The 57671-nt window shown below is 40.8% G+C and carries 44 protein-coding genes (2 of these 44 running past the window's edge); 30 read left to right on the top strand and 14 right to left on the bottom strand.

Annotated elements, in window-relative coordinates; genetic code table 11:
• Positions 1-936, bottom strand: partial view of a FecR family protein gene (locus AAG747_RS16710; protein ID WP_346822346.1) — the 5' portion only. It extends 78 nt beyond the left edge of the window; 936 of the gene's 1014 nt are visible here — the first part of the coding sequence; the start codon lies at positions 934-936; its stop codon lies beyond the left edge, outside the window.
• A gap of 192 nt (positions 937-1128) precedes the next feature.
• Here AAG747_RS16710 and AAG747_RS16715 point away from each other — a divergent pair, with 192 nt between their 5' ends.
• The 5 genes from AAG747_RS16715 to AAG747_RS16735 all read left to right on the top strand — a co-directional run bounded on the left by AAG747_RS16715 (position 1129) and on the right by AAG747_RS16735 (position 9502).
• Entirely contained in the window at positions 1129-1716 is a 588-nt protein-coding gene (locus AAG747_RS16715) for an RNA polymerase sigma factor (protein WP_346822347.1), read from the top strand.
• A 114-nt stretch (positions 1717-1830) separates the two neighbouring features.
• A complete protein-coding gene (locus tag AAG747_RS16720) occupies positions 1831-2208 on the top strand; it encodes an HYC_CC_PP family protein (protein ID WP_346822348.1) in 378 nt (125 codons plus the stop codon).
• Between the two features lie 293 nt (positions 2209-2501).
• A complete protein-coding gene (locus AAG747_RS16725) occupies positions 2502-6332 on the top strand; it encodes an efflux RND transporter permease subunit (protein ID WP_346822349.1) in 3831 nt (1276 codons plus the stop codon).
• Between the two features lie 47 nt (positions 6333-6379).
• On the top strand, positions 6380-7651 hold the full coding sequence (locus AAG747_RS16730) for a TolC family protein (RefSeq protein ID WP_346822350.1): 1272 nt from the start codon (positions 6380-6382) through the stop codon (positions 7649-7651).
• A 78-nt stretch (positions 7652-7729) separates the two neighbouring features.
• A complete protein-coding gene (locus AAG747_RS16735) occupies positions 7730-9502 on the top strand; it encodes an efflux RND transporter periplasmic adaptor subunit (RefSeq protein WP_346822351.1) in 1773 nt (590 codons plus the stop codon).
• Positions 9503-9600: 98 nt separating this feature from the next.
• On the opposite strand, the gene hutG is transcribed toward AAG747_RS16735, so the two are convergent.
• Positions 9601-10581, bottom strand: coding sequence for a formimidoylglutamase (gene hutG, locus AAG747_RS16740; RefSeq protein WP_346822352.1), 981 nt, complete (start codon positions 10579-10581; stop codon positions 9601-9603).
• Between the two features lie 171 nt (positions 10582-10752).
• On the opposite strand from hutG, the gene AAG747_RS16745 reads away from it, so the two are divergent.
• The 4 genes from AAG747_RS16745 to AAG747_RS16760 all read left to right on the top strand — a co-directional run bounded on the left by AAG747_RS16745 (position 10753) and on the right by AAG747_RS16760 (position 14593).
• Entirely contained in the window at positions 10753-11166 is a 414-nt protein-coding gene (locus tag AAG747_RS16745) for an Rrf2 family transcriptional regulator (RefSeq protein WP_346822353.1), read from the top strand.
• 87 nt (positions 11167-11253) lie between these two features.
• Positions 11254-12111, top strand: coding sequence for an SDR family oxidoreductase (locus AAG747_RS16750; RefSeq protein ID WP_346822354.1), 858 nt, complete (start codon positions 11254-11256; stop codon positions 12109-12111).
• 198 nt (positions 12112-12309) lie between these two features.
• Positions 12310-13704 carry a S41 family peptidase gene (locus tag AAG747_RS16755; protein ID WP_346822355.1) on the top strand — a complete coding sequence of 465 codons (1395 nt, stop codon included), beginning with the start codon at positions 12310-12312 and terminating at the stop codon, positions 13702-13704.
• A 124-nt stretch (positions 13705-13828) separates the two neighbouring features.
• Positions 13829-14593, top strand: coding sequence for an SGNH/GDSL hydrolase family protein (locus tag AAG747_RS16760; protein WP_346822356.1), 765 nt, complete (start codon positions 13829-13831; stop codon positions 14591-14593).
• A gap of 81 nt (positions 14594-14674) precedes the next feature.
• Here AAG747_RS16760 and kbl read toward each other — a convergent pair whose 3' ends face one another.
• The 8 genes from kbl to dxs all read right to left on the bottom strand — a co-directional run bounded on the left by kbl (position 14675) and on the right by dxs (position 25513).
• Positions 14675-15871 carry a glycine C-acetyltransferase gene (kbl, locus tag AAG747_RS16765; RefSeq protein ID WP_346822357.1) on the bottom strand — a complete coding sequence of 399 codons (1197 nt, stop codon included), beginning with the start codon at positions 15869-15871 and terminating at the stop codon, positions 14675-14677.
• A gap of 228 nt (positions 15872-16099) precedes the next feature.
• Positions 16100-17467 carry an aldehyde dehydrogenase family protein gene (locus tag AAG747_RS16770; protein WP_346822358.1) on the bottom strand — a complete coding sequence of 456 codons (1368 nt, stop codon included), beginning with the start codon at positions 17465-17467 and terminating at the stop codon, positions 16100-16102.
• Positions 17468-17567: 100 nt separating this feature from the next.
• Positions 17568-18317, bottom strand: a complete 750-nt coding sequence (locus tag AAG747_RS16775) for a gamma-glutamyl-gamma-aminobutyrate hydrolase family protein (RefSeq protein ID WP_346822359.1) — start codon at positions 18315-18317, stop codon at positions 17568-17570.
• Complete coding sequence (locus tag AAG747_RS16780; protein WP_346822360.1) at positions 18314-19465, bottom strand: iron-containing alcohol dehydrogenase; 1152 nt, start codon at positions 19463-19465, stop codon at positions 18314-18316. Before AAG747_RS16780 ends, AAG747_RS16775 begins: the two co-directional genes overlap by 4 nt.
• A gap of 98 nt (positions 19466-19563) precedes the next feature.
• Complete coding sequence (locus AAG747_RS16785; RefSeq protein WP_346822361.1) at positions 19564-20922, bottom strand: glutamine synthetase family protein; 1359 nt, start codon at positions 20920-20922, stop codon at positions 19564-19566.
• 102 nt (positions 20923-21024) lie between these two features.
• Complete coding sequence (gene eat, locus AAG747_RS16790) at positions 21025-22377, bottom strand: ethanolamine permease (protein WP_346822362.1); 1353 nt, start codon at positions 22375-22377, stop codon at positions 21025-21027.
• Between the two features lie 494 nt (positions 22378-22871).
• The gene (locus tag AAG747_RS16795) at positions 22872-23465 is read right to left on the bottom strand and encodes a DUF4269 domain-containing protein (RefSeq protein ID WP_346822363.1); all 594 of its coding nucleotides are present in this window, start codon (positions 23463-23465) and stop codon (positions 22872-22874) included.
• A gap of 134 nt (positions 23466-23599) precedes the next feature.
• Complete coding sequence (gene dxs / locus AAG747_RS16800) at positions 23600-25513, bottom strand: 1-deoxy-D-xylulose-5-phosphate synthase (RefSeq protein WP_346822364.1); 1914 nt, start codon at positions 25511-25513, stop codon at positions 23600-23602.
• A 949-nt stretch (positions 25514-26462) separates the two neighbouring features.
• Here dxs and AAG747_RS16805 point away from each other — a divergent pair.
• The 4 genes from AAG747_RS16805 (at position 26463) to AAG747_RS16820 (ending at position 29397) form a co-directional block, all read left to right on the top strand.
• The gene (locus tag AAG747_RS16805) at positions 26463-27044 is read left to right on the top strand and encodes a sigma-70 family RNA polymerase sigma factor (protein WP_430300658.1); all 582 of its coding nucleotides are present in this window, start codon (positions 26463-26465) and stop codon (positions 27042-27044) included.
• 38 nt (positions 27045-27082) lie between these two features.
• A complete protein-coding gene (locus tag AAG747_RS16810; RefSeq protein WP_346822366.1) occupies positions 27083-27349 on the top strand; it encodes a hypothetical protein in 267 nt (88 codons plus the stop codon).
• A 203-nt stretch (positions 27350-27552) separates the two neighbouring features.
• Positions 27553-28125: a guanylate kinase gene (gene gmk, locus AAG747_RS16815; RefSeq protein WP_346822367.1), complete on the top strand. Its 573-nt coding sequence runs from the start codon at positions 27553-27555 to the stop codon at positions 28123-28125.
• A 105-nt stretch (positions 28126-28230) separates the two neighbouring features.
• Entirely contained in the window at positions 28231-29397 is a 1167-nt protein-coding gene (locus AAG747_RS16820; protein ID WP_346822368.1) for an AIR synthase-related protein, read from the top strand.
• A 120-nt stretch (positions 29398-29517) separates the two neighbouring features.
• Here AAG747_RS16820 and AAG747_RS16825 read toward each other — a convergent pair whose 3' ends face one another.
• The 3 genes from AAG747_RS16825 to AAG747_RS16835 all read right to left on the bottom strand — a co-directional run bounded on the left by AAG747_RS16825 (position 29518) and on the right by AAG747_RS16835 (position 34214).
• Positions 29518-30648 (bottom strand): TIGR03364 family FAD-dependent oxidoreductase, encoded by a 1131-nt coding sequence (locus AAG747_RS16825; protein WP_346822369.1) that lies wholly within the window; start codon positions 30646-30648, stop codon positions 29518-29520.
• Between the two features lie 248 nt (positions 30649-30896).
• The gene (locus AAG747_RS16830) at positions 30897-32948 is read right to left on the bottom strand and encodes a cyclic nucleotide-binding domain-containing protein (protein WP_346822370.1); all 2052 of its coding nucleotides are present in this window, start codon (positions 32946-32948) and stop codon (positions 30897-30899) included.
• Between the two features lie 138 nt (positions 32949-33086).
• A complete protein-coding gene (locus tag AAG747_RS16835; protein WP_346822371.1) occupies positions 33087-34214 on the bottom strand; it encodes a hypothetical protein in 1128 nt (375 codons plus the stop codon).
• Between the two features lie 568 nt (positions 34215-34782).
• Between AAG747_RS16835 and AAG747_RS16840 the strand changes: the two genes are divergently transcribed.
• The 16 genes from AAG747_RS16840 (at position 34783) to AAG747_RS16915 (ending at position 54820) form a co-directional block, all read left to right on the top strand.
• Positions 34783-36945, top strand: coding sequence for a prolyl oligopeptidase family serine peptidase (locus AAG747_RS16840; protein WP_346822372.1), 2163 nt, complete (start codon positions 34783-34785; stop codon positions 36943-36945).
• A 350-nt stretch (positions 36946-37295) separates the two neighbouring features.
• Positions 37296-38510 (top strand): GlmU family protein, encoded by a 1215-nt coding sequence (locus tag AAG747_RS16845; RefSeq protein WP_346822373.1) that lies wholly within the window; start codon positions 37296-37298, stop codon positions 38508-38510.
• 176 nt (positions 38511-38686) lie between these two features.
• Positions 38687-39520: an ABC transporter permease gene (locus tag AAG747_RS16850; protein WP_346822374.1), complete on the top strand. Its 834-nt coding sequence runs from the start codon at positions 38687-38689 to the stop codon at positions 39518-39520.
• Positions 39521-39568: 48 nt separating this feature from the next.
• Positions 39569-39943 (top strand): four helix bundle protein, encoded by a 375-nt coding sequence (locus AAG747_RS16855; RefSeq protein WP_346822375.1) that lies wholly within the window; start codon positions 39569-39571, stop codon positions 39941-39943.
• 13 nt (positions 39944-39956) lie between these two features.
• The gene (locus AAG747_RS16860; RefSeq protein WP_346822376.1) at positions 39957-41204 is read left to right on the top strand and encodes an ABC transporter ATP-binding protein; all 1248 of its coding nucleotides are present in this window, start codon (positions 39957-39959) and stop codon (positions 41202-41204) included.
• A gap of 8 nt (positions 41205-41212) precedes the next feature.
• Complete coding sequence (locus AAG747_RS16865) at positions 41213-42070, top strand: hypothetical protein (protein ID WP_346822377.1); 858 nt, start codon at positions 41213-41215, stop codon at positions 42068-42070.
• Between the two features lie 23 nt (positions 42071-42093).
• The gene (locus AAG747_RS16870) at positions 42094-43089 is read left to right on the top strand and encodes a DUF6625 family protein (RefSeq protein ID WP_346822378.1); all 996 of its coding nucleotides are present in this window, start codon (positions 42094-42096) and stop codon (positions 43087-43089) included.
• On the top strand, positions 43068-44255 hold the full coding sequence (locus tag AAG747_RS16875; protein WP_346822379.1) for a glycosyltransferase family 4 protein: 1188 nt from the start codon (positions 43068-43070) through the stop codon (positions 44253-44255). The genes AAG747_RS16870 and AAG747_RS16875 overlap by 22 nt, the downstream gene beginning before the upstream one ends.
• Before the next feature lie 40 nt (positions 44256-44295).
• Positions 44296-46101, top strand: coding sequence for a heparinase II/III family protein (locus AAG747_RS16880; protein ID WP_346822380.1), 1806 nt, complete (start codon positions 44296-44298; stop codon positions 46099-46101).
• Positions 46101-47336 carry a glycosyltransferase gene (locus AAG747_RS16885; protein ID WP_346822381.1) on the top strand — a complete coding sequence of 412 codons (1236 nt, stop codon included), beginning with the start codon at positions 46101-46103 and terminating at the stop codon, positions 47334-47336. The genes AAG747_RS16880 and AAG747_RS16885 overlap by 1 nt, the downstream gene beginning before the upstream one ends.
• 1 nt (position 47337) lies before the next feature.
• Positions 47338-48636 (top strand): glycosyltransferase family protein, encoded by a 1299-nt coding sequence (locus tag AAG747_RS16890; protein ID WP_346822382.1) that lies wholly within the window; start codon positions 47338-47340, stop codon positions 48634-48636.
• Positions 48633-49733 carry a non-hydrolyzing UDP-N-acetylglucosamine 2-epimerase gene (wecB, locus tag AAG747_RS16895; protein ID WP_346822383.1) on the top strand — a complete coding sequence of 367 codons (1101 nt, stop codon included), beginning with the start codon at positions 48633-48635 and terminating at the stop codon, positions 49731-49733. Before AAG747_RS16890 ends, wecB begins: the two co-directional genes overlap by 4 nt.
• Positions 49734-49735: 2 nt before the next feature.
• Entirely contained in the window at positions 49736-51616 is a 1881-nt protein-coding gene (gene asnB, locus AAG747_RS16900) for an asparagine synthase (glutamine-hydrolyzing) (protein ID WP_346822384.1), read from the top strand.
• On the top strand, positions 51600-52469 hold the full coding sequence (locus tag AAG747_RS16905) for a class I SAM-dependent methyltransferase (RefSeq protein WP_346822385.1): 870 nt from the start codon (positions 51600-51602) through the stop codon (positions 52467-52469). The genes asnB and AAG747_RS16905 overlap by 17 nt, the downstream gene beginning before the upstream one ends.
• A gap of 12 nt (positions 52470-52481) precedes the next feature.
• Positions 52482-53714, top strand: coding sequence for a glycosyltransferase (locus AAG747_RS16910; RefSeq protein WP_346822386.1), 1233 nt, complete (start codon positions 52482-52484; stop codon positions 53712-53714).
• Between the two features lie 35 nt (positions 53715-53749).
• Complete coding sequence (locus AAG747_RS16915) at positions 53750-54820, top strand: glycosyltransferase family 4 protein (protein WP_346822387.1); 1071 nt, start codon at positions 53750-53752, stop codon at positions 54818-54820.
• Here the strand turns inward: AAG747_RS16915 and AAG747_RS16920 are convergent.
• On the bottom strand, positions 54809-56125 hold the full coding sequence (locus AAG747_RS16920; protein WP_346822388.1) for a hypothetical protein: 1317 nt from the start codon (positions 56123-56125) through the stop codon (positions 54809-54811). The two genes, AAG747_RS16915 and AAG747_RS16920, sit on opposite strands and share 12 nt — an antisense overlap.
• A gap of 294 nt (positions 56126-56419) precedes the next feature.
• Here AAG747_RS16920 and AAG747_RS16925 point away from each other — a divergent pair, with 294 nt between their 5' ends.
• Positions 56420-57671 carry the 5' portion of an FAD-binding oxidoreductase gene (locus AAG747_RS16925; RefSeq protein WP_346822389.1) on the top strand. Its footprint extends 83 nt past the window's final position, so only the first 1252 of its 1335 coding nucleotides appear in the window; it begins with the start codon at positions 56420-56422; its stop codon lies off the right edge, out of view.

Raw genomic sequence — 57671 nt, forward strand, 5'->3', positions numbered from 1 at the left:
TTCCAGGGTTTTATTTTCGAATCTTCCGCTATAAGTCTGTTGGAGGTTTATCCCGGGACGAATGGTAAATTTCACTCCATAGATGCGTTCCAGGTCTTGAAATATGGATTGGAGCTTTTCTGACTGACAAATAAAGATATAGTCTTTCCAACCTGTCACATTCTCTTGATGGAAGGTTGAGATTTTATAGTCGGCTTGATGATCCGTTAGGGTGGCTTGTTGCCCTGGATTTAAGGAAAATTGGACGTTATGCAAAGTATCTTTTACCTGTACCTTCCCTTCTACCAAGGCAATCCGGGTTTGTTGGTTTCGGGTGTTTACGTTGAATTGGGTACCGGTTACCAAAGTGTTTATGGACTTTGTTATGACGGTGAAAGGATGAAGGGAATCTGAGTGTACGTCAAAGTATGCTTCTCCTTCCAAATAGATGGTTCGGGGTTGAAAGGGTTCGGTAAATTTTAACTGACTTTCAGCATTGACTTTCACCGTAGAACCATCGGGCAGTTTGATGGTTTTGAGTTGGCCGGCCGGTACGTCAAGACTTTTCCAAACCCAAGCAGGGGCCTTTATTTCTTCTTGTCTTGGAGGTTGTTGGTAAAGGATATAACCGATGCCTAAAGCGAGGATCAGAATTGCCGCATATTTTACAAAGCGGTTTAGCCAATGTTGTGATTTGAATGTGTGGATGTGGGTTTTGGATGAATCAACTTGAGCAATGCTTTGATGAATCCGGGTAAGCAATGCTTCAGAACGTTCAAAGCGGTCTGATTTAAAAGAAAGAGTTTGGACAATCTTCCGGGCATGTTGGATCTCCGCTTGCTTTTCGGGGTGTTCTTGTACATACTTTTCCCAAAGAGCCGCATCCTTTCCTTCTTTCACCCAGGATTGAAAGCTTTCGGAATATATTAAATCGGTTAGTTGTAAATCTTTTTTCATTTTCGAATTCTTATTCTGCCCAAGCAGCTAGTTCTTTTCGGAGCTGATGATTTCTCCCCGAATATTGAAGCGTTCATACTTAAGTTCCTTCAATGCTTTTTTGATACTCAGTATTTTTTAATTTTTTTTCTTTTTTTAGTAAAATCCCTATCTATATTGCAGGAAGGGATAAAATTTTTGGCATTTGAAAACATGAGTAAGGCGACATCTCTGGGAGAGCAAAGTTTATGGGAACAATTTAAGGAAGGTGATTCCTTCAGTTTTGATAATTTGTACCGAAACTATTCTTCTATGTTGTATGCCTACGGCATTAAAATTATTCCCGAACCTTCGATAGTGGAAGATGTGATTCACGATCTTTTTGTAGAGTTGTGGCAAAGAAAAACACAATTACCCACTCCTGAAAATATCAAGTTCTATTTATTAAGAGCTTTACGCAATAAGTTATTCAAAGTACTGAATAAGAGGACTGATCTGAGCATTGACGATCAACAAGCTTTTCCTTTGGAGATTTCTCAAGAGGCTATGATTATCCAAGAGGAAAACCACCGGCAACTTCATCGAGAGTTACAAAACGGCCTCAACCAACTCACCAAGCGGCAACGGGAAATCTTGTATTTGAAATTTAATGAAGATATGAGTTACCAGGAGATTGCCAACGTGACACAAATGAATTATCAATCGGTGGTCAATACGATTTACCGGGCCATTCAAACGTTGAGGTCGCAGGTAAAACTTCCCACCGCAATTTTGTTGCTTTTGCTCTCTCAGTTGCACTAAAGTAGCAAAGAGGCGGACTTTTTCTACTTAAATGCCAAGTCGATTTGTTAAAAATTGAAAAAAAGATTCTAAGATTCTTTTTTTATTGTCATTTTTGTACCGCAAGAAATAACGATGTCCAAAAAATTAATCCATATTACATTAACACTCTTGGTGTTGATTGGCACAGTAGGGTTGCCCATACAAAAGCACTTCTGCGGAGAACTGCTCCAGGAAGTAGGTTTGTTGCCGCAGTCATCTTCTTGTTGTGATATGGAAGATATGGATAGCGATTGTTGTCACAACCAGGTGGAAACCCTTCAGATTGACGATTATCACAAAGTGAAGTTCGATTTGTACTTTGCAAATGTGCTTTGTGTATTACCTTCTATTCGTCCGTTCCTGGTTGATTTACTTCCTATAGAATCTTTCGAAAATACCGACTGGGTCTTTTATGACCCGCCTCTCTACGCCCATGACCTCCCGGTATGGGTTCAATCTTTCCGTTTGTAGACTTCCAGTTGTAGTGCAAGAGAGCTATTGTGCCTAGGTAACATTTAATCCTGACAACAGAAGAAGATCAGGTACGACTGAGCGATGTCTATCAATGCTTTTTCCTATAAAGTTCCCATTTTGATTTACCAGATGGCTATTTGTTAGTTATTTGAAAGGAAATGGACTTTATTGTCTTCCGGTATCTCGGATAGTTTGGGAAAACGAAGGAAGAAGCCCACAAGTCGTCAGGCCAGGCACTTCTCCGTTTATCTAATTTATTTATTATGTAATAAGTTATTAATCAGATATTTATGATTAACTCACTCATCCGGTTTTTTCTGGAAAACCGATTGGTTACCGGGCTGCTGTTTCTCTTTGTCATTGGCTGGGGAATCATCAGTGCCCCTTTTGATCTGGGGATAGGTTTTTTACCTTCCGATCCTGTGGCTGTAGATGCCATTCCTGATATAGGTGAAAATCAACAAATAGTCTTTACTCAGTGGCAAGGCCGTTCGCCTCAAGACATCGAAGACCAGGTCTCTTATCCCCTGACTACAGCTTTGTTGGGGATACCAGGCGTGAAAACCATCCGGAGTTCTTCGATGTTCGGACTGTCCAGTATTTACATCATATTCGAAGAAGGCATCGAATTTTATTGGAGCCGCTCTCGTATTTTGGAAAAACTCAACTCCCTGCCTTCGGGTTTGCTACCGGAAGGGGCTCAGCCGGCCTTAGGGCCTGATGCCACTGCCTTGGGGCAGATCTTCTGGTATACCCTTGAAGGGCGGGATAAAGATGGAAATCCTACCGGAGGTTGGGATTTGCACGAGTTGCGTACCATTCAGGATTACCAGGTGAAATTTGCCTTGATGTCTTCCGGAGGGGTTTCGGAAATCGCATCCATCGGAGGATTTGTCAAAGAATATCAAGTCGACCTGGATCCCAATGCGTTAAAAGCTCATCAAGTAACTTTAACCCAGGTGGTGAAAGGTATTAAAGAAAGTAACCTGGATGTAGGGGCCCGGACGATTGAAATTAACAATGCCGAATATTTTGTGCGTGGCTTAGGGTATATCCAATCTCTGGAAGATTTGGAAGAATCGGTGATAACCGTGCGCAACAATACTCCGATCCGTATCAAGGATGTGGGAGTAGTGAGTCTGGGACCTGCCGAGCGAAGAGGAATGCTGGACAAGTCGGGGAGTGAAGCCGTTGGTGGTGTTGTTGTGGCCCGGTACGGCTCCAATCCTCTGCAAGTGATTCAAAATGTTAAAGAGAAAATCAAGGAGATTGAAGCAGGTTTGCCTACAAAAACACTGGCTGACGGTACGGTTTCTCAAGTAAAAGTTATCCCTTTCTACGACCGTACCCAACTCATTAACGAAACTTTAGGAACTCTCAAAGAGGCCCTTACTTTGGAAATTTTGATTACCGTCATTGTCATTATCGTGATGGTGATTAACCTGAGGGCTTCCGTACTGATCTCAGGCATGTTGCCTTTGGCCGTTTTGATGGTGTTTATCGCCATGAAACAGTTTGGCGTAGATGCCAATATTGTCTCCCTTTCGGGGATTGCTATCGCTATCGGTACCATTGTCGATGTGGGGATTGTGCTGTCGGAAAATATGATTAAACATCTCCATCAGCACAAGGATAAGCCCGTACTCACCGTAGTGTACGAGGCCGCAGCCGAAGTATCCGGAGCCATTCTTACGGCAGTGTCCACGACCATTGTTAGTTTTATTCCCGTATTTGCTTTACAAGGAGCAGAGGGAAAACTTTTCTCTCCCTTGGCATTTACCAAAACCTTCGCCTTGATTGCGGCCGTTATTATTGCCTTGGTCATTATTCCTAGTTTTGCGTATTGGTTTTTTGCCAAGTTTCCACAAAAGAAAAGTAAAAAATTGTCGGCTTATACCAAGTTGTTATGGAATGCAGTGTTGGTGATAGGCGGTGCCGTACTTGCTTTTTCTTCGTCAATGTTTTTAGGATTTGTATTGATATTGGCGGGCTTGATAAATGCCATTCAGTTCTTTTTCCCTTCATTAAAAAATTACACCGTTTGGGCGAACAGCGGCATGGTAATTTTGGCAGTGGCCTACTTACTCACCTATGAGTGGATGCCATTGGGTCCGGCCTATAGCATTTGGCTTAATTTCTTGTTTGTTGCCATCATCTTGGTGTTGGTATTGGGTGGCTTCCGGGTGTTTCAACAGTTTTATCCGCGCATTCTAAAATTATGTCTGGACTATCCTAAACAGTTTTTGCTCTTGCCCATGAGTATTGTATTGCTTGGCATGATGATTTGGCAAGGCTTTGACAAACTCTTTGGCTGGACGGCTCAGGGTATGGAAAAGGCAGGCGTGAATATTGGCTCCTCTTCTCTTTATACAGCCTTGGACGAAACCTTTCCCGGTATCGGAAAAGAATTTATGCCCGCCTTGGACGAAGGTTCCTTTTTATTAATGCCTACTTCGATGCCGCATGCCGGTATTGCGCAGAATAAGTTGGTGTTACAACAATTGGATATGGCGGTAACGGCCATTCCCGAAGTGGAAAATGTCGTGGGGAAATTAGGTAGGGTAGAGTCGGCTTTGGATCCTGCTCCGATTTCCATGTATGAGAATGTCATCCTGTACCGGAGCGAGTACATTGTAAACGATGAAGGTGAACGCAAGCGCTTCAAAACACGACAAGGACAATTTTTGATGTTGTCTGATGAAGGAGAAGAATTGCCCATTCTGGAAGGGCAGGAGCCGTATATAGATCCGGCTCGCTTGATCCCGGATGAAGACGGGGAGTATTTCCGGCAATGGAGGGAACATATCCATTCACCGGATGATATTTGGCAGGAAATCGTCAAAGCCACCAAGCTGCCTGGGGTGACCTCCGCTCCCAAATTACAGCCTATCGAGACGCGCTTGGTCATGTTGCAAACCGGGATGCGAGCGCCCATGGGGATAAAAGTGAAAGGACCGGATTTGAGAACCATTGAGGAGTTCGGTTTACAGTTGGAAGCCTTTCTCAAGGAGGTGCCTTCTGTTAAAGCGGAAGCGGTCTTTGCCGACCGGATTGTAGGGAAACCTTATTTGGAAATTGAAATCGACCGGAACAAAGCTGCCCGCTACGGGTTGTCTATTGCCCAGGTACAACAAGTGATTGAAACAGCCATTGGGGGAATGCCTTTGAGCTATACCGTAGAGGGCCGCGAGCGCTATCCGGTGCGGGTACGTTATGCCCGGGAATTGCGGGACGACCCGGATAAAATCCGTTCGATTTTATTACCAACACCTACCAATACACAAATTCCACTAGGTGAAATTGCCAAGATTAATTATACACAAGGCCCTCAGATGATCAAAAGTGAGGATACCTTTTTGATAGGCTATGTCCTTCTGGACAAAAAGGCCGGTTATGCTGAGGTGGATGTAGTGGAAGAAGCGCAGGAATATTTGAATCAAAAAATTGAGAATGGGGAATTGGTAGTACCTGCCGGAGTCAGCTATACTTTTTCCGGATCGTATGAAAATCAACTGAGAGCCGAAAAGCGTTTGTCCCTGATCATACCACTGTGTTTGGTTGTGATTTTCCTGATTCTGTATTTTCAATTCAAATCGGTCAGCACAACGATGATGGTGTTTTCAGGAATATTAGTGGCATTTTCCGGTGGCTTTATTTTAATCTGGTTGTACGGGCAGTCCTGGTTTATGAATATAGATCTATGGGGGATTAACCTGAGAAATCTTTTTCAAATTAATACGGTCAATTTGAGTGTGGCAGTGTGGGTAGGGTTTATAGCCTTGTTTGGAATTGCCACGGATGACGGGGTGTTGTACGCTACTTATTTGAACCAGTCTTTTGAAAAGAATAAACCGGAAAATATAGAGCAAATCAAAGAAGCGGTATTGGAAGGAGGAAACAAGCGGGTACGCCCGGCACTAATGACTTCCGCCACCACGATTTTGGCACTCTTACCAGTATTAACCTCTACCGGACGTGGGGCGGACATTATGGTACCGATGGCAATTCCTTCTTTTGGAGGGATGTTGATAGCCCTGATCACTTTGTTTGTAGTGCCTGTGCTTTATTATCTGAAAAAGAGAAAAGGTGTCCAACCGTCTACTATTCGTGATGAAAAATAGATGTATGCTTGCCAACACCTAAATAGCGAATCTCAAATACCTAAAAAATGATTGTAGTAAAATATAAATACATATCGGCTTTATTCTTTCTGTTGGGGCTTTGGCTGGGAGCGGGCTTGCAATCAGCCAGGAGCCAAACGCTGAACGAGTACTTAAAAGAAGCGGCAGAAAATAATCTGGAGCTAAAAACCAAATACCAGGAGTATTTGTCTAAAATGCAGAAAGTGCCTCAAGTGAGTGCCTTGCCCGATCCGGTGTTTTCATTTGGTTATTTTATCATGCCTGTTGAAACCCGCCTGGGACCTCAGCAGTTTAAGTTTTCTCTTCAGCAAAAGTTTCCTTGGTTTGGCACCTTGAAGCGGCAGAAAGACGCAGCCAGTAAAGCGGCTTTGGTCAGTTTGCAAGAAGTGGAAACATTGAAAAACCAGTTGTACTTTGATGTGAAACAGGGGTATTACCAACTGACCCGTCTAAAGAATGATATCTCTATTGTAGAGCAAAACCTGGAAGTATTGACGGCTTATGAAGCCTTGGTCACCAATCGCTATGAAAACGGTCTTGCCGCAATGAGTGATATTCTCAGAGTGCAATTACAGATCCGGGAAGAAGAAAACAAATTGCAAAAAATAAAGGATGATCAAGTCCCTATCCGGAGCACTTTTAATCACTTGTTGAATAGAGAACCTGACTTGCCGGTAGTCCTTCCGGATAGTCTGATGGCTGCCTTGCAGGAAGTGAACCTTGTTGCTTTTAGAGATTCCATGTTGGCAAGCCATCCGCAATTATTGCAAATTGAATCGGCAAGGGAGGCCTTGAGTAGTCAGTTGGAAGTGGCCCGGATTCAGAACAAACCACAGATCGGGGTGGGGCTGGACTATGTTTTTTTGGGAAAACGAACCGATATGGATCCTTCCGGAAACGGACGGGATGTACTCATGCCGATGGTGAATATGAGTGTTCCGATTTTCAATAAAAAGAAATACAAGGCAATGGAGCAGGAAGTGAAAATTCAATTGGAGAGTAATGAATTGTTATATAGTCGCTCTTCGCAAAAACTACTCGATGCAATGGAAGTTGCCGAAGCGAAGTATAAAGACGCCCGGCGAAGAACAAAGTTGTATCAACAACAAATTCTTCAGGTGCAGCAAATGCTTGATTTGTTAGTCAATGATTATGCGACTTCCGGTAAAGAATTCGAGGAAGTATTGCGCACCTGGCAACAAAAGTTGGGCTACCAACTGAACTACAGCCTGGCCATTGCAGACTTGTGGATTGCAATGGCTCAATTGGAATTTTTAGCTGGAAACATTGAGGGTTAGTGAAATGAAGAGAACGCATAGGTAAGCATTGCTACCTCCATTATTTTTTGTTAGTAAATAAAGTAAATAAGATTCATCATGAAAGGCAATATAAATAAAATACAATGGCTGAAGTACCTCGGAATATTGGTGCTGGGCTTGTTTTTAGGGCGCTTATTTTTTGGAGGAAGTTCGGACTCAGATCATTCGGAACATCAACATGCTACCGAAAATGCAGAGAGTGCCGAATCGGTTTGGACTTGTTCCATGCACCCTCAGATTAAATTGCCCGAACCGGGAGATTGTCCCATTTGCGGAATGGATTTGATCCCTTTGGGCGCAAACGATGACGATTCTCCGATTCGGTTGGAAATGACTGAACAAGCAGTGAAATTAGGGAATGTACAAACATCTCAAATCACCCGGGAAGCTTCTGTCAAAGAAATCCTTTTGAACGGAAAAGTACAGATTGATGAACGCAGAATTAAAACACAAACGGCACATTTCGGGGGAAGGATAGAGCGGCTTTATGTCAATTATACCGGGGAAACTGTGCGGAGAGGTCAACGACTGGCTGAAATTTATTCCCCTCAATTGGTCAGTGCTCAAAAAGAGCTGTTTGAAGCGCTCAAGTTCAAGGAACTGAATCCTAAATTGGTGGAGTCCGTTCGAGAAAAGCTGAAGCTTTGGAAATTAACCGATGCACAAATTGAGGAAATTGAAAATACCGGAGAGGTGCGCACGGAAATTACCATCAAAGCCGATGTATCAGGAGTGGTGCAAAAGTTAAACGTAGCATTGGGTGATCATGTGAAGGAAGGTGAACCGGTATTGGAAGTGGTGGATTTACACAGAGTTTGGGTAGTGTTTGATGTATATGAATCGGATTTGTCTTTTGTGAAAATGGGGGATAAATTACAGTTTGCCGTGGCCAGTTATCCGGGGAAAAACTTTGAGGCGACCGTCACCTTTATCGATCCTTTTATTGACCCGCAAACCCGTATCGCCAAAGTGCGTACGGAAATCAGCAATGCCAAGGGTTTGTTAAAACCGGAGATGTTTGCCACCGCTACGGTGAAAGCGGGTTCTGCCAACTCCGGGAGCGCCTTGACTGTACCCAAATCATCCATTATGTGGACAGGCACTCGTTCGGTTACCTATGTGGAAGTTCAAGATACACAAGTACCTACTTTTGAAATGCGCCAAGTAACACTGGGAGCATCCTTAGGAGACCGGTATATTGTGGAAGAAGGACTGGAAGACGGTGATTATGTAGTGACTAACGGGGCGTTTACCATAGATGCTGCCGCTCAGTTGAATAACAAAGCCAGCATGATGAATCAGGAAGTGTATGTGAAAGGGAAGAGTTCGGGAGAAGCGGAGAAAGTAGAAGTCCCGTCTTATTTGGACAAAAGTCCGAAAGCATTTCAACAACAGCTGCAAGAAGTAACCAAGCACTATTTGAAGTTGAAAGATGCCTTGATTGCCTCTGATCAGAAAACGTCTCAAATACTGGCCAAAGAGGTACTTAACTCATTGGAAAAAGTAGATATGAAATTGCTTAAGGACCAAGAGGCACATATGTATTGGATGGATCTGTTGAAAGTCATAAAAAAGCAAACTGGGAAAATAGCGGACACCAAACAATTGGAAGAACAACGCAAAAATTTTATTTCTCTTAGTCAGCATTTACGCTATGCCATTAAGGCCTTTGGCAGTACACAAAAAGTTTTTGTACAATATTGCCCAATGGCGAACGACAACAAGGGCGCCAGTTGGTTAAGCCTGGAAGAGAAGGTGTTGAATCCGTATTTTGGCGATGCAATGTTGACCTGTGGCGAGGTAGAAGAAGAAATTGTTGCAAGCCATTAAGGAGAATTGAGTACTGTTCTGTCATTGAACAACTCTTCGAATAAGGAGGAATACGTATCCAATACCCTTCCGGATTTTGTAATCCGGAAGGGTATTCTTTATTGTTCGATCAGTTGCATCACTGCTCTGAAGATCATTTGTGCCGCCAGTTTGGCGGTACGTTGGTCAATATCGTGGATAGGAGAGAGTTCTGCAATGTCTAAAGAAAGGAGTTTACCTGATTCGATGATTTTTTGCAATAAATGTAAGGCAATTTCCGGATGGATACCCAAACCGTTAGCAGCACTCACTCCAGGCGCATAAGCTGCGGAAAAAGCATCCAAATCTATTGTGACGTAGAGGTGATCTGTTTTTTGAATAAAGGCTGTCAACTGTTCTTCGAGGTAGTGAATATTGTGCCACTGGCATTGGTGGTGGTGGTAATAGTTTACACCTAATTCCTCAGCTTTCCGAAACAAAGCCTGTGTGTTACCGGTTTCCTGGATGCCAAAGCAACAATAGTGAAAATCTTGGTTTTGCTCCTTACAGAGATCGGCAATTTGCCGGAAAGGTGTTCCGGAACTCATTTCCGTTTCGTAGGATCGCAAATCAAAATGAGCGTCAAAATTGATGATACCGATGGATTCCGTTTGGGGAATATGTTTGCGCAAGCCTAAAAAATGCCCGTAGGCAATTTCATGTCCCCCACCCAACAATACCGGGGTAACCTTCAGCGATAATAGTTTGGCAACCTTTTCGCCCAGCAATTCCTGTGAAAACTCTAATTGTTGGTTTTCTATCCCCACATCTCCGGCATCGTACAAAGCGAATTTTTCAGATTTATGCAGTGCCAGGTTGGCAAGGGCTTTCCGTAAGTGGTCCGGTCCAATCACGGCCCCGGTACGTCCTTTGTTGCGTCTGACCCCTTCGTCAGAAGCAAAGCCCAAAAAAGCAATCGTATTCTTTGCTGACTCCGTAAGCCGGATACGCTCCTGCTTCAAATCTAATAATTTGACATATTGATGCCAACGGTATCCCTCCTGTCCGTCTGGCACATCAATCCTTCCTTGCCATCGCTGTTTAGTGGGTGGTATATACATAGTCGAAAGTGGTTTTTTTACAAAAATAAAAAGATTTGGGAGTTAGACAGAACTTGTAGTTTCGGATGTTTTTACGTAAAAAAAAATACTGTCATGAAAAATATTTCAGTAATTGCTTGCCTGCTAGAAAAGTAGTACGTACTTTTGTACTGTCACTAGTGAAATTACAGTATGACCAAAAGCAAATTTGCCATATCGGTACATATTCTGACCTTATTGACCAGTGTAAAGGAAGAGTGGTTGAGTTCCGAATATATTGCCGGAAGCTTGAACATGAATCCCGTATTGGTCAGGAATGAATTAAGCAATTTGAAGAAAAATCAGTTGGTAGAAAGCAAGGAAGGGAAAGGGGGAGGAGTGCGTTTGGCCAAAGCAGCCAACAAAATTACCCTGGGAGATATTTTTACAGCCATTAAGAAGAATCATATTTTTGGTTTGGCGAAAAACGAACCCAACCCTAAGTGTCCGGTAGGAAACCAAATCAACCGACATTTGACCGACCTGTTTGCAGAAGTGGATCAGGTAGTAGAGGAACAGCTTCATGCCGTTTCGCTCGGCGATTTTCAGGAAAGATTTGAATTTTAAAAAATGGAAGTAGGAGCACTTTTTGTCAAGTGTTTTGTTTTGAAATCATAACTGTCATATTTTTAATTACATTTTATTTTTTTAACCATGAAAAAAACAATATTAGTAATTGGAGCCACCGGCAATTTAAGCCGGGATATTGTAGTAGAAGCGGCTTCTAAAGGTTTTAATGTAAAAGCAGCTACCCGTCATCCCGAAAAATACCAAGCTCCGGCCGCCAATGTGCAAGCTGTAAAATTTGAGTTTGAAACACCGGAAACTTTTGACAACGCATTGAAGGATGTGGATGTGGTATCTCTGGTTGCTCTTCCATTGGATGCAACAGCCCCGCAAAAGCTGCGTGCGTTTATTGAGGCGGTCAAAGCAAAAGGAATCAACCGGTTGGCATTTACTTCAGCTATAGGGGTGAATTTGAATGAAGAAGCGCCTTTGAGAAAAGTGGAACGGCTTATATATGATGCCGGGATTCCGTATTCCATTTTGCGGCCTAATTTTTTTATGGAGAATTTTAGCAGAGGGTTTATTGCCGGAATGATTCAACATACCGGAGGATTTGCCTTGGCAGCAGAAGATGCGAAAACCAGTTTTATTTCTACAAAAGATATTGCCAAAGCAGTGGTACAAACCTTACTGGATGAAAAGCATAAGAATAAGGAGTTTACCTTGACCGGGTCTTCAAGTATTGATCATCAACAAGCAGCCGAAATTCTTTCGAAAGTCAGTGGAAAAACGATCCGCTATCAAGCCATTACCGAAGAGCAAATGATTGAAGGAAGTGTGGCAGCCGGTTTGCCTCAAAGTGAGGCAGATTATCTGGGAGTATTGTACAGCGCTGTACGGGCGGGTTATACGGAAAATCCGACTCCGGATTTGGAGCAGATCACCGGAGAAAAAGGAACTTCTTTTGAAGAGTTTGCCAAGGCCAATGCCGAAGTATGGAAATAACCTTTGAAAAAATAAGAGATTATAACTCCGTCAGTTCCTTATTGACGGAGTTTTTTATTGAAAATTTGGTAAAGAAGGAAATGGCAGAGTACAGATTTTTTTTACGTACCATTATGAAAATCCCCAATTGTATGTACCTTCATAGCTTCTAATTATAGAATGTGAAATTCTAAAAACCTTAAACCACAGAGAAGCTACATGAAATTTCGTTTAAATCACCAATTAGTATGGGCCTGCTTATTACTGGCAGGATTGTCCTTTTCGTGTAAAGATGATGATGTTGATCCGGAAAAAGGGGTAAATGAGTGGATTTTTGAGAATATGAACCTTTATTATTATTGGAATGATAAAATCCCTGAACGTCCGAACATGAACCTTCAGCCAGAGCAATTCTTTAACTCGTTGCTGAATACTTACGATCAAGCGACCAATCCCGAAGGCGATCGCTTTTCTTTTATTGTGGATGATGCGGAAGCATTATTAGCCTCTATCAATGGAGAAAGCAAATCCACCGGTATGGAGGTGCGTTGGTACCTGGATCAGGATGGGGTGAGTGTTTTCGGACAAGTATTGTATACCGAGTCGGGGGCTCCTGCCGAAAATGCCGGTTTGCAACGGGGAGATTTTGTGATTAAAATTGACGGTCAGTCACTGAACAAAAACAATGTCTTTGACTTGTTTGGCCAGGATGCTTTTTCTCTGACCAAAGCGCAAGGAGAATTTGATGAAAACGGAGACTTGATCGGTTTACAAAATGAAGAAACCGTTAACCTGACGAGTGTCGTATGGCAAACCAACCCGGTATATACGCATAAAATATTTACGGAGGGAGGACGGAAGATCGGTTACTTTTTGTACAATCAGTTTATTCCCGGGCCACACGGAAGCAAAGACAAACAATACGATCAGGCAATGGATCAGGTTTTTGCCGAATTCAAGTCCAGAGGGGTAGAAGAGTTGGTGGTAGACTTACGCTATAATCCGGGTGGAGCACAAACTTCCGCCAATAACTTGGCCAGCTTAATTGCCAAAGGAGTGGATGGAAATTCTATTTTGATGCGCCAAGAGTACAATGATAACCTGGAGCAGGCATTGAAAGATGAATACGGAGAAGACTTTTTTATTGATAAATTTCAGGTAAAGGAAGAAAATATTGGTGATCAACTCAACCGGGTATATTTCTTAGTGAGTGGTAACAGTGCCTCCGCCAGCGAGCTGGTGATCAACTGCCTGAAGCCGTATATGACGGTGATTTTGGTAGGAGAAACGACTTATGGAAAAAATGTGGGTTCGATTACTATCAAAGACGAATCCCAAAAAATCAAATGGGGTATGCAGCCGATTATCGTGAAAACATACAATAGTGCCGGTGATTCCGACTATACCGCAGGCTTTGCACCGAATCCGGGTATGGAAGTGACCGAAGGTCCGCAACTCCATCCTTTCGGAAGTTTGGAAGACCCTCTGTTAGCCAAAGCGGTGTATTCCATTGTTAATTCACCAGCCCGGGTACAAGAACCCAAAAACGCACCCAAGCAATGGGGGACTACCATCGAAAGAAAGCGTGTAAGTCTTAGGGAGCTTTCATTATAAGACGATTTTACATGCATTAGAAATAATTGTTGTGAACAAGCCCAGGTAAAATTCTGGGCTTGTTTGGTTTATAATTTTCTCAATACTAAGTTTATTAAAACGAAAAACATAAACTTCAGTACTTATGGATCAAGATCAACTAAATAGTCGAAGAGGATTTCTCAAAAAGGCCACTGTAGCAGGTGCCGTGTCCGTGGCCATTCCCAATATCATTTCTTCTGTTTATGCCAATACTCAAGCTAAAAAAGTAAGTTTATCCCAAGGAGGCACGGTGCTTTTTCAAGGGGATTCCATCACAGATGCCGGCCGGAACCGAGACAATACGAAATACAATGATAGCAACTCCCTGGGCTCCGGTTATGCCTTGCTGGCTGCTTCTTCTTTGCTCCACAGTCATCCGGAAAAGGATTTGAAAGTATTCAATAAAGGGATCAGTGGGAACAAGGTGTTTCAATTGGCAGAACGTTGGGAAACAGACTGTTTGGATTTACAACCTCATGTCCTTAGCATATTGATTGGGGTAAATGATTTCTGGCATACATTGACCAATAATTATAAAGGAACCATTGAAACGTATCGGAATGATTTGATAGCTTTATTGGAAAGGACGAAAGAGAAATTACCGGATGTACAGTTGATTATCGGGGAGCCTTTTGCCGTCAAAGGCATCCGGGCGGTGGATGATAGCTGGTATCCGGCTTTTGATGAATACAGGGCAGCAGCCAGGGAGATTGCCGGGCGGTTCAATGCGGTATTTATCCCTTACCAAAGCATTTTCGATAAGGCTCAAAAAGAAGCCCCTGGCGTATATTGGACACACGATGGGGTTCATCCCTCTTTGGCCGGAGCAGAGTTGATGGCCCAGGCCTGGTTGAAGGCGGTGAGGTAATACAACTTAATTTAATCTCGAAACTCTTAACTCCAAAAGCCACCTTGCCATTAGGGTGGCTTTTGGAGTTAATGAATGGTTTTATCTCAACACGCCTAATTCTTTTCCAACTTCGGTGAATGCTTGGATGGCTTTGTCCAGGTGTTCTTTTTCGTGAACAGCCGAAATTTGTACCCGGATTCTCGCTTTGCCTTTTGGCACTACCGGATAGTAGAAGCCAATAACATAGATACCTTTTTCCAATAATTTTTCGGCAAATTGCTGAGAAAGAGGCGCATCGTAAAGCATGATGGGCGTAATAGGATGTTCGCCAGGAGTAATGTCAAATCCGGCAGCCGTCATTTGCTCACGGAAATACTTGGTGTTGGTTTCCAGTTTGTCTCTCAACTCGGTGGAAGCGGTCAGTAAATCCAATACCTTGATAGAAGCACCGACAATGGAAGGAGCGACAGTATTTGAAAACAAATAGGGTCTGGAGCGTTGGCGCAAGAGGTCTACAATTTCTTTCCGGGCAGCCGTAAATCCTCCGGATGCACCACCTAATGCTTTGCCTAAGGTACCGGTGATAATATCGATTCGGCCCATTACATCGCAATGTTCGTGTACTCCTCTACCGGTTTTTCCCATAAAGCCAGTGCTATGGCATTCATCCGACATTACCAAGGCCCCGTATTTATCTGCCAGGTCACAGATTTTATCCAGTTGGGCAATGGTACCGTCCATAGAGAAAACGCCATCGGTTACAATGATTTTTTGCTTGGCTCCGGCAGCATCCGCTTCTTTTAATTTCGTTTCCAAATCGTCCATATTGTTATGCAAGAAGCGGAAACGTTTTGCTTTACACAAGCGTACCCCATCGATGATCGAAGCATGATTTAATTCATCGGAAATGATGGCATCGTCAGGGCCTAAGAGGGGTTCGAAGATACCGCCATTGGCATCAAAAGCCGCAGCATATAAAATTGTATCTTCCATGCCCAGGAATTCGGAAATCTTATCTTCCAGGGTTTTGTGAATATCTTGTGTACCGCAAATAAACCGTACTGATGACATTCCGTAACCGTGCGTATCGATGGCTGCTTTAGCCGCTTCTACAACTGCCGGGTGAGAAGAAAGTCCCAAATAGTTATTGGCGCAAAAGTTAATAACTTTTTTTCCATCTGCCAGGCTTATTTCGGCCCCTTGAGGAGAAGTGATGATTCGTTCACTTTTGTACAATCCGGCTTCTTTAATGTCCGCAATTTCTTTTTCCAGAACAGGTTTAAATTGGTCAAACATTTCTTGATCGGTTAAATGATTAAGTTTCTTTTATTCGTTATCTGTATGAATAGCACAAAGATAAAAACTTGCGTTAGAAAGCAATTATCGGGGGCGTGTCATGCTCATAGCAGGGAGGATTTTTTAATCTCTATTTTCTATTGATACTTTCTATGAAAACTAATGAAGTGTGCAGTGCTCCATCACCACACACTTCACAATGATTGAAAAATAAGCTATCGCAACCTTTTAGCTGTTTCTCAGATGATAGCCCTTGGGCTTAGTAAATGCCCGGATTCCCAGATGGGAGAGAGTGGCACCCAGGCCGGAATGCCGCCTTCCGGACCAGGGCAGACGGGGGCTCACACGGTCACAACAATTCCAATAAGCGGAGCCGCTGTCGAGTTGGGCGAGAAGTTTTTCGGCTCTGGCCGTATCCTGGGTGTAGACCCCGGTCGTCAATCCGTACTCAGTATCTTGCATCAAGGCGAGGGCTTCTTCATCGCTACTTACTTTTTGAATGCCGATAATGGGCCCGAAAGATTCTTCCCGCATCACCAGCATGGAAGCATTGACATTTACCAATACGGTAGGGGCAAAGTAATAACCCTTTCTGTCCAACGCTTTGCCTCCTGTAAGCAGTTGCGCCCCTTTGTCCAAAGCATCTTGCACCTGGTTTTCCAGCACGGAGATTTGCTCCTTTCGGGTCAAGGGGCCTACATACACACCTGTTTCTTCCGGGTTACCGATCTTATAGGATTTGACTTCTTCGGTAAAAGCATTTACAAAATCTTCATAGACTTTTTCATGTACATAAATCCGCTCTACGGAACAGCAACTTTGCCCATTGTTATAAAAGGCCCCATCGGCTATTCCCCGGGCTATGCCTGGAATGTTTTCATTGCTGTCCAGTACGTACACGGGGTCTTTGCCGCCTAGTTCCAACTGGCAAGGAACCATTTTGGAAGCTACTTTTTCGTAAATGTACTTTCCGGTTTTGTAAGAGCCGGTAAAGAAATAACCGTCCAAAGGCAATGATAAGAGTGTTTCTCCGGCTTCCTTTCCACCGATGATGACTTGAAAAACTTCTTCGGGTACTCCGGCCTGATGGAGCAGTTTACCAATCTCCAGGCCGGTAAGAGTGGTGAATTCCGAGGGCTTGTACAGCACAGCATTTCCGGCTATCAGTCCGGGAACAAATACATTCACCCCGACCAGATAAGGATAATTCCAGGCGGAGATATTGGCGATCACGCCTAAAGATTCGTAAGCGATTTTTTCTTCCAAACCAGGTTCTTTCCATACTGTTTCGGGGTTTAGGTAATTCGCTGAATTTTCCAGAAAAAACTCGATCCTGCCCCGTGCCCCGTTGATTTCATTATAGGCTTGGGCCAAAGGCTTGCCCATTTCCCGGGTTAGAATTTCCCCCAGTGATTGTTTGTATTCAGCCAGTAATTCGTAAAATTTACGGAGGACTTCAATTCTGTCAGTCAGGGTAAACTGAGCCCAGCTTTTTTGTGCTTGCCGGGCTTTTTCAAATTTTGTCTGGATTTGAGTACTGTTGTCCTCATCCAGATGGGCAATGAGTTCTTCAGTTGCCGGATTTATAATTTGCATAAGTGTTTGTCCTTTTTTGTGATAACATTCAATGATCTTAATTTTTCTCTAACAGGAACAGTTTTATGAGAGACTTTAGAATGACAAACTGTTTCTTTATTTACATCCCACAATGGCTTAAAAAGTGCTTGTACAGTACATTTTCATCCAACAATGGCGTGGTGGAATTAGGCGTAAATTCAGGGTGCCATTGTACGCCTAATACTTTGCCCTCCTGAGCCCCGGTCCAGCAAAAGGCTTCCACCAGTTGGTCCGGGAGGCTATAGGCGAGCACGTCCAGATCTTTCCCCAGGGATTTGACCGCCTGATGATGTACCGAGTTGACCATCGCTTTTTCCTTTCCGGGATAGAGACTGGACAGTAACTTGTCTTTTACCAAAGCAACTTCATGATGTACCTGGTCATATTGTATGGCATCGCGGTGTTGCCGGGCTTCGGGGGCTTGTGTGGCGATATCCTGATAAAGACATCCTCCGAAAAAAACATTCATCAGTTGAAAACCCCGGCAAATACCAAAGATGGGTTTTTCGTGCTTCATGGCATATTCCATAATTTTCAACTCATAGGTATCCCGGTAAGCATCGCCCTTCCAGCGACCGTTGAGAATAGGCGCTTCCCCATAGGTTTGTGGAGCCAGATCGGAGCCCCCCTGAAAGACAAAACCGTCCATTTCGGATAGAAAATTTTCCAAGGCCTTACCTTCCAGATCGGGGATCAGCCAAGGCATTACCTCTTCCCGGGCCAGGTAGCGGGCCATGTCCCGCTCCAGGTAGCAAAGGTGCTTGGGGCCGAATACCGTCCGCTCCACATCCGGGTACATCAGACAAGAAGATACACCGATTTTGATCATAATGCTTTCAGATATAGTTGTTTGAAATCTTCCCGGGTCACCGGTTTGGGGTTGTTCGGATGGCAGAAATCCGCCTCTGCCAAGTCGGCCAGGGTTTCTATATGTTCCGGTTTTACGCCTTGTGAACTTAACTTGGCAGGCAAGCCCAGGCGGTCATTCAATTGGAAAAGATGTTCTACTACTTTTTTGCTGTCGGGCTGTTCGATGCCGAGGGCTTGTCCCATGGTAACGAATCGGTCTTCCAAACCCTCGCTGTTAAATTCCATGCCGTAAGGCAAACAAATGGCGTTAGCCAGCCCATGGTGAGTATCCAAGAGAGAAGAGAGGGGGTGGGCCAGGGAGTGAACGACCCCCAATCCTTTTTGAAAAGCGACCGCGCCCATCAAGGAAGCCAGGAGCATTTTGCTGCGGGAAACATCGTCCGGCTGTTTTACAGCCTGTTCCAGAGAGCTGGCAATGAGTTTGATCCCTTCCAGGGCAATCCCATCGGCCATGGGGTGAAAACCCTTGGCCAGGTAGGCTTCCATGTTATGTGTGAGGGCATCCATACCGGTAGCAGCGGTCACGAAAGGAGGCAGATCGAAGGTGAGGGCCGGATCGGCAAAGACGATTTTGGCCAAAAGTTTCGGAGAGAATAAAATCCGTTTTCGTTTGGTATCGTCTTCGGAGATGATGGCACTTCGCCCGACTTCACTGCCCGTGCCAGCGGTAGTAGGTACGGTAATAAAGTAGGGAACCTCTCCGGTAATGTATTGATCGCCTCCGATCAGATCGTCATAGTCAAACAAATCGCGGTGGTGGTGAATGCGCAAGGCAATCGCCCTTGCCACATCCAAAGCTGCTCCACCCCCAATACCTACGATGGCGTCACATTGATTTTCTTGAAAAGCTTCCCCTCCCTTAAGAACATCTGACTTGACAGGGTTTTTAGATACACCGTGATAAACCTCCGGCCTTAAACCTTGAGATGAAAGATCTGAGACAATTTTTTTGAAGAAGTCTAAGCTTGCAATCACCGGATCGGTGACGAGCAAAGGTTGTTGCAATTGTTGGGTTTTTAAATGAGGGCCAAGTTCTTGTATGGCTCCGATTCCAAACCGTACCACGGTAGGAAAGTTGTACTGATGGATTTTGTGAAAATCAGTCATAGAAGTTTACAATGATTAGTGGGTATTGATTTTTATTTTAATAAACCTTGGCAAGGAGAAATAATTAGCGATGCTATACGCTCCCTTTGGCTATTTTCTTATATGATTTCAAAGTAGCGTTTCAGTTCCCAATCGGTCACTACTTGGGCAAATTGCCGCCATTCCCACTCACGGGTGCGAACAAAATGATCGATAAACTCCTCTCCGAATAATTCCCGGGAGATTTCCGAGTTTTTCATGGCTTGAGTCGCTTCGTTAAGGTTTTTGGGTAAGGTGCCATGGCGAAAGTCTTCATACCCATTGCCTATGGTTTGAGGTTGCTCGAGCTTTAATTTATGTTGAATTCCGTATAAGCCACTGGCCAGACAGGCCGCCATTGCCAGGTAGGGGTTGGAGTCGGAGCCTACCACCCGGGTTTCGAGGCGTGAAGCTTTTTTACTTCCGTTCAATGTGCGTAAGGCGGTAGTCCGGTTGTCACATCCCCAAGTCAATGTAGTAGGGGCCCAAGCTCCTTCTACCAAGCGTTTATAGCTGTTGATGGTAGGTGCGTAAAAAGGCAAAATATGAGGAAGGCAATACAATTGACCCGCTACATAGTGTTTCATCAACTCAGACATACCATGCGTATCCGACTCATCATAAAAGAGGTTTCTTTTCTGACCGGCATCCCAGAGGCTTTGGTGTACGTGCCCGCTGCATCCCGGTAATTGCTCATTCCATTTAGCCATAAAACTGGCCATAATTCCATGACGGTAGGCGATTTCTTTGGTTCCGGTTTTAAATAACACCGCCCGGTCAGCAGCCTCTATAATTCCTGAATACATAATGGCGGCTTCGTAAACCCCTGGCCCGGTTTCGGTGTGTAATCCTTCCAAAGGCACATTAAATTTTTCTAATTGGTCAAATAAGTCATTGAAAAAGGCTCCTTTCAAAGAACTTCTTAATATTGAGTAGCCAAACATGCCCGGGGTTATCGGACGAATATCCCGAAACTGCTTTTCTTGTAAACTATCCGGAGTTTCTTGAAAGTTAAACCATTCGAACTCTTGCGAAAAGGTGGGTGTAAATCCCGCTTCTTCTGCACGCTTATTTATTTTTTTGAGCAAATTTCTGGGGCATATGGGAGATGGAGTACCGTGGATGTCTGCAAATTCACCTAAAAAGAAAGGAAGCTCATTTTCCCAGGGAACTTTTCGAAACGTGGCTAAATCCAGACGGGCCTCCGCATCCGGATAGCCTGTATGCCAACCTGTGTATTGGGCATTGTCATAAGCAACATCAGCGGCATCCCAACCGAATACCACATCGCAAAATCCAAATCCTCCTTCGATTATTGAGAGGAATTTTTCTTTTCGAATGACTTTGCCTCGTAAAATTCCGTCAATATCGGTGATAGCCAGTTTTACTTTTCCGGAAGGGTGATTCTTGATATATTCTATAATTTGTTGTTGATCCATGGTGGGTATTTTTAGATGGCTAAAATTAAAGACCTGAGTTTTGCTACAGAAAGCTATGTTTCTGTTTTACAATCCAGGCTAAGAAAGAAGTAAGGCGTTGGGTTAAACCGTTTTAGGAGTTTCCTTTGATTTCATAACAAAAAATCGGAAGCCGAGGTAACAGATGAGCAAAATCGCGAAATAAATCAAGGCTAATTCGATATTGTAGATAATCATGGAAACCATGGCCACTGAGGCAATGAGCAAGGCAATGGCCGGAAACAGTGGGTAGAGTGGTGTTTTGAAAGGCCTCTCCAGGTTGGGTTCGGACTGACGAAGTTTAAACAACGCCAATGTAGAAATAATGTATAGACTCAGGGCTCCGAAACAGGCGATAGTGATGATTTCGGCTGTCTTCCCGGTCAGTAAGGCGATGATACCGATTCCCATATTTAAGAGGAGTGCATTCGAAGGCGTTTTGAATTTTTTGTGTACTTTTCCTAAAATTCGAGGAGCATGCCCCACCCGACCGAATTCATAAGTGGATCGCCCGGCCGCCAAGATAATTCCATGAAAAGAAGCAACCAGGCCAAATAGACCTACCGTGACTAATAAGTGATACATGATGTCATCTTGTCCGACAATATGATTTAAGGCCAGAGGCAGGGGGGAGTCCGAAGCTTCGGCACCGGGGCTGGGAAAAACAATGGCTTCCCATCCGGCCACCCCCACGGAAGAGCCGAAGGTCAGGATGCATAAAATAACCAAAGTCAGCATGGCCGAGCCAAAGCCTAATACGACATTTCGCTGCGGATTGATGGTTTCTTCGGCAACATTGGCGATGCCTTCGATGGCAAGAAAAAACCAAATGGCAAAAGGCATGGCTGCAAAAATACCGGTCCATCCTTTGGGTAGTGGGTTTGCCTGGAAGTTGGCCATTTCAAAATGAGGGATGGTAATGCCTGCAAAAATAAGAAGCTCAGCTACGGCCAGAATAGTGATCAACAATTCAAAAGTGGCCGCAGCTTTTACCCCGACTATATTCAGGGTAGTGAAAAGTAAATAGGCCAAAATAGCAATGACGACTACCGGGACGGAAGGTAGAAAGATATGGAAATACGCACCAATGGCAAAAGCGATGGCCGGAGGGGCAAAGATAAATTCGATGTTTTGGGCCATTCCCCCGATAAACCCCCAATGACTGCCAAAAGCCCGTGTGGCATAATCAAAGGCACCTCCGGCTTTGGGGATGGCACAGGCCAACTCTGTGTAGCCGGGCGTGAAGGTAACATACATGATAATGATAAGCACCGTGGCTATGGCCAGCCCGTAGGTGCCACCTTCGGCCAGGCCCAGGTTCCAGCCGAAGTACATCCCGGAGATGACATAGCCGACCCCCAGTCCCCAGAGCATCAATGGGCCCAGGGTGCGCTTTAAGCTGGTTTTTTCTTCAGAAACCGTATTGGTTGAATTCATGGATAAATTGTTTTTGTGGTGAAAAGATGTTTTTGTTTACAATGATTCCGGGTAATCTGTTTGAAGAGAGACTTTTAGAGCTTCAGGAAGTTATGTAACCTCCAGATTCATTCACTTTCATTTTTGAAAGCAGTTTTATCTATTAATAGACTGATTACCAGAAGGTAGTTTGAAGTTGAGATATACGCATACAGGGATTACACAAAGTCAAGAAACGGGAGGAGTTATTACGTTGAATAAATGCTCCTTTTGACTCTGTATAATCCTACCGGGTTTTTATCTAAGTTGTATGTACTACTTGTTGCTCTCCGAAGAGAATGTTGGCCTGAGTTGGTAGGATAGTTTTTACTGATTTTGGTAAACAGTAAATTTTTGCAAGCTAAAAATTAATAAATAATCCTTCTTTGACAAAGATTTTTTTAACGCCTGTTGAAAAGAGGTGGAGGCAGAAGAGAAATAACTGTTGTAAATACATTAATTTAAAGCTATGGCTTCTACTGTTTCAGCAGTTCTTTATAGGTATTCATTATTTCCTTATTGGGAATTTTTTCCATTTCCAACAATGCTAAATAGGGGTCACCTTTTAGTTGTAAGCATTGGGCAAAGGCAGGTTCTGTTTTGACTCCTTGTCTTTTTAGTTGATAAACCAACTCTCTCAATGGGTTTCCGAAAAGCCTTAATAGTCGATATTCCTGAACCATATGCCTGTATGCATGTTGAGAATGGGAGGCTGTATTTTGAGCAAATATCTCAAATTCAAAGCCCGAGAAGTAAAAATTTGTAACCACAACCTGTTGTTCTCGAATACTCTGATGCCGTATGGAGAATTCATCATAATGTTGATAAAGGGAGTAAACTTGCTTTGAAAGAGCATTCAAGTTGTTTGTACAATATAAAATATCCAAATCGCTGGTTTCGGTATCAATCCCCAAGGGAATAGTGCCTGCCAATACAGGAGAGTAAGGTTTTAGATGGGAAAAAACTTTTGACAGTTGGATGGCTTGATAAGCTTTTTGTTGTCGTGGAGTACCTTTTTGTAGATAAGTAAGGTCAAACCAGTCAGGAGAATTTTCGTTTGTGAGCTTCATAAGAATATGAAAAAAAAATTAAGGCACTTGATCCGGAAAAGATGTCCTTTTCACAAATCAAGAGCCTTATTATATTGCTTGCTGTATTTACCAGCGTTAATTTTTATATTTTCGAAACTGTGCTTCTATCTTGATTACACCACTGTTTCACCTATCAATTGCGTTACGGCTTTGGCGATACTTTCAGGATCAAAGCCAGCTTCTTTTTGCAATTCGATCTGTTCTCCCTGTTCGATCACGCTGTCAGGAATACCCAAACGCTCCACTTTGGCCTGGTAACCATGATCCGCCATAAACTCCAGCACGGCACTTCCAAAACCTCCCATAATACAACCATCTTCTACGGTGATCACTTTGTCAAATTTAGAAAACACCTCATGCAGCAGTTCTTCATCCAAAGGTTTGACAAAACGCATATCGTAATGAGCCGGGTGTACCCCTTCTTTGGCTAATATTTCGCAAGCTTCCACTGCATAATTGCCAATATGACCAATGGTTAAAATGGCAACTTCTTCGCCATCCTGGATTTTTTGACCTTTTCCAATGCCTACTTCTTCCATAGAAGTTCGCCAGTCAGGCATGATTCCTTGCCCTCTTGGGTAGCGAATGCAGAAAGCGCCTTCGTTTCGTGGCAACTGAGCGGTAAACATCAAGTTTCTCAACTCAGCCTCATTCATAGGGGATGCAATAATAATATTGGGAATGCAACGCATGTAGGCCAAGTCGTACGCACCGTGATGGGTAGCTCCATCGGCTCCGGCAAATCCTGCCCGGTCCAGACAGAAGTTCACCGGTAAGTTCTGAATACAGACATCGTGGATTACCTGATCATAGGCACGCTGCATAAAAGAAGAGTAAATATTACAGAATGGGATCATGCCTTCGGCAGCCATTCCTGCCGATAGCGTCACGGCATGTTGTTCGGCAATGCCTACATCAAAAGCCCTTTCCGGAATTTTATTCATCATAATGTTCATGGACGAACCGGAAGGCATGGCAGGGGTGATTCCTACAATTTTCTCATTCTTTTCAGCCAGTTCCACCAAAGTTTCCCCGAATACCACTTGATATTTAGGAGCTTGAGGGGCATCAAAGGTTTTCTTTTTGATTTCCCCGGTGATTTTATCAAATTTTCCGGGGGCATGCCATTTGGTTTGGTCTTTCTCAGCCGGAGCAAACCCTTTCCCTTTTACAGTTACACAATGTAGCAATTTAGGCCCGGGGATATTTTTCATATCTTCCATAATGTCCACCAGGTGATTGACATCGTGCCCGTCTACCGGACCGAAATACCGCAAGTTCAACGATTCGAACAAATTGCTGTGGGAGAGCAATGCGGATTTCATCATATGCTCTACCCGGGAAACTAATTGTTGGGCCGTCGGACCAATTTTACTGATCTTGCCTAACAAATGCCAGACATCGTCTTTAACTTTATTATATATATGGGATGTAGTGATGTCGGTGAGATAATCTTTTAAGGCACCCACATTAGGGTCGATAGACATGCAATTGTCATTGAGAACAATCAGGAGGTTTGAATCGGAAACCCCTGCGTGGTTCATCCCTTCAAATGCCAGGCCGGCGGTCATGGCCCCATCCCCGATGACAGCAATATGTTGGCGGTCCTCGTTTTTGAGTTTAGAAGAGATAGCCATTCCCAAAGCTGCCGAAATAGATGTAGAAGAGTGTCCTACACCAAAAGCATCGTATTCACTTTCGGCTCTGCGTGGGAAGCCGGAAAGCCCTTGATAGACCCGGTTGGTATGAAATTGTTCTTTGCGTCCGGTCAATATTTTATGTCCGTAGGCTTGATGTCCTACATCCCAAACCACCCGGTCGTAAGGAGTGTTAAAAACATAGTGCATGGCAACGGTTAATTCAACCACTCCTAAACTTGCACCAAAGTGTCCTCCGTAAATGGATACGTTGTCTATGATAAATTGCCGCAGATCCGAACACAGCTCAAACAATTGGCTTTTATTCATTGCCCGCAGATCTTTCGGAGAATCAATTTGGGCAAGCAGTTTTCCAGGCTCTATCAACATTTTTCTAAAAGTTTTTCTCCAGGATATTGCTTATTAGCAAGTTGAACTCAAAGCAGATGAAGTCTATACTTTGAGGATTAAAAAAAGAAGACATCCAAAAATTTCAGATATCCTGTCAAATCCTTCCTGACTTAGGGAAGGCCCCTCAAAATACAGAAGGGTTTAAAAGACCGCACAAAGTTACAATTTTCAATGTACAATTTATCGTTGAGAAGCTTAAACACTTTGTTTTTACAAATTGTTTTTCAGAAAAGTAGAAAAAAAATCACTTTTCCAGGAAAAAAACAAAAAAAATCAACGGAGAAGGAGGGGGAGTCTTAATTTTTCTATTTGAAAGAGAAAAAGAACAAGGTAGAATATGCTTTGTTCCGATGGAAAATTGGATGGATGTTGTATACAAATTCGTGAAAATATGAAGATTTAGTCCAACTCTTACATGTGAAATACTGTCTTTAAAGTAAAGGGTTTTGCTCATTGAAGAGGGCTTGTAAAGCAAATTAATCCCCGGGTTTCCGCTTAGGAATACCCATGTGATTTAATAATATTTACCTATAAATTTGTAATTAATAACAAGTAATTTAGTCCTGGGTAAAATTTTATAAGCAGTCCCAGTTCAGGTACCGATTCAAGCCTGTTCAGATGGAATATAAAGCAGTTATATAATATGTTTTTAAGAGTTTTTTGGTAATTATTTTTAGTAATTCGGAATGAAATAAAATTTTGGAAAAAAATGGATTTGGGAAATGAAATGTGAAAAAAACGTTAAAAAGGGTTAATTTCTCATCTTATTTCAAGCATATCCGTTCACAATACTAGGGGGCTCGCAAATAAATCTTAAGTGGTGCAAGATTTTTTACAGGAAGCCTTTAATATTTATCCAAATTCACTTATCTTGTTTAAGTAAAGTCTTACTTTTAACTAACTCTGATAAAAAATGGCAGCTGTATCGATGGAAGAAAAGTCAAAAAACCGGTATTCTGAAAAAGAAAAGGTAGAAATATTTGAAAATGAGTTTATGCCCCATATAGACTCTATGTATAATTTTGCCTTTAAACTTACACTGGACGAAGAAGATGCAAAGGATCTGGTGCAGGATACGTATTTAAAATCGTATCGATTTATTTCTTCTTTCGAAAAAGGAACAAATGCCAAGGCCTGGCTGTTTAGGATTTTGAAGAACAGCTTCATCAATGATTACCGTAAGAAAAGTAAACAGCCGGCTAAAATTGATTATCAGGAAGTAGAGACTATATACAATTCTGAAGACGCTGACCATAATATTACCATCGATCTCCGCTCAGAAACCATGCAAAACCGTATAGGAGATGAAGTGACCAATGCTTTAAATTCTCTTGCCGTAGATTTCAGAATTGTTATAATTTTGTGTGATTTAGAAGGCTTTACCTATGAAGAAATGGCAAAGATCTTGGACATCCCTATCGGGACGGTTCGTTCACGCCTTCATAGAGCCAGAAACTTACTAAAAGACAAACTGAAAAAGTACGCAGCTACTTTAGGTTATAAAGCTTAACAAGCACCACTTAAGAGGTAATAATTTTAAAAACAACAATGGAAAACAACTTGCGAGCTTTGGAAGCGCAACCATTAGTGATGGATTGCGCAAAATTTGTTGAATTAGTTCAACTAATCGTAGATGAAGAAGCAACCTCAGAAGAAGAGCAGTTATTCAAAGATCACTACGAAAAATGCAAACACTGTCTAAACTATTATGAGATCGAGAAATCAGCCGTGGCTGTTATTAAAAACAAGATCTCCAAAAACTCTCCTCCACCAGAATTAGCTAATCAGATTCGGGCGAAAATACTGGAATCTTAATTGCCAGATCACCACCAAAGACAAGATCAGGCTTTTCTTTTTTTGAGTAAATCAGTGGCTTTTTACTGTACTACTTTAGTTATTTGCAGATAGAGTAGTGAGGTCAGGCACGCTATATCCACAGGTTATTTAATTTTTACCTGTGATCCGGGCAGATCTCTCTTTCGGCAAGTACATTAATTAATCTTTTAGCATACAAAGAAGTGAACAGGAAAATAGTAATTTTCTCGGCTCCGTCAGGGGCCGGCAAAACGACCATTGTAAAAAAATTATTGGAAAGCTATCCGGAATTGACGTTTTCAATCTCGGCAACTACCCGGACTAAAAGAACGGGGGAAGTAGATGAAAAAGACTATTATTTTCTGGATGAAGCCACTTTCAGACAAAATATCCAAGAAGGAGGCTTTGTGGAGTATGAGGAAGTATATGATGGTGTTTTTTATGGTACCTTAAAGTCAGAGATAGAAAGAATTTGGCAAAATCACCAAGTGGTGGTTATGGATGTTGATGTGAAGGGGGGCTTAAGTATTAAAAAAGCTTATCAAGAGCAGGCCTTGGGGATCTTCGTCAAACCTCCCGATGTGGCAACGTTGGAAAGGCGGTTGCGCTCAAGGAATACGGACTCTGAGGAAAGTATTAGAAAACGCATTGCTAAAGCCGAATACGAACTAACTTTTGAAAAGGATTTTGAAAAGGTTATTTTAAATGATTCTTTGGAGCATGCCGTTGAGCAAGCCAAAGAAATACTGAATGAGTTTTTAGTTATAAAAGCTTAAGTTGTAATTTGACAAATGAATTAAAATAGGAGGACAGGCAGCTACCTAAAGGCAGGTGGCTGCTTTTTTCTTTGGAAAAAACTAACTTTGTAAAAAAACTGAGTTATGCAAGAACGATATACACAACGGGGAGTTTCAGCCTCTAAAGAAGATATACATGCCGCGATTAAGGATCTGGATAAAGGATTGTTTCCGAAGGCCTTCTGTAAAATTGTGCCGGATATACTGAGCGGAGATGAAGCGTATTGTAATATCATGCATGCAGATGGGGCAGGCACAAAGTCTTCCTTAGCATACCTTTATTGGAAGGAGACAGGAGATATGTCGGTGTGGAAAGGCATTGCACAAGACTCAATAGTGATGAATGTGGATGATTTGTTGTGTGTGGGAGCGGTAGGAAGTATGTTATTGTCTTCAACGATTGGACGGAACAAAAACTTGATTCCCGGTGAAGTGATCTCGGCATTGATCAATGGGACGGAGGATATTTTACAAATGCTAAGGGACAATGGAATTGAGATTTATAGTACCGGAGGTGAAACTGCTGATGTGGGAGATTTGGTCAGAACGGTGATCGTAGATAGCACTGTAGTGACGCGAATGAGACGGGATGAAGTCATTAATAATGCCAATATTCAGGCGGGTGATGTAATTGTAGGAATGGCTTCTTTCGGTCAGGCAGATTATGAAACCGAATACAACGGGGGAATGGGTAGTAATGGACTGACTTCCGCCCGGCATGATGTGTTTGCTCACTATCTGGCTGAAAAATATCCGGAGAGCTTTGATCCGTCTGTGCCTAAGGAATTGGTGTATTCAGGATCAAAAAAGTTGACCGATACCCTTGTTGATTTGACTTTGGATGCTGGGAAATTAGTGCTTTCTCCTACCCGAACCTATGCCCCGGTAATTCTAGAAATTCTTAAACTTTATGGTAAAGAAATTCACGGGATGGTGCATTGTAGTGGAGGAGCACAAACAAAAGTTCTGCATTTTGTAGAGAACGTCCATGTGATTAAGGATAATTTATTTGAACTGCCTCCTTTATTTCAGATGATTCAGGAACAGAGCAATACTGAGTGGAAAGAAATGTATAAGGTGTTCAATATGGGCCACCGTATGGAAGTGTATGTAAAACCTGAGTTTGCGGATGAAATCATTGCAATTTCCAATGCCAGAGGTATTGATGCAAAAATCATCGGAACTGTAGAGCCTGCAGAGTCCAAAAAACTGACAATCAAAAGTCCGTATGGAGAATTTATTTATGAATAAATCTCATATGAATAAGAAAGTAAAGCCTTTCCAACTTTTCAGGGTTGGAAAGGCTTTACTTTGACGTAATATTGAAAAGTTCTTTTCTGGGAAAGAACTACGAATAGCTTGCAAAACACTTTACAATTTGGCTAGATTTTCTTCAGCCAAAGCAAAAGAAAGTGTCATTCCTCCTCCCCCTATACCTGCAACCACGGTTACATGGTCTTCCGGTTGGTATACCGTATAATCTTTGTCTTGGGATTTGGCATAGACTCCATGCCAACGTTCTTGAATTTGCAAACGGGGGATATGGGCAAATTTGGACAAATACTCTAAAATTAAGCGGTTAATTTCTTCCTGATCAAATGGATTCAGGTCATTGGTGTATTGATGAGAGTCACCAATAAGTACTTCTCCGTGATTGTTTTGGCCGACCAGTACATGAATACCATATTGATCAAAGATGGGAGATTCCGAAGCGAACCTGTCGATGAGTTGTTGGATGGAAGCACAGTGGCTAAATGACTTATAGTGTCTGAAAGTCAAGCCTGAAGCTAAAGACGGTCCCAGTTGCCAGTTGGATGCTTGAGCGACTGTTTTCATCATTTGTAATTTACATTTCACAATTCCACTCTTTTCGAAAAACTCCGGATATAAGATTTCAAAGTCACTTCCATTACAAACGTAAATATGATCTGCTTGCCAGATTTCATTACCTGTATACAATTTGGAGGAATCGATGCGGCAAACTGCTTTTCCTGTATGAATTGCCACCCCGTATACTGAAGATAAATAATATGTGATACGTTGGATAGCTTCTCTTGAGTTAATTGTCACTTCTGTGGGGCTGAACATACCACCATACAAACCCTCAGTTTTTGCTGCAGGACTGATTTCTTTTATTTCTGAGGGGGAAAGAATTTGACAGGCTTGATATCCATATTCAGCAGTGGTATCCACAAACTCTTCCAATACTTTTTTTTCGTCTTGTTGATATGCCAAAAACAGAGAGCCATTGGGCTTATGCCAAAACCCAGCTTTTTGAGAGAGTTCCAACCATATATTACGGCTTTTAAGTGCTAGTTCGTAACTCTTTCCCGGACTCTGACCGATGGACCAAACCATACCGAAGTTACGGATAGATGCCCCCGCAGCAAATGTATTTTTTTCAAACAAAGCTACTTTGTATCCTCTTTTTGCGGCAGCCAATGCATGTGCAAGGCCCACAATGCCCCCACCGACTATGGCGATATCAACTTGCTTATCCATTTGTTTATAAATAGTAAAATTTGTTTAACAAATGTAATTTAACAAACCGTCTTTATGCAAGTCAAGCAAGTTACATTTTTGTGAATAAATTAACGGGACAGGTAGTTTTGAGAGGACTGTATTTGTAAGAAGGCTTGAAATTTATTGATCAACCCTTAAACGTTACTACCTTAAAAGCTTTGCTTTTCTTCAGCTCCTCCTCCAATTCATCGATCCTTCAATCCTTCGATTCTTCAATCCTTCTTTCCCTAGCTTTGAGCCATCCCCGACTGCATATTGGAAAGCATTTCGCTTTGTGCACGGATCAAAGAAGAAAGGGCTTGCATTACCCCTTGCGATATTTCAGGACGGGTAGCAATGAGCTCGTAAAAAGCTTCTTGTTCCAGTTTTAACAGGATGGAAGGTTTTTCAGCGGTAGCAGTTGCCGAACGTGGGTTGGCATCCAATAACCCCAACTCTCCAAAAAAATCCCGGTCTACTAAAGTATTTAAGCGGTAGTGGCCTACATGAATTTTAATTTCCCCTTGGTAAATGATATACATGCAATCACCTTTCTCTCCTTTTTCAAAGATTTTTCCCCCTTTAGAAATATGGATTTCTTCCAGGATTTTTGCGACATCTACCAGCACATTTTCCGGGGTTTTTGAAAATAACCGGGAGCTTTTTAACATTAACACCTTTTCAATTTCTAATAAAGTAGTTGACTCTGTCATAGCAATGATTTTTTCGGCTAGTGGATTTTTTGGCAGTAGTTCGTGGATAATATCGGGAAGTGTTCTGCCGTAGCGTTTACAAAATTTGCGCAAAGTAAACAAGGCGGAATCTACCAGTAACTTATCTTGCGAAGTTAGGTAATTGGTAAAGTGAGGGAGCATGCTGGGGTTGCATCTTTCCGCCAGGGAATATGCAGCCACTGCCAAAGTCCAACGGTTAAAAAAGGCTTGTCGTTGTACATCCTGTAAGATTTTGGTGATTACGCTAAGTTCATCATACAAGTAAACCGAATAAAAATGCGATAGTTTATGGAGCTTTTCCTGATAAGAGGTTTCCTCAACCAACAAATTTAACTTAGTAGATAAATGTCCGGGTAGTAATTGGCTGTAATCTGGATTTTTTAACTTCTTCTTGCTTTCTTCAGCTGCTTTTTGAGAAGGTGTATGATTGATAAATGAAAATAAAATACTTCGGTTTTTAGCCAGCGTCTTCAATTCAATTTTTAACGCTTGACTGAGCAATTGGGCACCCTTCGATTTTTCCAAGGTATGTAAGGCACTATATAACCAATGAATCTGCTTAAACTGCCTTTCCAAGTGATCATGAATGCGAAAAAGTTGCTCCATAGAGCGGGTCTGAAAGTGAGTGCCTTGTAAGGCAAGGTGTACCTCTTCTTGTAATTCTACCCATGGTTCATCATGAATAATCAACTCAAATAATAATTCTTGTGCTGCCGTTGAGCCGATTTGGCTGCATAAATGACAGAGTCGACTTAAAAAAAGTTTGTCCCTTTCATTACTGGAGGCCACAAAATAGGGGTGCAAATATGGCAAAAGCTGATCTTTGAAATTCACCAAAGCCGTTGAAACGACTGCATGTAATTCTTTGAATCGCAATTGGTCCAACAAGAAAGGAATGCTGTGGGGATGGAGCCATTTGCCACAGGCATGAGCGGCACTTTCCCGGACTTTGAAAGAGGGGTCATTTAAGTAGTTTTTCAGATAGTTGAAATAGGAGCTATCTTTTATTTCGCCAAGCGCAGCCGCTGCCACAATTTTATCTTCGTTTTTATCAGAATGTAAAAAATCGCTCAACAAAGTATGGGCCGTAGCTTGCGATTGTAGGTTCCCATAACCCATTAAGCCGATTAAGGCCCCTTTACGAATATGCATTTCCGAGGCATGAAGCAAAGGAGAAATCACTGGAGACGGATCGTCTGACAGCTTACAGTAGGCAATAATCGCCTCTTCTTTTACCTTGGCCGGGATCTTTTTTTCATGGCTTAGTGAAAGCAATAAGTCCGTACTTTTCTTTAGTTGAAGCTGAACGGCTTTGTGGATAGAATGGGATTTAACTTCTATATCCTGATGGTTTAAGCCTGTTTTGATCAATCCTTCGAGATCATGCTCTCCTAATTGCTCTAACCTATCCAAAGCATAAATGACCTCAGGAGCCTGAGTTGATTCGAGCTTTTCTAACAATAAACGTTGAATACGATGAGGGTCAATAGTAATTTGTGGCCCTTTGGTAAAAGGCAAAGGAAGAAGCGATCGAAGTTTAATGATATAGTTGCGAAAAAGAGCCATTGAATACCATCGGTCATATTTGTATAATATAAGAAGTCAGCATCTCACATAAAAGTGCTGGCCAAAAATATGCATAAGATTCTGAAGATCTAGGAGGATGAAAATGACAAAAGGTACTAAATGGCCCGGTATATTACTTTATTGCCTTTTCCTTCTTCGTTTTACATAATCAGAGTGATCGTGCTCTTTGGCTAATTTGAGGTAGAGGCGTTGTTTTTCTCTATTGTTATTTTGTTTATAATATTGATATAAGCCCATATAAATATAGGTTTTGTAATCTTTGCTTCGTGTGCCCAGTTGTTCCGCCAATTTCTCGGCCAATTCATAATCAACCTTTGCTGCTTTCAGGTCTTGTTGGTTGAATTCTTTTTCCATACCCCGGAAACAATACCCGGCCATCTTATAAAAGTCGTCATTGGAGTTGTGTAATAATTCCCGGATGGGCTGTCGGGCTTTTTGATATTCACCTGTTAAGGTAAGCGTTTCGATGTATTGGACTTTAAATAATTGATTTTTAGGGAAAAATCGGGTAGCCTGATAGGCGTATTTTTGCGCCATTTCCGAATCGTGTTCATAATGCAGGTATATCCAAACCAAGTAATTGATTGCCTCACACCGGGTATATACCCCATGTTTGCTGGTGTACTGCAGTTGTTTTAGCCCTTTTGTTTTATCCCCTTTTTGAAAGAACACAGCAAAGGGTTTGTACAAGGGGTAGCGCTCCGGGAAAGCTTCGCGGTAATAATTATACAAGCCGGAAGTAAAATAAAACTCAGAGAATTGTTCTTGTAAATCAAATCCTTGTTTGATCAGGCGGTACACCACTTTGGCCTCCCCAACGGCCTTCATACTTTTATTTTGTTCGGCATAATGCCGCATAATAAAGGCTTTGGCAATCATTTTAAAAAAGATCCCTTCTACATTGTTTTCATCTTGTTCCAGGATTGATTCGGCTTGCTTTTCTGCTTTGCGCAAATAAGAGAAATGTTTTTGAAACGCTTGACTTTCAAAATCGATAGGGACCTCCTGCCAATAGATGTTCAATGCTTTTACAAAAGGGGTGACCGGGTGTTCGGGAAGTTGAGCTGACAGTTGATTAATATATTTGTTCGCACTGTCAAAATTCCAGGCATAAATAGCGGTGACGGCCTGGCTGGCAACCTGCCGGTATTGTGGCGCTTGAGAGAGCAAACGGGTTTGAGCTGATACATGAAAGGAAAACAATATGCTGAACAGCCATCCTATGGTAAATCCTTTTTGTAGCAATTTTCAGTGGGTTTTGGTAAAAGATTGTATGCTTAAAACAAAAAATAATCAAGAAGGAATCGTGCTTTTTCGAAGTTAAAAGAATTCAAAAGGTTTGAAATGCACTAAGGGTTTAAGTTTTTGTTAAATGAAGGTGAAAAATCCGTGTTTACACAGTTTATCTGACTTATTCCACCTTTTATCCCGATAACGGACTTTTCTTAAAAAATACCTTCTGTTTTGCTTCGATTCTTTTTTATCTTGTCTTTCTTTTGGGAAAAAACCAAGTAAAAACCGGGAGAAATTCCTAGTGAAAACTTGAATTACAAGGGGAAAGTCAGAATTCTTTTTTAATTATATAAATGATCTCGTACTTAGAGTATATTTAAAATTCGTTGCGGGACCGCCCCTTTAGTGGTAAAAATTCTCAGCATAGTAGTTTTGAGTGGTCCGACTTTCGGAGAAGAATAACATTATTTGACCGGGATGCCGGCCATTCAAAATGTTGCACTGAGGTTTTTGAAAGGGGAGTTTTTGACCCGAAGGATAAAATTTAAACATGCTCTTATCAAGTAATTCCAAAACAAACATGAAAAGACACATCAAGTTTATTCAACGAATCTGCGTAGGTGCAGCCTTGACATCAATGGGGGCATCCTGTACGCAAAACCCGGAGAAAGTACAATCCTTTCAATATCCGCAAACGCCAAAAGTGGATACTGTTGATTCTTACTTTGGCCAAGAAGTGGCAGATCCTTATCGCTGGCTGGAAGATGATAATTCGGAAGAAACCAAGCTGTGGGTGACCGCCCAAAATGAGCTTACCCAAAGCTACCTTTCCGAAATTCCTTTTCGGGATAAAATCCGTCAACGTTTGGAGAAGCTATACAACTACCCCCGGTTTTCAGCACCGTTCCGGGTAGGAGAGTATTACTTTTTTAGTAAAAATGATGGCTTGCAAAACCAAAGTGTTATCTATTTTCAGAAAGGCTTGGATGGAGAACCCGAGGTTTTTCTGGACCCCAATGCCTTGTCAAAAGACGGAACGGTAACGTCTTCCATTGCCAGTATTTCCAAAGATGACAAATATGCAGCGATCAAAGTGAATCGTTCCGGATCGGATTGGTCGGAGTTTTACGTGATGGAGGTTGCCTCCCGACAGCAACTGTCCGATACGGTAGAGTGGGCCAAATTTAGCGGAGCCAGTTGGTACAAAGACGGCTTCTATTACAGCAGTTATGGCAAACCGGAAGCCGGAGAGAAGTTAAAAGGAAAGAACGAGTACCATAAAATTTATTATCATAAATTAGGCACATCACAAGAAGAAGATCAACTGGTATTTGAAGACAAAGAACATCCGCTGCGCAACTTCTATGCTTCGGTAACAGACGATGAACGTTATCTGGTCATTGGGGCAAGTGAAGGAACCTCCGGAAATGAGGTTCTTGTAAAGGACCTGCAACAGGATGGTGAGATTACCACTTTAGTGCCAGGTTTTGATTTTGATTCGTATGTAGTAGAACACTTAAACGGGAAACTGTTAGTATATACCAATGTGGATGCCCCGAATTACCGTTTGGTGCAGATTGATCCCGCACAACCTGCCAAAGAAAATTGGAAAGAAGTAATTGCCGAAAAAGAAGAACTGTTAGAAGGAGTTACTTTGGCCGGAGGAAAAATCTTTGCCAAATATTTGAAAGATGTAACCACCCGGGTGTATCAGTACGATTTGGAAGGAAATCCGGAAAATGAAATCCAATTGCCTGATTTAGGCTCAGCCGGAGGCTTTTCCGGGGAGAAAGAAGATACCTTTGTATTTTATACCTTTACTTCATTTACATATCCTCCGACAATTTTCAAATACGATATCGCCTCGGGAAAATCAGAGTTGTTTAAAAAGACGGAAGTGTCTTTCAATCCGGATGAATACCAAACCAAACAAGTATTTTATCAAAGTAAAGACGGTACGAAAGTACCTATGTTCTTGGTGCACAAAAAGGGCTTGAAACAGGATGGGCAACGTCCGACTATGCTGTATGGATACGGTGGATTTAACATCAGTATCACTCCGGGGTTTAGTCCTTCCATCTATGCCTTATTGGAAAACGGAGGAGTATATGCCGTGGCCAATATCCGGGGAGGAGGCGAATATGGAGAGAAATGGCATAAAGGGGGAATGCTGTTGAACAAGCAGAATGTTTTTGATGATTTTATTGCTGCAGGGGAGTATCTGATTTCTGAGAAATATACCACTTCCGGAAAATTAGCCATATCAGGAGGGTCAAACGGTGGCCTATTGGTAGGTGCTTGTATGACACAACGCCCTGATTTGTTCCAAGTAGCTTTCCCGGCAGTAGGGGTATTGGATATGTTGCGTTATCATAAGTTTACCATTGGTTGGGCTTGGGCCGTAGAGTATGGCAGTAGTGAAGACGAAGAGCATTTTAAGAATTTGGCCCGTTATTCACCGCTTCACAATGTCAAAGAAGGCGTTTCATATCCTGCTACGTTGGTCACTACTGCTGATCACGATGACCGGGTAGTGCCAGCTCATTCATTCAAATTTATTTCCGAATTGCAAGCCAAACACAAAGGGAATAACCCTGTGATGATTCGAATTGATACCAAAGCAGGTCATGGAAGTGGTAAGCCCCTTTCCAAAGTAATTGACGAACAAGCGGACAAATGGTCGTTCATGTTTGCCAATATGGAGGAAATACCTTATCAGTCAACAAAGAGCAACCCGCAATAGTGGATAGTGAAACAGCAGAATATAATTTTCTAAAGTGATAATCAGTTTTTCGGGGCACTCAAAATTCTATTTGGGTGCCCTTAATCTTTTTTTATTCCAACTCTTTCCCCTCTTAAAATTGCATCGTTCCAACAAAGAATTTGATTTTAAAGTTTATACATAATGATTTAATCCTCATCCTATTCGAATTTTAGTTACAGGTATTAATATTGTAGTCGAGAAATAGTGCAACCGGATTATTTGAAAATGAAAAATAGTTCTGGTTTGCTTTTTTAATGAAATTGACAGGAATGCTGCCCTGAACATGTCAATATTGGCAGTGATTTTTTTACTAACACCTTACCCAAAACATGAATCTCATATTATTTGATGAGCCGGAAAACCGGTTGAATTTATTACCTTTTACCTTTACCCGTCCGGTGGCTGATATCCGGGTGGGGATATTGAAAATTGCCGAAAAATGGAAATTACATTTGCAAACAGAAGTTTCTTTTTTGACAGAATCTTACTTGCAAGAAAAATATCCAACCCGGTGGGGAAGTGAGACGCTTTTTATTAATGGTTCTTTGAGTCCTACTCCGGAAATTTGTATTGCTGTTCAAGAATTAGGTCCCAATGAAGCCTTGCAATACAAAGGGGAGTTGTTAGCCTGGAAAACGGACCGGCAGTTAACGATACATCAACTCATAGAAGAAGCCCGGGCACAGAGCCGGATGGTCACTTTTGAAGGGGAGGTGAGAAAGTTAGATTATTTATGGGATATTTTTTTGAATAACCGTCAGGAAATTATTGCCGATTTCAAAAAAATTACTCATAACCGAAAAAGTCAAGCTCTTAGTGACCCGCATACCATTGTGTACGGAAAAGACAATCTGTTTCTTGAAGAAGGAGTGAAGATCAAAGCAGCGATTATCAATGCGGAAGATTTTCCGGTATATATAGGGAAAAATGCCCGGATTAATGAAGGGGCAATCATACAAGGAGCCTTTGCTTTGTGCGAGGGAGCAGAAGTGAAAGTGGGAGCGAAGATTCGTGCAGACAATACCATTGGTCCTTACAGCAAAGTGGGGGGGGAGGTATCCAATTCGGTAATTTTGGGATATTCCAACAAAGGACACGATGGGTATTTGGGAAATGCGGTATTAGGCGAATGGTGTAATTTGGGAGCCGATACCAATAATTCCAATTTGAAAAATAATTACGGGCCCATCAAAATGTGGAATTACCGGCTGGAAGACTATCTGAACTCGGAGCAAAATTTTTGTGGCTTGATGATGGGAGATCATTCCAAATGCGGAATCAATACCATGTTTAATACAGGGACCGTGGTAGGAACCAGCTGTAATATTTTTGGAGGAGGTTTTCCTCCCAGGTACATTCCTTCCTTTTCATGGGGAGGCTCCAACGGGTTTACGACAGCCCGGCCTGAAAAAATGATGGAAGTGGCAGACAGGGTGATGGGGCGCAGAGGATTACAACTTTCTCAAGCCGACCGGAATATTCTAAATCATATATTTGAGGCTACTCAAAAATTGAGAGATAAGTTCGGAACCTTGAGACAGTAAAGTGGTGAACAGTCATCCGGAAGTTTATGAGATTTCAAAATAATCCCTGACTAATATTACATGGGCTTCAGGGGATTAGGTTCGAGTAACTGAGGAATTTGAGGATTAATAAGTAATTTCGCGATTGCCTCAATGGAGGTCAACTATTTATATAGTGCTTAGAAGAGTATAGAATAATGAAGGAATCCAAAATTGTCATTGATGCAGAGAAAAAGTCTTTGTCCTTGGGGGTTGGCGAGTTATTTCGCTACAAAGATTTATTCCTGATCTTAGCCTATAGAGACTACCGGGTGCGCTATGCCCAAACCTTTTTGGGTTTTGTATGGGCATTTATTCAGCCCTTAGCAACACTTTTGATTTTTTCGATTGTCTTTGGAAGAGCCGCAAAAGTGGATACGGGTGATATTCCTTATCCGGTTTTTGCCTTATGTGGAATGAGTGCCTGGGCGTATTTTGCCTTCGTAATGAACCAGTCCGGAAATTCTATCATTGGCGCACAGGGAATGGTGAAAAAGATTTACTTTCCGAGGCTAGTGATTCCGTTGTCCAAAGCAGTAGTAGGGTTTATTGATTTTTTGATCACGTTCTTATTCTTAGTAATTCTTTTATTTGTCTATGGCATCATCCCTTCGGAAAATATAGTATTTCTGCCTTTTTTCATTATAATGGGGATTATTTCTGCCTTGGCAGTAGGTATTTGGCTGAGTGCCCTCACAATCCGGTACCGGGATTTCCAGCATGTTATTCCTTTCATGACCCAGTTGGGGTTGTATGCCACTCCGATTGCCTACCCTGCGAAATTGCTCGTAGGATCATTACCGGAATGGGCCAATGCTTTGTACTTTATGAACCCTATGGCAGGCGTAGTGGAAGGGTTTCGTTGGTCGATCATAGGAGGAGAAATGCCTTCGGAGTATGCGGTTATCTCTTTTGTTCTGACGATTATTCTGTTTATCAGTGGCCTTTTCTATTTCAGGAAAGTAGAAAAAGTAATGGCGGATTTGGTTTAGGAGTTAGTAACTGGTTTTTAGAAGTTAGTTTGAAAAGCAATATTAAATTTGGATAAAATTAAAAGTTTTAAGGATTTAAATGTTTGGAAGCTGGCGCATCAAACCGTTTTAAAACTTTATAAGTTGACAGAGGATTTTCCCACTCAAGAAAAATTTGGAATAACCAGTCAGTTAACCAGAGCAGCCGTCTCCATTCCGGCAAATATTGCAGAGGGAAGTGGTAGAAATTCAGCGAAAGAATATATTCACTATTTGACAATATCTAGAGGTTCCGTAGAAGAATGCAAATATTTAATATTACTATCCAAAGATTTGGAGTTCATTAAACCGGATGAATATGAAGAACTTGAAGCCTCTCTAAATGAAATAGGAAAGATGTTAAATGGTCTGATCAACTCCATTCGAAAAAGTACTAACACCTAATCCCTGATACCTTATGTCAGATATTGCAATCAAAGTAGAAAACCTGTCCAAACTATATAAAATCGGTACGCAGAAAAGCGGTAGCTTTCGCGAATCGTTTTCTAATATTTTTAAGAAAAACTCCAATCCTGTTTCACCCAACTCTCAACAAGAAAAGGAATTTTGGGCGTTGAACGATGTATCCTTCGAGATCAAGAAAGGAGAGGCTGTGGGAATTATCGGAAGAAACGGAGCCGGTAAATCCACATTGTTAAAAATCCTTTCGCGGATTACCGAACCCACCAAAGGCCGGATCGAAATCAACGGCCGGGTAGCCTCCTTGTTGGAAGTAGGGACCGGGTTTCACCCCGAGCTCACAGGACGGGAAAATATCTACCTCAACGGCACTATCCTCGGGATGACCCGCAGAGAAGTCAAAGCCAAATTTGATGAAATCGTAGATTTTAGTGGCGTAGAAAAGTTTATAGATACCCCCGTAAAGCATTATAGTTCAGGAATGTATGTTCGTTTGGCCTTTGCCGTAGCCGCCCACCTCGAACCCGAAATCCTGATCATAGACGAAGTACTAGCCGTAGGCGATGCCGAGTTCCAAAAGAAATGCTTGGGTAAGATGGAAGACGTCAGTAAAAACCAAGGGCGAACGGTGTTGTTTGTGAGCCATAACATGGGGGCGGTGCAGAGTTTGTGTAGTAGTGGTCATTTTTTTAGTGAAGGCCGTTTGATATCAAGTGGAGGAGTCCAAAGTTGTATTCAAAAATATATGTCTTATCAATTTAATAAGGCACAAAATGGGCTTGATTTATCAAGTCGAAAGGATAGAAAGGGGTCAGGGATTTTGAAGTTTACGAACTGGGAGGTTTGTGATAATTCTGGTCAATCTATATCTGTGTTAATGTCAGGTCAAGAGATTTTTTTCAAGCTATATTATAAGTTTCAAGAAAATGTTGACTCACTTAAGAACGTATTGTTCTGGCTGCAAATTAGAAAAGATGGAAATATAATAATGACTTGTAACAATGAAGTTAGTGGTGTTTTATTTTCTATACATGAACAGCAGAATATTATTCTTAAAATTCAAAAACTTCCCTTATTTAAAGGAAGGTATACATTCAATTTATTATCTGTCGTAAATGGAAGTATATCAGACCATATTAATGAAGCTGGAGAGTTTTATGTAGAAGATGGGGATTTTTTTGGTACAGGAAAGCTTCCCAGAGAAAAAGAAGGGATTTTAGTAGATCATAAATGGCTAATTAACTAGAATAAATTGTGGATAAATTAAGCAATAATGAGATCTTGGTTGTAGTAGGTATGCATAGGTCAACTACTTCGCTAACTGGTCAATGGTTGAAAAAGTGTGGTCTTAATATAGGTGATAGGTTGCTAGGAGGAGGGACAGGAAATGAAAAAGGGCATTATGAGGATTTAGATTTTTTTGACTTACATAGGCAAATTTTATCCCACAATAATTTACCTGAAGGGGGAGTAATGTTTCCTGAAGAAAAACAATTTAATTTTCAGGGCTTTGAAAATATTCACTTAACTGAATATCACAAAAAAAAGGCTCAAAGTTTAATTGATTTAAAGAATTCTTTATACCCTCAGTGGGGATGGAAAGAACCTCGTACTTGTCTTTTCCTTTCTACATATTTATCCATATTACCAAAAGGTAAATATTTGTATTTATTCAGGGATTATAAAGAGGTTGTTTCTTCAATGATACAACGGGATATCAAACATAATAAGAAACTTTATTATTCAATGAAGTTGGGAAAATGGAGATTTTTCTTAAAAGTAAGAGAGTTGAATGAAAAAGTTTATCAAGATTATAATATTCATTTGTCTGCATGGATACATTATAATAAATGTGCTCTTAACTCACTAAAAAGCAGCTTGTCCGATAATTGGCTTGTATTGGAAAATAAAGATTTGGTAAATCATGATAAGAAAGTATATGATAAATTGACCAATTGGGGGTTTAAACTTGACTATCACCCTTTGAAAAATATCTTTGATGCGAAAATGTTAACCAATAAAGATTATTTAGAATTTGATTATGATCCTAGCTTAAAAGAAGAAGCTGATAATTTGATGAAGCAAATGCAGAGCTATAAAGCTCAGTTTTGAAGGTAGTAGGTAGAAGTTTTTACATGAAAATACTTAAAATCATTCCATATTATGGCCAATGGCCTTCATTTATGCACTTGTATTTGGAGTCATGCAAGGCTAATCCTCAACTTGATATAGTTTTTGTAACTGATTTACCCCCTTTTGACAACTCACCGTCAAATGTTTCTTACTTTCCTCTCAGTTTAAAAAAGCTAAAGAAAAGAATTGAAGCTTTATTTAACTTGGATGTTTCTAATTATCCTCCTTACAAACTTTGTGATTTCCGTCCTGCTTATGGGTTAATTTTTTCAAACCTTATTCAAGGTTATGATTTTTGGGGATATGGTGATAATGATTTGATCTATGGCGATCTATCCTTATTTCTGAAAGAAGAGCTATTGAGATGTCATGACATTCTAGCTTTTAAAAAGGGGCATCTACAAGGACCTTTTACTTTATATAAAAATACAGAAATTAATAATAATCTTTTTAAGGAAGGTGGGCATTACCGAACTGTTTTTGGAACATCAGAATATGTCTCATTTGACGAATTTGGTAAGAATGTATTCTATACAAAAATTAAATCACTTCAGGATATCACTTCTTTACCGGAAAACAATATTTCGGTGATAGCCCTAAAACAACACCTAGAAGGAAACTTGTCCGTTTATACGCAGCAACACGTGAAAGAAAATTTATCAGAATCAGACGTAATTGTATATGATAAGGGACGAGTGTATGATTATTATACTCAAGAAGACTATTTATTTTACCATTGGGTTTTAGAAAAAAGGGCTTTGTGGTTTGACTATCCAGAGTGGTTTAAACAACGCCCTGAAAAATTTTATATCACTGTGACAGGCTTTTATTTGCCTGATGAGTTTGCAAAATTCAATAAGCTATATAAAGTTCGATATTATAAGGGCCTTACAAGGTGGTGGTGGTTGAAAGGTACAAATTTTTTAAAAAGAAGAGTTGGGCTTCCTGTTAACATCGATACATATCCGAAGAAGGGATGGGTAAAAAAACTATCCTGATAAATGAATTTTTAATGGAGAAACTACGTGTATTACACCTAATTCCAAATTTAAGAAAAGGAGGAGCGGAAAGATTTGCTTTAGATGTTTGTCAAGAGTTGAACTTGCATCCAGAGGTAGAAGTAAATCTGGTTACTTTAAGTCAAGAGAATTCTTATAGTTACATGTCTGAGAGTGTGCCTATAACTTGTATTCACTCTCATTATATTCCTTCTGTTTTGGGAAAAGCTAAAATTGAAAAGCAAGATTATATACGTTTTGTTGATGAATTTAAGCCACATATCATACACACTCACTTGTTCAGAGCTGAATTATACAGTTCATTGTACCTGCCTTCTTATGCTGCTTTTGTTACACATGGGCATGACAATATGTGTCAATTTAAACAACTTTCTCTAGAAACCCTTCTGTCAAAAAAGAGCATTACGGAGTACTATGAGAGAAGTTTATTACTCAAAGATAAGTATGCTAAAGTAAGGAATTACTTTATTGCAAATTCGGAAAATACTCAAACCTATTTCCAACAAAACCTTCCTAAGAAGATGCAAAAGGATGTGGTTCTAATTAGGTATGGCTTTAACTTTAAGCGTTTTTATAATCCCGAATTAAGAAGACCTCCGATAAATAACAAAATCAAGATTGTAAACATTGGAAGTTTTGTAGATAAGAAGAACCAAAAGCTTTTAGTGGAAATAGCTTGCCTGCTTAAACAAAAAGGATTGTCATTCGAAATCAATATGTTGGGGGATGGAGTAAACAGACCGGTTATCCAGCAGGTGATAAATGAAAACGGCTTGGAGGATTGTGTATTTCTTAGAGGAAATGTGGATAAAGTAGAGGAGTATTTATGGAATAGCAATCTTTATGTACATACAGCCTGGTACGAACCTTTTGGGCTTGTATTTTTGGAAGCTATGGCAGCAGGTTTGCCTTGTGTAGGGTTGGATGGAAAAGGAAACCGTAGTTTAATAAAGGATGATTTGAATGGTTATTTTATTAAAGAACAGAATGCGGACACCTTTGCAAAGAAGATAGAGGATTTGGCTGGAGATCTTGTATTATATGAGACTTTGGCTACCAATGCCGTTGAGTTTGCCAAACAGTATGATATTTCAGTAAAAACACAAGAGCTAGTTGAATTTTATAAGAAGATTGCCAAACTATAATAATCCCAATAATCTTTGGGATGAGATGCATTCATTATAGATGAGATTTACTAAAACTTTATATTCAAAAATTCATACCCTCCAAAGGGTTATAAAGAAAAAAGCTAGAATCCAGCGTTTAGCTAAATTACAACCTGTGGCTAATAATTTGAGTCAGGTTTGGGCAATCTCATCGATAGGGGAACCAAATGTATCTATAGATTTAAAAAAATCTCATGTATTGGGATGTTCAATAGATCTATCCAATGTCAACTGGCATATGGATATTCAATCCGGATTTAGTTTCCCCAAACAGAGGTTTGACACAATTCATCTAGATCAATATTTTAATAAGGGAATAGATGTGAAATTTCCTTGGGAAGTTTCTCGATTTTATTTTGCCATCCATCTAGCCCAGGCATACCAGAGTAGTAAAGAAATATACTATTATCATATATTTAAAACCTTAGTTTTAGATTGGATAGATAATAACCCATTTTTAATTGGGGTAAATTGGGTTTGTACAATGGAAGTGGCTATTCGAGCCTCGAATTGGATAGTCGCAATGAATATTTTTGGTGATGTATGTTGGGAAGATACATCGTTTATCCATTCCCTTTCGAATAGCCTTGAGCAACATGCTGAGTATATTTCTAACTTCCCAGAAGTTTATAAAAAAGGGCATAGCACAAATCATACTACTGCTGATTACGCTGGACTTTTATTTTTAAGCATTGCTCTTCAAGAACATCCCAAAAGTAAAAAATGGCTCCAACAGGCAGTAGCAGGTTTAGAAGAATGTATCGAGTATCAAGTCAGGGAAGATGGGGGACATTTTGAATCATCTATTCCTTATCACCGCCTTGTATTAGAATTATTTGGATATAGTACATTAATAGCCTCACATAATGATGTAATTTTTTCTGATAATTACTATCATAAACTATATTCTATGTTTCAATATACAGCAAAGTATATTGATCATAACGGGGAGGCTCCTATGGTAGGAGATAATGATAGCGGGCGGTTTTTAGTTTTTCGGAGGACTAGAGAGCAAAATCATTATTATTTATTGCAGTTGGGAAAACAACTTTTTGGGTTGAATTTCATCGAAGACCAACTCAATGACTTACAATACTCTCACTGGCTTCCTATCGTCAAATTTCCTCCGTTGTCCATTCAACATCAACCTATACCAAGAGAAGGCTTTTTTCAAAATATAGATAGTGGCTCCTATATCTTTCGATCAAATAAATATTACGTTTTTGTGTCGCTCTTTCCAATTGGAATGAATGGGCAAGGAGGGCATAATCATATTGATATGGGAAGTTTTGTGCTTTCAATGAATGGCAAACCCGTAATTGTTGATCCAGGAACTTATACATATACCCGTTCTCTCGAAAAAAGAATGGAGTATCGCTCTCCTCATATGCATAATATTATGGTTACTCCAGATGAGTTTTCAAGTTCTTATGCAGAGGGATATTGGGACTTACAAAATTATCCAGTGCTAAAAAAACACCATTCAACGTCTGACAATTTAGAGGTATCCTTTTTAAATCATTTAAACCAAGCAAAGAATAGGTTTTATAGTTTTGGATGTGATGGCATTACGATTCAAGACTTTTGTAAGAGTAGCAAGATTACATCTTTTTTGCATTTGGCTGATGAAGTTGTTGATATAGAGATAAATGAGGGTAAGTTAATCATAGAAAATACAATTGAAATAACAGTTGAAAATGCAACTTTTGAATTGACCGATTATGACGTTGCAATACAATATGATCAAGCAAAGCCGGCTAATAAGGTAGTATTGAATTCTATCAATGAAAGTTCTATTGTTTTTGAAATAAGAATTTTGTCATAATGAAATTACTAATATTTTTCACATCCAAATTCCCTTTTGGACAGGGAGAAAACTTTATTGAATCTGAAATACATTTTTTAGCTGATTCATTTGATAAAATTTTGCTAATAAGCAATGATACAACTAGTGAATGTACTAGATCCTACCCTAACAATATTGAGATTAAAAGACTACCTTATCATTTAACCTTGTTTGAAAAAATAACATCTCTTAGATACATTTTTGGAGTTTTATTTTGGAAAGAATTTAAGACGCTTTTTACGAAATATAAACTTTGGCCTTCAAAAGGGATTTTTTTTACAATGTTAGCTTCATTAGCTAAAGGAGAGAACTTAAAAAAAGAAGTAAATCGATGTATACAAGAATATTCACAATATAAGGATATTGCTGTTTATGCCTATTGGGCAAATGATATGGCTTTCGGAATAAGTTTGATAGAAAACAGCTCAGTTTCTAAAAAAATTTGTAGAGCCCACGCTGGGGATGTGTATTTTGAACGATCTGCCTATAATTATCTACCTTTTAGAGACTTTCTATATAAGAAGTTAGATCATATATGTTTTATCTCAGAAATAGGTAAAAAATATTCAATAGAAAAGCTAAAGAACAATTACGATAGTTTTGAAGTAGCGCGTTTAGGCATCAATAATTCTCAACCATATAAAGAAAAATTATTTAATGATAATTACTTGCATATTGCTTCTTGTTCTTTTTTAAAGCCGGTGAAGCGAGTCCATATCATTATCGAAGCATTGAGTTTGTTTCCCGATGAGTTGCCTGTATATTGGGAGCATTATGGTGGGGGAGAGTTGGAAGGTGAATTACAAGAATTAGCCGATAAATTGCTATCATCCAGGCAAAATGTTCAATTTACATTTCATGGATATCTATCTAATGAAGAAGTTTATGAACATTATAACAATAATAAGATAGATGTATTTCTTAATGTAAGTGAAAGTGAAGGAATTCCTGTATCTATTATGGAAGCTCTATCTTTTGGCATTCCTGTGTTAGCGACTAATGTTGGAGGTACATCTGAAATTGTAAATGATAATCATGGTAAGTTACTCCCAGAAAATATAACACCGGTAGAGTTGGCCAATGAATTGATGCTCTATTATAATTTATCAAAGTCAGAAAAAAAAGAACTTAGCAAAAATGCATATGAATTTTGGGAAGTTAACTACAATGCTACTATAAATTACCCAAAGTTTATTCAGACTTACCTAAGTTAATATGAGCATGCAAAAACTCCTGATTATCTCCTACTTTTTTCCTCCATGTAACCTTACTGCTGCCCAGCGAACGTTTTCCTGGGCTAATTATTTAAAGGAGTTTGGCTATAACCCTATTGTGTTGACCCGGAGATGGGATCACCCGGTTAAGTCGTTGAAAGATACATGTATACCTACTCTGCCAGAAGAGGAATACCAACAACATCAGGCCTATGAAGTGCATTATGTACCTTATCTTGGCAACCTCCGAGATCGGATTTACACTAAATATGGAGAACAAAAATACAGCTCTTTTAGAAGGATACTGTCTTCTGTTGAGATCTTTTTTCAAAACTACGCAAATACATTCATCCCATTTAATAACATCTACCAAAAGGCTCGTGAAATTTTAAAAAAGGATCCTTCGATCCGGAAAGTTGCTATTAGTGGGAATCCTTTTATTCAATTTAAGTTTGGCTATTTATTGCAAAAGGAATTTGGGGTTAAGTGGATTGCCGACTACAGAGATGCTTGGACTACCAGCGAAATCAATCAGATGAGTAAAGGAAAGTGGTATGGTTGGGTGGAAAAACATGACCGGCCTTTTGAAAAAAAATGGGTGGGCTCAGCCTCTTATATTACGAGTGTTTCTTCTCCTTTGGCGGAAGGAATCCATGCCATTACCTCCAGACCTTTTGAAATACTCTATAATGGCTTTGAGGCAACAGATTTCTCCATAGACAAGAAAGAATTAAAACCATACGATCGCTTTACTATTACCTATGTTGGGACTTTATATGAAGGACAAAACATAGGAATTTTTTGTGATGCTTATAAAGAGTTTATCCGTCAACATCCCAATGTAAAGATTTTTTTGAAATTTCCTGGTCTTGCTTTTGACAAGGTTCAATCGGATCGAGTCAAAGGGCTTTTAAAAGGCTTTGAAAAATATTTTGAATGTACGGAGCGAATCCCAAGAGATGAAGTGATTGAAACGGAATTGCGCTCTCATGTATTGTTACATGTGGCATGGAAAGGTTTCAAAGGCATTGTGGCTAGCAAAATTTATGAATACATTGGCAGCAGTGCGCCAATATTAGTGGCTCCTGGTGACGAAGGAGAAATTGATAGGATAATAGATCAATCGGGTTGTGGTGAAGTAGCTTATACAAAAGACGAAATTATTAACTATCTGGAAAAAATGTATAAATTATTTGAGCGGGGGGAGTTTACCAAAAATGATGTAAACTCAAAAAATATTCAACAGTTTTCCAGAAAAAACCAAGTAGCTAAATTAGCCGCGTTATTAGACACTCTATGAAAAAGATAATTACTTGTGTGGGCACAAGACCTAATTTTATCAAGGTGACCCAACTTCATAAATATTTTGCAAAATATCCATTTATCCAACACAAAATTCTTCATACAGGTCAGCATTTTGACCAAAATATGAGTGATATATTCTTTGAGCAATTGGAAATTCCCGCTCCTGAAATATACTTGGAGGCTACAGGAACTTCACAAATGAGTTTGTTAGCGGATATTATGGTAAAATTTGAAAAAGTATTGCTAGAAGAGCAACCGGATCTTGTGATGGTACCGGGAGATGTGAATTCCTCGTTGGCTTGTGCCATTGTTGCGAACCGTTTGGGCATTCCATTGGCACATATTGAAAGTGGCTTGAGGAGTTTTGACCGCTCCATGCCAGAAGAAATCAACAGGATATTGATTGATGACTTGTCCGACTTGTTTTTTATTACGGAAAATAGTGGTATAGAACATCTTGTGAAGGAAGGGAAGCTCAAAGAAAAAATGCATTTTGTGGGCAATACGATGATCGATACTTTAGTCAATTTCCAGCAAAAATTCGATCAATCAACTATTCTCAATCAATTGCCTTCCAGGGATAATAAACCCATTGCTACAGTAACTTTCCACCGACCTGGCAATGTTGATATATTGGAAAACCTTGAGCGGATTGTCACTATTTTGGAAGGAGTATCCAAACAGTTTACTATTGTATTTCCTGTTCACCCACGAACGAGAAAAAAATTGGAAACTTTTAATCTTTTTACCAAAGTCGAAAGGAACCCTAATATCCTGCTATTTCCTTCCTTAGGATATTTGGATTTTATGAAATTAATAAAGGAAAGTACTTTGGTGATTACCGATTCAGGAGGAATTCAGGAAGAAACAACTTACTTGAAAGTACCTTGTGTGACCGTAAGACCGAATACAGAACGTCCTGTGACTATTTCGGAAGGTAGTAATACATTGATGGATTTAAACCCGGAAGAAATCATTGAACTGGCCAATACTGTGATTGATGGGAAATATAAGGAAAGTAAAGTTCCCGAACTTTGGGATGGAAGAGCTTCTGAAAGGTTGGTTGAAGTTTTAATTAATTATTTGTCATAACCATGTGCGGAATCACCGGCTTTATTTCTCCTGAGTATTCTCAAGCGGATTTGCAAAAGATGACTTCGGCTATTCGGCACCGGGGGGCGGATGCGGAGGGACTCTATTTTGATGAAAAGCGTGGTTTGGGTTTGGGGCACCGAAGGTTGAGTATTTTGGACCTTTCGGAGGCTGCTAATCAACCTTTTACTTCTCAATGTGGGCGTTATGTGATGGTGTACAATGGGGAAGTATACAATTATGAAGAGATCAAAAATGAGATCTTAAAGGAGAAAACCTTGCATTTCAAAACTACTTCGGATACAGAGGTAATCCTGGAGGCTTTTGCCTTGTGGGGAACGAAATGTGTAGAGCGTTTTAACGGGATGTTTGCCATTGCCATTTTTGATTTGCAAGAGGAAGCCTTATATCTCTTTAGAGACCGCCTGGGCATCAAGCCTATTTATATATACCAAGAGGGCAGTGAGTTAGTGTTTGCCTCGGAGTTAAAAGCAATTTCGTCCGTAGTTGGAAAAAGCAAATTAACGATTGACAAAGGGGCAATTAGCAATTTTTTATATTTGGGGTACATTCCCGCCGAACAAACTGTTTTTAAGGAGGTTGAAAAGTTTCCGGCAGGGCATTTTGGCCTTTTTAAAGGAGGAAAATTATCTGTTTTACCTTACTGGCAAGTGGAGCAAAAAGTTGAAACCACCGTCTTACAAGATGAAACGTTGGCTCAATCGCAATTGCATGATTTGCTGTCGGATGCGGTTAGGCAACGGATGATCAGTGACGTACCTTTGGGCACATTTCTCAGTGGGGGGATAGATTCCAGCACGGTAACAGCCTTGGCGCAAGCAAATTCGCCCCGTCCCGTAAAAACCTTTTCCATCGGTTTTAAAGAAGCCAAATTCAACGAAAGTGTCTATGCCGAAAAGGTAGCCAAACACTTGGGTACGGAACACCATGCTTTTATCTTATCCGAACAGGATGCTTTGGAACGTGTATACCAGATCCTGGATATTTATGATCAGCCGTATGGAGATTCCTCTGCTATCCCAACTTTATTAGTTTCCGAAATGGCCCGCAAACACGTTACCGTTTGCCTGTCGGGAGATGGGGGGGACGAATCGTTTATGGGTTATGGAATGTACAATTGGGCGAAAAGGTTGGCGAACCCTTTGGTACATTCTTCCAGAAAGTTGATTGCCGGCTTGTTAGAGTTGAGTGGAAAGAGTCGGCTACAACGGGCCGCACAAGTGTTTGATTATTCCGAGCCCTCCATTGTCAAAAGTCATATTTTTTCACAGGAGCAATATTTATTCAGCCAAGAGGAAATCCAGCAATTGTTGACTCCCGGTTTTCAAACGCAGTTTTATCCAGAAGAGAAATTCGATCAGCTTTCCAGGGCATTGTCTCCGGAAGAACAGCAAGCCTTATACGATGTCAAACATTACCTCAAAGACGATTTGTTGGTCAAGGTTGATGTGGCTTCTATGTTTCACTCTTTGGAAGTAAGAGTGCCGTTGTTAGATTACCGGGTAGTAGAATTTGCTCTCAATCTGGATCAATCCCTGAAAGTGAAAGGTGGCGTTTCTAAATACCTGTTAAAACAAGTGCTGTATCAATATGTTCCGGCTGAAATTTTTGACCGGCCTAAATGGGGCTTTTCAATCCCCTTGGTAAAATGGCTAAAAACAGACTTGAAGTTTTTAATAGACCAATACCTATCGGAGGAGATAGTGGAGCAACAGGGAGTAGTGCAGTATGTGATTGTAGAAAAATTGAAGAAGGATTTTTTGAATGGAAAATATTATTTATATAATCGCCTTTGGGTTTTAATCCTGCTACACAAATACTTACTCAACTCAAACTCGGAATCCCTTGGAACAATATCATAAAACCTGCTTGATTTGTCAATCGAATAAAATTACTGATTTGGCAGATTTTTCCAGTCATCATCTATCCAAATGTAAGAAATGTGGTTTTGTCTTTGCCAAAAAGATTCCTACCCAGGAAGAGCTGGCCGTATATTATCAGGGCTATGGACGGGACGATTATTTGTCTCCGGTCACGATTAAGAGATACAATGAGCTGTTGGATACCATGGAAAAATACAGAAAGACCAACCGGATTTTGGATGTAGGGTGTGGAGTCGGTTATTTTTTGGAAGTGGCTAAAAAGCGAGGATGGGAAGTTTATGGTACTGAATTTACAGAAAAGGCGGTTTGTATATGCGAACAAAAAGGGATAGCGATGCAAGAAGGCCCTTTGGAGGTTTCACATTACGAACCGGAAAGTTTCGATGTGCTTACCTCTTTTGAAGTGATTGAGCATATCAATAATCCAAAAGAAGAAGTAGCCAAGTTTCGGTGTTTGTTGCGAGAAGGGGGACTCGTGTATTTGACGACTCCGAATTTTAATTCCTTGCTACGCTATTATTTGAAAGATAAATATAATGTCATTTGCTACCCGGAGCACTTATGTTATTATACTCCAAAAACGATTGCTCGGCTATTTAAGAATTCCGGATTTAAAAAACTCTCAGTTCATTCGACAGGCATCAGTCTGACCCGTTTTAAAACCAGTAAGAAAATCTCAGCGGAAAAATTTGTCTCCCAAACTTCTACCGATGAACAGTTGAGAAATAAAATCGAAACCAATAAATCGTTACAATTGGCAAAAGTAATGGCTAACCAAACCTTGACCTTGTTTGGATGTGGAGATTCACTCAAGGCATTTTTTGTAAAATAATAACTGTATTGAATGACGCAAGTTCTCTACCTCTCTTATGATGGAATGACCGACCCTTTGGGGCAATCCCAAGTAATTCCTTATTTAAAAGGCATTGCACAAAAGGGCTATCAAATCACCTTGATCAGTTTTGAAAAAGAGGAAAATCAAAGCCGCTCTTCCTTTATCAAGGAGCTGCTCAATAAAGCCAATATTCAATGGGTGCCTTTGACGTATACCAAACGTCCTCCGGTACTTTCTACCTTGTGGGATATTTTCCAGTTAAAGAAAACGGCTAAAAAACTTCATCGAAAGCATCAATTTCAAATAGTGCACTGTCGAAGTTATATTACGGCTTTGGTGGGTTTGGGAATGAAAAGGAAATATGGGGTGAAGTTTGTCTTTGACATGCGGGGGTTTTGGGCGGATGAGCGGTTGGATGGCAATATCTGGGATATTCGAAAACCGGTGTTTAAAACGGTATATAATTTTTTCAAAAAGAAAGAAATTCAGTTTTTACAAGAAGCGGATTATACGGTCTCTTTAACCCACCAAGGCAAAGACGAAATAGCAAGCTGGCCACAATTCCGCCAAAGTAACCTCCGGATTAAGGTGATTCCTTGCTGTGTGGATAGGAAATTGTTTGATAAAAATAAGGTGGAAGAGGCCGAAGTAGCACAGTGGAGAACCAAGCTGCAACTCCGCCCCGAAAATTTTATCTTAAGTTATCTGGGTTCTATTGGCACTTGGTACATGCTGCCGGAAATGCTTTCCTTTTTTAAAAAATTGCTGAAAGAAAAACCTGAGGCCATATTTTTATTTATCACAGCCGATGATCCCGAAATGATAAAAGCCCAGGCGAAACAACAGGGCATCGACGAAAAATATTTACGGATCACCAGAGTGAACAGGGAAGAGGTACCCGCAGCACTTTCCCTTTCGAATTTATCGGTCTTTTTTATCAAACCGGCTTATTCAAAAAAAGCATCGTCTCCTACCAAGCAAGGTGAATTGATGAGTATGGGAGTGCCCGTCATCTGCAATGCAGGGGTGGGGGATACGGATTTTATTGTCAACAAATACCAATCGGGTTGGGTAACCACTGAGTTTTCCGAGCGTGAATTTGAACGAATCATTCTCCAATTGAATCAACTAAACGGATTTGATAACACACAACTACAGGCGGGAGCTGATGACTATTTCGCTTTGTCGAAAGGAATATCCTCCTACCTAGAGGTGTATCAAAAAGTATTGAACTCTGTTTAAATTTGCCAAACTCCTAAAGAATTTATAATCATCTTATGAAGATTCTCATTCTGGCGCCTTACCCTAAAACCGTAGCTCCTTCACAACGATTTCGCTTTGAACAATACCTGGAGGCTGTGAGAGAAAAAGGCTGGAAATACGACTATGTCCCTTTTATCGATGAAACTACCTGGGCGATTTTACATCAGCCGGGGCAGTTTGTAAAAAAGGCTTTGGGGATTTTGCGGGCTTTTTTGAAACGTTTTTTTTTATTAAGCAAGCTGTCTTCTTATGACTATGTCTTTATCCACAGAGAAGCCAGCCATATAGGTCCCCCCTTGTTTGAGTGGTTAATCGCCAAAGTATTTCGCAAGAAAATGATTTATGATTTTGACGATGCCATTTGGTTGCCCAACTTTTCAAAACATAATGAGTCTTTTCATTGGCTGAAAATGTACGGAAAGGTAAAAAGCATCATGAAGTGGAGTTATAAAATCAGTGCGGGGAACCGGTACCTGGCCGATTTTGCCCGGAAATATAATCCGGAGGCAGCAATTGTCATCAATCCTACTACAATCGATACCGAACATTATCACAACCAGGTAAAAGATCAAAGTTCAAACCCGCTAGTCATCGGATGGACAGGTACTTTGACCACTACCAAATATTTGAAGGACATCGTACCGGCATTAAAGGATTTGGAACAGAAGTACAACTTTGAGTTTCATGTAATTGCCAATGAAGACCCCGAATATGAGTTAAAATCATATCGCTTTGTCAAATGGAAAAAAGAGACTGAAATCGAAGATCTTTTACAATTCAATGTTGGGGTCATGCCTTTGGTAGACGATGCCTGGGCCAAAGGGAAATGCGGATTCAAAGCATTGCAATATATGGCTTTGGGGATTCCTGCCTTGGTATCTCCGGTAGGCGTCAATGAAGATATTGTTGACCATCAGCGAAACGGATTCGTCTGCCGGAAACAACAAGATTGGTATGAGGGTTTGGAACAACTACTCAAAGATGCGGAAGCAAGAACAAATATGGGGGAAGAAGCCCGTAAGAAAATTGAAGATTACTATTCGGTAAAAGCCAATACAAAGAATTTTTTAAGCTTATTCAGTTGAGTGTTTAAGCTTTTGTTTTAAATGGTAAATGAGGACAAGAGTAATGCCGTAGTAAGGCATCAGAGGGACTTTAAATCTTCCCAAGGCTCCGAAGTTATAACTGGTCAGTCCTACGATAAAACCTAAGAGTAAAGTAAATACTAAGCAAAGTAGTACATCGGGATGTGAAAATGATTTTTTGAAAAAGAAGAGAGGGCCAACTTTAAAAAACACCCATAAAGTACCCAGTAAATACAAAAGACTTTCTACGGCTCCAAACAAAACTACCACGTTCCGGGCTTCCCATAGGTAAGGCCTGAAGAGTGTAACATTGACACTGGAGGGAAACTTTTTTAACATTCCCATAGGAGTATATTCTATGTCGCCTAATGAATAGGAAGAGCCTCCCGCTCTTTCCAAATGATCGTGGTGAAAGGCCGCTACTTTATACGTAATGGCATCCATACTGGCATACTCGGCTGAAGAACTGGCCAGTTTTGAAATGGTCAAGTACCCCATGGCTCCTATTCCTCCTAAAAGTACCGGTAACATCATTGCCTGTAGGGCTACATTGGAAATTTTTTTTTGAATACTGGTATATATCCAAAGTAGAAAAGCAGGAGCAAAGGACAGTAAAATATACATTTTAAGTGCAATAAGATATTTAGCACTCAGAAGTACCACAATAATAGAGAATAAGAACTTTCTCTTGAAATAGAATAAATTAAACAAACCATAAGTTAAGAACCCTATACAACCTAGGGTAATGGTATCTTTCATCAAACCGGAAGCCCAGAAGATGGCCGAAGGAACAAATAAAATGACAAAGGCAAGGGGACTGGAAAGTGAAGGGTAGATCCGCAAAAATGTCTGGTACAGCTTCCAGGTACCAAAGAAACTGAATGTGGCAAAAATGATGGATATGGAGAGGTACGAATTAAAAGTAAATAAGCCTACAAACCCCGCTATTTTGACCAACGACCATTCTTCGGAAGCTCTGAAAAACCGGAGCCGGATCAGGTACTTAACCGTATCGTCCGTATATTCGTTAGCATCCAAAAATAACATTTTGATTCCTGTAGAGGGGGTGTCCAGAAAAGCCTGCCAAATCAATTTACTTCCATAGTGAAAGGTAAATGTATCACCTCCACCGTAATAAAACTCATAAATGCAAGCAAAGAAAAAAGCTCCGAAAATTTTAGCACTTAAAGCCGGGATAAAAAACTTGCGGTTGCGTTCGTCAGTGAGCTTACCCCGCCAGTAAAAGGCAAAGACGTACACTATGACCAAGTAAAGGGGGCTGAGTAATACATCTTTAAGTTCCATAAGGCAATTTAACCTAACTTTGCACTGTAGTAGCTACAGGAATGAAATTTTTGAACAAAAATAAAAGATTAGCATCAAAAATAAGCCCATTGGTTCGGATCAACCTTGAATAAAGGTATAATTGACTTATTACAAATAATTGTTAAACAATACATTTGAGTAAACTGGATTGGCCTGATCTTCTGATATGGCTTCTATATTTGTAGCCAACAATTTCCCTGTTGTGTTTCAAAAACGGGTTTTTCCGGTAAGTGAATGGAAAAATACCTGTTTGTAATTCAAACCGACTAATTCATGAAAACCACCAATTGGGGTAATTACCCCGTAACTCAAACGCCTACGTTCAATCCATCCTTTGAAGAAGATGTGATCCGTATCCTGCAAGCATCAGACTCGGTGATTGCACGTGGCAACGGACGCTGTTATGGTGATTCTTCCTTAGGGGGAAAGATGATTTCTACGTTGAATTTGAATAAAATTCTGGCATTTGACCGGCAAACAGGTTTGATTACTTGCCAGGCAGGCGTTTTGTTATCGGATGTAATTGAAGTAGCAGTGCCGTATGGTTTTTTCTTACCGGTTACTCCGGGAACAAAGTTCGTTACCATTGGAGGGGCCATTGCTTCGGATGTACATGGGAAAAACCACCATTCAGAGGGAACCTTCGGCCAGCATGTTACTGAGATGGAGGTGTTATTGGCAGACGGGCAAATCGTGACTTGCTCACCCTCCCAACATGCCGATTTGTTCTGGACAACCTGTGGAGGAATGGGTTTAACCGGGATTGTACTCAAGGCTACGTTCCGTTTGAAAAAAATAGAGACAGCCTATATCCGGCAGGAACAGGTAAAGGCTCGCAATTTGGAAGAAATTATGGACTTGTTTGCCGAATCGGAGAGCTGGACCTACACAGTGAGTTGGCTGGATACTTCGGCCCATGGAAAAGACTTAGGGCGTTCCATTATGATGCGGGGAGAACATGCCTCATTGGAGGAATTACCTCAGAAGTGGAAGAAAAACCCTTTGGCTCTTCCTAAAAACAAGAAATTGAATATTCCCTTTTATTTTCCCTCTTTCCTCATCAATGACCTGACTTTAAAGATCATGAACAGAGGATATTATTTTAAAAGCCCCAAAAAACAATGGTCAGGCATTACACATTATGACCCGTATTATTATCCTTTGGATTCGATTTTGAATTGGAACCGGGTATATGGAAAAAATGGCTTTACGCAATATCAATTTGTATTGCCACCGGAAGCAAGCCGGGAAGGTTTGAGAAAGGTACTGGAACGATTGGAGAAGTATAAACAGTACTCCTTTGTAACCGTACTCAAGCTTTTTGGGAAAGCATATAAAGAAGCGGTTTTATCTTTTCCTATGGAAGGGTACAATTTGGCGATGGATTTTAAAATTTGTCCGGAGGTAATGAAAATGCTCGATGAGTTGGATGCCATTGTAGCGGATTACGGAGGACGGTTGTATCTGGCAAAAGATGCCAGGATGAAAGCGGAATTTTTTCATCAATCTTATGCCAACAGTCATT

This window comes from Rapidithrix thailandica (assembly GCF_039710355.1).
GTDB lineage: Bacteria > Bacteroidota > Bacteroidia > Cytophagales > Flammeovirgaceae > Rapidithrix > Rapidithrix thailandica.

What these genes read in the sequence shown, in the direction of transcription:
- AAG747_RS16785 (WP_346822361.1), bottom strand. Translation starts at nt 20,922, where the DNA reads ATGGATCAACAACAAATTATAGAATATATCAAGAATCACCCTTCCGGA.
- AAG747_RS16735 (WP_346822351.1), top strand. Translation starts at nt 7,730, where the DNA reads ATGAAAGGCAATATAAATAAAATACAATGGCTGAAGTACCTCGGAATA.
- AAG747_RS16805 (WP_430300658.1), top strand. Translation starts at nt 26,463, where the DNA reads ATGGAAGAAAAGTCAAAAAACCGGTATTCTGAAAAAGAAAAGGTAGAA.
- AAG747_RS16720 (WP_346822348.1), top strand. Translation starts at nt 1,831, where the DNA reads ATGTCCAAAAAATTAATCCATATTACATTAACACTCTTGGTGTTGATT.
- AAG747_RS16890 (WP_346822382.1), top strand. Translation starts at nt 47,338, where the DNA reads ATGAGCATGCAAAAACTCCTGATTATCTCCTACTTTTTTCCTCCATGT.
- AAG747_RS16745 (WP_346822353.1), top strand. Translation starts at nt 10,753, where the DNA reads ATGACCAAAAGCAAATTTGCCATATCGGTACATATTCTGACCTTATTG.
- AAG747_RS16780 (WP_346822360.1), bottom strand. Translation starts at nt 19,465, where the DNA reads ATGACTGATTTTCACAAAATCCATCAGTACAACTTTCCTACCGTGGTA.
- wecB (WP_346822383.1), top strand. Translation starts at nt 48,633, where the DNA reads ATGAAAAAGATAATTACTTGTGTGGGCACAAGACCTAATTTTATCAAG.
- AAG747_RS16845 (WP_346822373.1), top strand. Translation starts at nt 37,296, where the DNA reads ATGAATCTCATATTATTTGATGAGCCGGAAAACCGGTTGAATTTATTA.
- AAG747_RS16860 (WP_346822376.1), top strand. Translation starts at nt 39,957, where the DNA reads ATGTCAGATATTGCAATCAAAGTAGAAAACCTGTCCAAACTATATAAA.
- AAG747_RS16840 (WP_346822372.1), top strand. Translation starts at nt 34,783, where the DNA reads ATGAAAAGACACATCAAGTTTATTCAACGAATCTGCGTAGGTGCAGCC.
- AAG747_RS16725 (WP_346822349.1), top strand. Translation starts at nt 2,502, where the DNA reads ATGATTAACTCACTCATCCGGTTTTTTCTGGAAAACCGATTGGTTACC.
- AAG747_RS16880 (WP_346822380.1), top strand. Translation starts at nt 44,296, where the DNA reads ATGAGATTTACTAAAACTTTATATTCAAAAATTCATACCCTCCAAAGG.
- AAG747_RS16920 (WP_346822388.1), bottom strand. Translation starts at nt 56,125, where the DNA reads ATGGAACTTAAAGATGTATTACTCAGCCCCCTTTACTTGGTCATAGTG.
- AAG747_RS16870 (WP_346822378.1), top strand. Translation starts at nt 42,094, where the DNA reads ATGAAAATACTTAAAATCATTCCATATTATGGCCAATGGCCTTCATTT.
- AAG747_RS16875 (WP_346822379.1), top strand. Translation starts at nt 43,068, where the DNA reads ATGGGTAAAAAAACTATCCTGATAAATGAATTTTTAATGGAGAAACTA.
- AAG747_RS16795 (WP_346822363.1), bottom strand. Translation starts at nt 23,465, where the DNA reads ATGAAGCTCACAAACGAAAATTCTCCTGACTGGTTTGACCTTACTTAT.
- AAG747_RS16750 (WP_346822354.1), top strand. Translation starts at nt 11,254, where the DNA reads ATGAAAAAAACAATATTAGTAATTGGAGCCACCGGCAATTTAAGCCGG.
- AAG747_RS16915 (WP_346822387.1), top strand. Translation starts at nt 53,750, where the DNA reads ATGAAGATTCTCATTCTGGCGCCTTACCCTAAAACCGTAGCTCCTTCA.
- AAG747_RS16730 (WP_346822350.1), top strand. Translation starts at nt 6,380, where the DNA reads ATGATTGTAGTAAAATATAAATACATATCGGCTTTATTCTTTCTGTTG.
- AAG747_RS16825 (WP_346822369.1), bottom strand. Translation starts at nt 30,648, where the DNA reads ATGGATAAGCAAGTTGATATCGCCATAGTCGGTGGGGGCATTGTGGGC.
- AAG747_RS16715 (WP_346822347.1), top strand. Translation starts at nt 1,129, where the DNA reads ATGAGTAAGGCGACATCTCTGGGAGAGCAAAGTTTATGGGAACAATTT.
- hutG (WP_346822352.1), bottom strand. Translation starts at nt 10,581, where the DNA reads ATGTATATACCACCCACTAAACAGCGATGGCAAGGAAGGATTGATGTG.
- AAG747_RS16885 (WP_346822381.1), top strand. Translation starts at nt 46,101, where the DNA reads ATGAAATTACTAATATTTTTCACATCCAAATTCCCTTTTGGACAGGGA.
- asnB (WP_346822384.1), top strand. Translation starts at nt 49,736, where the DNA reads ATGTGCGGAATCACCGGCTTTATTTCTCCTGAGTATTCTCAAGCGGAT.
- AAG747_RS16810 (WP_346822366.1), top strand. Translation starts at nt 27,083, where the DNA reads ATGGAAAACAACTTGCGAGCTTTGGAAGCGCAACCATTAGTGATGGAT.
- AAG747_RS16820 (WP_346822368.1), top strand. Translation starts at nt 28,231, where the DNA reads ATGCAAGAACGATATACACAACGGGGAGTTTCAGCCTCTAAAGAAGAT.
- dxs (WP_346822364.1), bottom strand. Translation starts at nt 25,513, where the DNA reads ATGTTGATAGAGCCTGGAAAACTGCTTGCCCAAATTGATTCTCCGAAA.
- AAG747_RS16770 (WP_346822358.1), bottom strand. Translation starts at nt 17,467, where the DNA reads ATGCAAATTATAAATCCGGCAACTGAAGAACTCATTGCCCATCTGGAT.
- AAG747_RS16830 (WP_346822370.1), bottom strand. Translation starts at nt 32,948, where the DNA reads ATGGCTCTTTTTCGCAACTATATCATTAAACTTCGATCGCTTCTTCCT.
- AAG747_RS16755 (WP_346822355.1), top strand. Translation starts at nt 12,310, where the DNA reads ATGAAATTTCGTTTAAATCACCAATTAGTATGGGCCTGCTTATTACTG.
- AAG747_RS16850 (WP_346822374.1), top strand. Translation starts at nt 38,687, where the DNA reads ATGAAGGAATCCAAAATTGTCATTGATGCAGAGAAAAAGTCTTTGTCC.
- eat (WP_346822362.1), bottom strand. Translation starts at nt 22,377, where the DNA reads ATGAATTCAACCAATACGGTTTCTGAAGAAAAAACCAGCTTAAAGCGC.
- AAG747_RS16760 (WP_346822356.1), top strand. Translation starts at nt 13,829, where the DNA reads ATGGATCAAGATCAACTAAATAGTCGAAGAGGATTTCTCAAAAAGGCC.
- AAG747_RS16910 (WP_346822386.1), top strand. Translation starts at nt 52,482, where the DNA reads ATGACGCAAGTTCTCTACCTCTCTTATGATGGAATGACCGACCCTTTG.
- kbl (WP_346822357.1), bottom strand. Translation starts at nt 15,871, where the DNA reads ATGTTTGACCAATTTAAACCTGTTCTGGAAAAAGAAATTGCGGACATT.
- AAG747_RS16775 (WP_346822359.1), bottom strand. Translation starts at nt 18,317, where the DNA reads ATGATCAAAATCGGTGTATCTTCTTGTCTGATGTACCCGGATGTGGAG.